The organism is Aquabacterium sp., from assembly GCF_041915145.1.
GTDB lineage: Bacteria > Pseudomonadota > Gammaproteobacteria > Burkholderiales > Burkholderiaceae_C > Aquabacterium.
Genome location: NZ_JAYSBZ010000014.1, coordinates 1 through 51,584, shown reverse-complemented (window position 1 = coordinate 51,584; position 51,584 = coordinate 1). Strand labels below are relative to the sequence as shown.

Sequence of the window (51,584 nt, the reverse complement as noted above, 5' to 3'; positions counted from 1 at the left end):
CTTGGAACGAGCCCGGCGAAGCTGCCGTGCGCAACTACAAGAAGGGCCAAGAAGTCGAGGCCGTGGTGCTGGGCATCGACGTCGAACGCGAGCGCATCAGCCTGGGCATCAAGCAGCTCGACGCTGATCCGTTCACCAACTACACGGCTGTCAACGATCGCGGCGCGACCGTGACCGGCACCGTGAAGACGGTCGACGCCAAGGGCGCCGAGATCCAGCTGGCTGACGAAGTCATCGGCTACCTGCGCGCTTCCGAAATCAGCCGCGACCGCGTCGAAGACGCCCGCAACGTGCTGAAGGAAGGCGACGAAGTCACCGCCCTGATCATCAACGTGGACCGCAAGACCCGCGGCCTGCAACTGTCGATCAAGGCCAAGGACAACGCCGAGCAGCAAGAAGCCATGCAACGCCTGTCGGCCGAAAACGCCGGCACCGCTGGCACCACCAGCCTGGGCGCCCTGCTCAAGGCCAAGCTCGACAACCAGAACAACGGTTGATCGACGCCCGGGTTGTCGCGCTCGCCTACCGGCTGGCGCGGCAACCTGGCAGCCCGCTTTCATCAAACCCTTGATGGCGGCGGCTGCGATGAGCCAGCCCGTTTGCCGGCGAGCTCATCACAGCCTCTTCCAGAATTTTGATTCGCGCATGACCCGTTCCGACCTCGTGGCATTGTTGGCCGAACGCTTCAGCCAATTGACTCACCGCGACGCCGAGTTCGCGGTCAAGACCATGCTCGACGCCATGTCCGACGCCCTGGTGCGCGGCCACCGCATCGAGATCCGCGGCTTCGGCAGCTTCCAGGTCAACCGCCGCCCGCCCCGCATGGGCCGCAACCCGCGCTCGGGCGAGCAGGTGCTGATCCCCGAGAAACTCGTGCCACACTTCAAGCCTGGCAAGGCGCTGCGCGAAGCCGTTGACGCGCAGGCTGCATCGGCCCACCCACCCACCAACACGATTCCGCCCACCGAAGCCTGATCCAGCCTGTCATGCGTACCCTCACCTGGCTGCTGCGCGCCGCGATCTTCTTCGTGTTGTTCGCCTTTGCGCTGAACAACCAGCACCAGGCGGTGGTGAAGTGGTTCTTCGGGGCGCAGTGGCAAGCTCCCATGGTCTACGTGGTTCTGGCTGCCTTCGGCCTGGGCTGCGCTTTTGGCGTGCTGGCCATGGTTCCGAGTTGGTGGCGCCACCGCCGCATCGCGCGCCAGCGCCCCATCACCAGCGTGCCGGCAGCCGCACCAAGCCCCGATGCGCCAGCTCCAGCCGAGCCGCTGCCCACGCACCCGCCGCGTGAAGGCCTCTGAGCCGCGCCGGCCTCCCGCTGAAAAGACGCCCTCGTGGACTTCGACTTTCAATGGCTGCTGTTCGCCTTGCCCGTGACCTTCGCGCTGGGCTGGCTGGCCTCGCGCTTCGACCTGCGCCAGTTCAAGCGTGAAGAACAACCCTCGCCCAAGGCCTATTTCAAGGGTCTGAACCTGCTGCTCAACGAACAGCAGGACAAGGCCATCGACGCCTTCATCGAGGCCGTACAGCACGACCCGGACACGTCGGATCTGCACTTCGCGCTGGGCAACCTGTTTCGCCGTCGCGGCGAGTACGAACGCGCCGTGCGGGTCCACCAGCATCTGCTGGGCCGGGCCGACCTGCCGCGCGCCGAGCGCGAGCGCGCCCAACACGCCCTGGCGCAAGACTTCTTGAAAGCCGGCTTGTTCGATCGGGCCGAAGAAGCCTTCACCGCCCTCGAAGGCACGGCCTTTGCCACCGATGCCCGGCTGGCTCTGCTGACGCTGTTCGAGCGCACCCGCGACTGGCACAAGGCCATTGATGTGGCACGCCGCCTCGAAGCGGCCGGCGCGGGCTCGTTCTCGCAGCGCGTGGCGCATTACTGGTGCGAGCTGGCGCAAGAGGCCGACGCGCGCGGACACGCCGAAGAAGCCGATGCCGCGCTGGCCAAGGCGCGCGAAGCCGCCCCGCAAGCCGCTCGCGCGCTGGTGATCGCGGGCCAGCGCCAGTCGCGCGCCGGGCAGCACGCGCAAGCGCTCGCCTCGTGGAGCGAGCTGATCGCCGTCCAGCCCAACACCTTCGCGCTGATCGCGGGAGACTTCGCCAAGAGCGCTCTCGCCTGCGGGCAGCAGGCCGAAGCGCTGGCCAAGCTGCAGAACGTGTATGAGCGTGTGCAGTCCATCGATGTACTGCAAGCCATGGCCAAGCTGCAAGGCGATGCCGACACGCGCCGCGGCGCGCTGCTGGCGCACCTCAAGACGCATCCCTCACTATCGGCCTCGCTGGGCTTGATTCAAGAGCGTCTGACCTCCGGCCAACCGATGGCGGACACCGAAGTCGAATGCCTGCAGCGCGCCGTGACGGTCGCCGCCAAGCCCTTGCAACGCTACCGCTGCGCGGCGTGCGGCTTCGAAGCCCAGCATTACTTCTGGCAATGCCCCGGATGCCAAGGCTGGGAAACCTACCCGCCGCATCGCCTGGAAGACCTCTGATGCCCGCGCCGTCGTCCCCCTCGCTCGCCCGGCCACCCGCCACGCCGCCGCTGTCGATCCTGATGTATCACCAGATCGGCCTGTATCCGCGCCCCGACGCGCACCGCGCCTTGTTCTGCAACATCGACCGCTTCAAGGCCCAGCTGCGCTACCTGAAGCGGGCCGGCTTCGACGTCATCAACCTCACCCAGGCCCGCGCGCGGCTGTTTGAAGGCCGCCCGCTCACGCGCCGCTCGGTGGTCATCACCGTGGACGACGGCTACGACGACTTTCGCGAGCACGCCTGGCCGGCGCTGCAGGCCGAGGGGCTGTCGGCCACCGTCTATCTCGTCAGCTCGCTGATCGGCAAAACCGCCAGCTGGCTGACCGATTGGCCGCAGCAACCCAAGTTGATGGACGCCGCCGCCGTGCGCCAGTTGCGCCAAGAGGGTTGCGACTTCGGCTCGCACGCCGCCACGCACCCGCGCCTGTCGCGCCTGAGCGCCGCGCAGCAACGCGCCGAGATCTTCGACAGCAAGGCCGCGCTCGAAGACCTGCTGGGCGAGGCCGTGCCCGACTTCTGCTACCCCTACGGCGACTACTCGCTGCGCGCGCGCGATCTGGTGCAAGAAGCCGGCTACCGCACCGCCACCACCTGCATCCGCGGCGCGGGCAATTTGTCGGACAACCCCTTCGAGCTCACGCGCAAGGCCATTTCTTACGGCGACAACCTGCTCGGCTTCGCCTGGAAGCTGCACGCCAAGCAGGCCCGCAAAGGCCAGGGCGCGCTGCCGGATCAGGCCTGACGCGATGCGTATCGTCCACGTCTTGCACAGCCACGGCTACGGTGGCGCCGAAAACCATGCGCTGATGATGATGATCGGGCAGCGCGCCGCAGGGCACGAGGTGCACTTCGCCGGCCCGCTCGATTCGTGGATCGGCCGCGCCTGCGCCGAGCACGGCATCGCCGCCACCCACATCGGCATGCATGGCTTGTATGACGTGGTCTCGCACTTCAAGCTCGCGCGCCTCGTGCGGCAATGGCGCGCCGATATCGTGCACGGCCACCTGATTCGCGGCGCGATGTACGCCGGCCGCGCCGGGCACCGCCACCGCAAGCCGCTGGCCGTGTGCACCGCGCACGCCACCACGGCCAAGACGCACATGCAGCGCTGCGCCCAGATCATTGCCGTATCGGGCGCGGTACGCGACAACCTCGCGCGCGCCGGCTACGACGCTGCCCGCATCAGCGTGGTCCACAACGGTGTGCCCGACAGCCCGTTCAATCACGCCGACGCAGCGGGCCGCGCGGCCCTGCGCGCCGAGCTGGGCATCCCCGACGGCGTGTTCGCGGTGGTCAACGCGGGCCGTTTCATCCACGACAAGGGGCAGGACCTGCTGATGCTGGGGCTGGGTCGCACGCCGGGCGATGCGGCATCGGGCGTGCACCTGTACCTGATCGGCGACCCGGACACCGAATTCGGCGCGATCCTGCGGCAGCGGGTGCAGATCGTGCGTGACATCGACGTGCCGCTGGGCAACCGCATCCACCTGCTGGGTTACCGCAAAGATGTGCAGCGCATCCTGCCGGCCTTCGATGCCTACGCGCTGGCGTCGCGCCGCGAGGCGCTGCCGCTGTCGCTGGTCGAGGCCTTTGCCGCGCGCTTGCCGGTCGTCGCCACCACGGTAGGCGGCGTGCCCGAGATCGTGTTGCACGAGCAAACCGGCCTGCAGGTGCCGTCCGACGACGCCAATGCCTTGGGCGACGCCATCGCCCGGCTGCATGCCGACCCGGCGCTGGCATCGACGCTCGCGCAAGCTGGTCGCCGCCAGTTCGAACAACATCTGACGGCCGATCACATGGTCGAGCAGACGCTGGCGGTCTACGCCCAGGCGCTGCAACGCGAAGCTGCCCGATGACCGCGCCGAGCAAGGCCACCCACCCCGCGCCACGCCGCATCCTGATCGTGCGGCTCTCGGCGCTGGGCGACATCGTCATGGCCTCGGGCCTGATCACCGCGCTCAAGACGCTCTACCCCCATGCCGAGCTGAGCTGGGTCTGCGAGGCCGGCTGCGTGCCGCTGCTCAAGCACAACCCGCGGCTCAAGCAGGTCATCGTGTGGCCGCGCGGCGAGTGGCAGAGCCTGCTCAAGGCCAAGCGTTACGTGGCGCTGTGGCGGGCCATCCGCGCGTTTCGCGCCCAGCTGCGCGCCGAGCAGTTCGACCTCGTGCTCGACGGTCAAGGCTTGCTCAAGAGCGGTCTGATCGCCTGGCTGACGGGTGCGCCGCGCCGCGTGAGCATCATCGCCCGCGAAGGCAGCCACCGGCTGGTGCACGAGGTGGCCACACCCACGCCGGGCGCCGACCCGGTGATGGGCTCCGAATACCGCTACCTGGCGCACTACCTCGGCGCGCCGGTCGGCAGCTTCGTGCACGATCTGGCCGTGGGCGCCGAGCCTCAGGCCCGGGCGCGCAGCGTGTTGCAAGCGGCGCGGCTGGCCGCTCGTGCCGATGACGCCAATGCCCCTGCCGCGCGACCTTTGGTCGTGCTCGCGCCGTTCACGACGCGCCCGCAAAAGCATTGGGTCGAATCAAATTGGACCGAGCTGGCGCAGGCGCTGATCGAGCACGGCCTGCAACCCGTGGTGCTGGGCGGCCCGGCCGATCGCGAGGCGGCCGAGCGCATCTGCCAAGGTTTGCCGCAGCTCATCAACCTCGCGGGGCAACTCAAGCTGGATGAGAGCGTGGCGTTGATCGCCGACGCGCAACTGCTGATCGGCGTGGACACCGGCCTCACGCACATGGGCTCGGCGCTGCGCGTGCCCACCGTGGCGCTGTTCGGCTCGACGCGGCCTTATCTGCAAGGCCCCGCCGCCCGCACGCGCATCTTGTACGACGCCCTGCCCTGCTCGCCCTGCCGCCGCCGCCCCACTTGCAACGGCGCGTTCACCTGCATGAAGCAGCTCACCGTCGAGCGCGTGCTGCAGGCCGGCCTAGGTCAATTGGCGCTATCGCAGCCACAGGCGGAGCCCTCTGCATGAAAGTGCTGCACGTCGAAGCCGGCAAGCACCTCTACGGCGGCGCGCTGCAGGTGGTCTTCCTGCTGCGCGGCCTGAAAGCACGCGGGGTGGACAGCGTGCTCGCCTGCCCCATCGGCAGCGCCATTGCGCAAGAGGCCGCGCCACATGCCCGCGTCGTCGAGATGACGATGAAGGGCGACGCCGACCTGGGCCTCGTGGGCCGCCTGCGCCGCCTGATCCGCGAGATCAAGCCCGACGTGGTGCACCTGCACAGCCGGCGCGGCAGCGACCTCTGGGGCGCCATCGCGGCCCGCCTCGAAGGCGTGCCCGTGGTGCTGAGCCGGCGCGTTGACAACCCTGAATCGCGGCTGGTGGTGAAGCTCAAATACCGGCTCTACGACGAGGTGGTCACCATCTCGGACGGCATCCGCCAGGTGCTGCGCGCCGAGGGCGTGCCCGAGCACAAGCTGCATTGCGTGCTCAGCGCGGTGGACACCGAGCGCTATCGCCCCGAGCGCCACCACCTCGCATGGTTTCGCGAGCAGTTCGGGCTGAGCGACACCACGCTCACCATCGGCATGGTCGCCCAGTTCATCCCGCGCAAGGGTCACGGCACGCTACTCGACGCGCTGCCGCAGGTGATCGCCGCGCACCCCGACTTGAAGGTGCTGCTGTTCGGGCAAGGCCCGCTGCACGACGAGATCACCGCGCACGTGCAGGCTGATGCCACGCTGGCCCGCCACGTGATCCTGCCGGGTTTTCGCAAGGACCTCGACCGCATCCTGCCCTGCCTCGACGTGCTGGCGCACCCCGCCTTCATGGAAGGCCTGGGCGTGTCGCTCTTGCAAGCAGCGGCCTGCGGCGTGCCGCTGATAGGTGGACGCGCCGGCGGCATCCCCGAGATCGTCCAGCCCGGCCTCAATGGCGAGCTGATCACGCCGGGCGATACGGCCGCGCTGACGCGCGAGCTCAACAAGCTGCTGGACTCAGCCGACCTGCGCCAGCGCTACGGCCAGGCCGGGCGGCAGTGGGTGGAGCAGCACTTCTCGATCGACGCGATGGTCGAGGGCAATCTGGCGGTGTACCGGCGCGCCATCCAGCGCACCACCTAATGCACCACCTAGCGCAGCGTCAGGCGATCAAGCTGACCGCAGCAAGGTCTCGACGCACTCGGCGAGGTTCTTGAACGCCGCATCGGCGTTCGCCGCCTCACCCGCGTCGGCCGACTCGGCGTTGTCCGACTGCACGAGATAGGCGTGACCCAGCCCGGCGGCCCGCGCAGCTTCGATGTCCGACGCCTTGTCGCCCACCATGAACGAATCCTTCAACGACAAGCCATGCTCGCGCACCGCCTGCAGGATCATGCCGGGCTCGGGCTTGCGGCAATCGCAATCCACGGCCAGCTCGGGCACCGAGCCCTTGGGGTGGTGCGGGCAGTGGTAGACCGCCTCGACGCCCGCGCCTGCCGCGGCCAGCGCGTCGCGCATGTGGCGGGTCAGCTCTTGATACTGCGCCTCGGTGTACAGGCCGCGCGCCAGGCCCGACTGGTTGGTGACGACGATCAGCACGTAGCCCGCCTGGCGCAGGCGCCGCATGGCCTCGACGGCGCCGGGCACGAACTCGAATTCGTCCCAGCGATGCACGTAAGCGCGATCGAGGTTGATGACGCCGTCGCGGTCCAGAAAGACGGCCTTGCGCGGCGACGTCAGCGCCGAGCGGTGCTGCGTGGCTGCGGCGGCATCGGCGGCTTGGCCGGCGCGGATGCGCTGCACGAGCGCGGTGGTCGAGTAGCCATCGACAAACGGAATGGCCAGCGCATCGCCGCCCCACGAGCGCACCACGGCCGTCTCTTCGAGCGTTTCCATGTCGTAGTCGCCGCCCTTGACGTAGAGGTCGGGGCGCGCTTCCTTGATCAGTTGCACCGGCGTGCGCTCGTCGAAGTAGGTGACCAGCGAGACGGACGCCAGCCCGGCCAGCACCACGGCGCGATCTTCGGCGCGGTTGAGCGGGCGATCGGGCCCCTTGCCCAGCGTGCGCGCCGAGGCGTCGGAGTTGACGGCCACCACCAGCGAGCCGCCCAGTTGGCGCGCCGCGTGCAGGTAGTTCACGTGGCCGCGATGCAGCACGTCGAACACGCCGTTGGTGAACACCACGGGCTTGGGCAGCTCGGCCACGCGCCGCGCGGCGTCTTCACGCGAGCAGACCTTGTCGAGCAGCTCGGGCGTGTGATGCATCTGGCTTGTGCTCATGCCGCAGCCAGCTCGTCGTAGCTCACCGTGGCCGTGCCGAACTTGGCCACGACGACCGCGCCGGCGCGGTTGGCCTGCACCATCGCGTCGTGCCAGCCCAGACCGCAGGCCAGCATCACGGCCAGCGTGGCGATCACGGTGTCGCCCGCGCCGGTGACGTCGGCCACTTCGCGGGCCAGGGCTGGCGCATGCGTGGCCCCGTGCTCGTCGAACAGGGTCATGCCTTCTTCAGAACGCGTGAGCAGCAAGGCTTGCAGACCCAGCTGGCGTCGCAGGCCCTGGGCCTTTTCTTCCAGCTCCGCCTCGCTCTGCCACGAGCCCACGACCTGGGCCAGTTCGGCGCGGTTGGGGGTGATCACGCTGGCACCGGCGTAGCGCTGGTAGTCGCTGCCCTTGGGGTCGATCAGCACCGTCTTGCCAGCCTGCCGGGCCAATTCGATCATGCGCGGGATGTGCGCCAGGCCGCCCTTGCCGTAGTCTGAAAACAGCACCACGTCGTGCCGCGCCAGCTCGCGCTCGAAGTCGCCGAGCATCTGCGCCAGCACTTCGTGGTTCGGTTCCTTCTCGAAGTCAACGCGCAAGAGTTGCTGGTTGCGCCCGATCACGCGCAGCTTCACGATGGTCTGCATGGCGTCGTCCTGCCCCAGCACGGCCTCGACGCCATGCTCGGCCAGCAGCTGGCGCAAGCGCTTGGCGGGCTCGTCATTGCCGACCATGCTGAGCAAGGTGGCCTGCGCGCCGAGCGTCTTGGCGTTGAGCGCCACGTTGGCCGCGCCGCCCACCCGTTCTTGCTCGCGGGCAACGCGCACCACGGGCACGGGGGCCTCGGGCGAGATGCGATCGACCGCGCCGAACCAGTAGCGGTCGAGCATCACGTCGCCCACCACCAGCACGCGTCGCGCGGCCACTTCTTGTTGCGCCGGCAACGGCGCCTTGCGTGCATCGAGCTTCACGTCAGGCCAGTCCCAGTTGTTGCTCGACCAGGCCGCACAGGGTGTGGCCGATCAGGATGTGCGCTTCTTGAATGCGGGCGGTGATCGTGCTGGGCACGACGATGGCCACGTCGCAAAGCGGCGCCAGCACCCCGCCGTCGCGCCCCAGCAGGCCGACGACACGCACGCCGGCGCGGCGGGCTTCTTCGACCGCGCGGATCACGTTGCGCGAATTGCCAGAAGTCGAGATACCGATGAGCACGTCGCCCGCACGGCCCAGGCCGGCCACTTGCCGAGCAAAGACTTCGTCGAACGAGTAATCGTTGCCGATGCAGGTGAGCGCCGAGGTGTCAGTGGACAAGGCCACGGCGGCGAGCGGGCGGCGGTCTTTGATGAAGCGCCCCGTCAATTCAGCGGCCAGATGCTGGCTGTCGGCGGCGGAGCCCCCGTTGCCGCAGAACATCAGCTTGCCGCCGGCCTTCAGTGCGTCGCCAGCCAGTGAGCCAGCTTGCTGCACCACGCCCGTCAAGCTGCCCAGGTTGCTGAATAACTGCTGGTGCTCAGCCAAGTTGTGCTCGAAAAGTGTGCTCATCGCGGTCATACCTCAGTGGATTCGTATTGTGGCACCCTGACTGCACGGCCTCGCCAAACCCTCCGAGATACACCTGGCAAGCAGGGCAAAATAGCAGGTTGTCTCTCGTCGCCCAGCTCATGCCCAAATCACCCGCCCCTTTGCCCAAAACTGTCGTGCTGCTGCAATACACCGGCATCGGCGACGTGATCTGGCACATCCCCTACTTCGAGGCCGTGGCCAAGGCCAGCCAGGGCGGGCGCATCACGCTGGTGGCTCAGCCATCCACCCAGGCCCGGGTGCTGCTGGCGCATGTGCCCTGGATCGAATCCTTCATCGACCACGACTACCGCCCGCGCCTGAGCGACCAGCGCCGCGGCCAGCACGGTGGCCTGCGCGGCATGCTGAACATGGCCCGGACCCTGCGCGCCGGCCACTTCGACCGCATCGTGGTGTTCTCCGGCCGCGCCAGCCGGGGCCTGCTGGCGGCCCTGAGCGGCATCCCGCGCCGGCTCGGTTATGGCTACCGCTTCTGGCAACGCATCTTTCTCAATGAAGGCCCGTATATCCGGCCGCACACCAGCGGCTCGGTCGAAGCCTACCCGGAGGCATCCGCCTTTTGCGTAGCCCACGGCTTTTGCGAGGCGCCCATCGTGCCGCGCTTCTCCGCGCCGCCCGCGATGGTCGAAGCCATGCGCTCGCGGCTGGCCTCGTTGCCTCGGCCGCTTTATGCGCTGGCCATCGGCACGTCAGAAGAGCGCAAGCAATGGGGCGAGCAGAACTTCGCCGAACTGGCCACGGCACTGTGCGCGCAAGGCGCAGGTGTGCTGATACTCGGTGGCCCCAAAGAAGCCCAGCTGGCGCAGGACATCATGGGTCGCATACCTGCGGACCGGCGCGCGCAAGTGCAGGTACTGACCGACGCGCCCCTGCTGGGCAGCGTGGCGGCCTTGCAAGTGGTGGACGCCTGCGTCGGCAACGACACCGGCATGATCCAGATTTCCGCCGCGGCCGCGAAGCCGACCTTTGCCTTGCTCGGCAATCGCCCGCCTCTCGATCACGATCCGCTGATGGTCGGCATTCATGCGCCGGCGCTCGCCGATGTCAGCGTGGCCCAGGTGCTGGCGGCCATCGCCAAGCACGCCCCGGCAAGCACCTCTCGACCCGCCTGATGGATCAGCATCGTCACCTCATCCCAACCATGCCGGATCCCATGCCCCACGCCTCCGCCGCACCCCAGCCAGACCCTCGCCCGCACACGGTCGTGCTGCTGCAATACGCCGGCATCGGCGACCTGATCTGGCACATCCCCTACTTCAAGGCGGTTGCGGCGCAAAGCCGCGAGGGTCGCATCACTCTGGTAGCACAGCCGTCGACCCTGGCTCGCCAGTTTCTCGGCGAGGAGCCCTGGATCGAACACATCATCGACCACGACCATCGACCGCGCCGCACCGAAAAGCGCAAGGGCAAGCATGCCGGTCTGGCGGGCATGTGGCGCATGGCGCAGGAGCTCAGGGCAGGCCGATTCGATCGCATCGTGCTGTTCTCGGGCCGCCCCAGTCGCGGCCTGATCGCCGCGCTCAGCGGCATTCCGCAGCGCCTGGGCTTCGGCTACAACCGGCTGCAACGGCTCTTCCTGAACCAGCCGCCTTACATCGAGCACTACCGTGGCCCGTCGTTGCAGTTCTACCCCGAAGCCAGCGCCTTCGCCGTCGCGCACGGGTTCTGCGCCGAGGCTCTGGTGCCCCGCATCGAGCCGCCTGCCGCATGGGTCGAGCGACTCACGGCCAGACTAGCGCACCTGCCCCGTCCTCTTTATGCCTTCGCGATCGGCTCGTCCGAAACCTACAAGCAGTGGGGCGCGAAAAACTATGCCGACCTCGCCACCCGCCTGAGCCGAGAGGGTGCCGGCGTGTTGCTGTTGGGCGGCCCGGGCGAGCGCCAGCTGACACGAGATATCCTGTCGCTGATCCCCCCCCCCGAAGCTGGCAACGTGCTCGAGGTTACCGACGTGCCGGCTTTGGGCAGCGCCGCGGCGCTGAGCGTGGTCGACATCTGCGTGGGCAACGACACCGGCATGGTCAACGTGGCCGCTGCGGTCGAGCGCCCCACCTACGTCATCATCGGCCCGCGCCCCACGCTCGATCACGACCCGTTGATGCATATGGTCAAGGCGGCCAAGCTGTCCGACATCTCGGTTGACCGCGTCTTCGGCTTGCTGCAAGACGCACGGCCCAAGCAGTCCTAGTTCCTCGCCAACCGCCAATCCGCATGGACTACAAACCCACCCTGCACCGACTCTGGAGCTACGCGCGCCCGCAATGGCGCATGCTCGGCGCATCACTGCTGTTCTTCGTGCTGGGCGCGGCGGTGGAGCCCACGATCCCGGCGCTGTTCAAGAAGCTGCTCGACTCGGGCTTTCAAGAAGGGCTCAAGTACCCCATCTGGATGGTGCCCGTGGTCATCATCGGGTTGTTCTTGGTGCGCGGCACGTTCAACTTCTCGGGCGGCTACACCATGACCGCCGCCGTCAGCGGCATGGTGCTCGACATGCGCCGCGACCTGATGCGCGCCCTATTGCGCGCCGACGCCAGACTGTTCACCAGCATCAGCCCCGGTATCGCCGTCACCAAGGTCATCAACGACCCGCAACACGCGTCGCAAGCCTTGGGCAGCGCGCTCATCTCGTTCATCAAGGACGCCTCGACCCTGCTCTTCCTGATCGGCTACCTGGTGTACCTGAACTGGCAGCTCACCATCATCTCGTTCATATCGATGCCGCTGCTGGGCCTGACCGTCAAGCTCGTGCAAAAGCGCCTGAGCAAGGTCGGTGAGGAGCAATACCGCTCGCAGCAACGCCTGGTTGGCACGGTGGACGACAACGCCCGCGCCTGGCGCGTGGTACGCACCTTCGATGCGGCTGATTTCGAGCTCGCGCGCTTCGACGTCGAAGCCCACAAACTGCGCCGCATGACAATCAAGCAAGTCGCCACCAGCTCGCTCATCACCCCCAGCACGCAAGTCGTGGCTGCCGTGGGCGTGTCGATCATCATCACGCTCGCCCTGTGGCAGGCCAGCCATGGCGCTTCGACGGTCGGCGAGTTCGTATCCTTCGTGACGGCCTTGCTGATGGCGATTTCGCCCATGCGCCACCTGACGGACGTCTTTCAGCCCGTGAGCGGTTCGCTCATCACGGCGCGCGGCTCGTTCGAAATCATGGACGCTCCGCCCGAGCCCGACAACGGCACGCTCGACCTGCCCACCTGCCGTGGCGACCTCAAGATCCAGCACGTCTCGCTGCAATACGAAGGCTCAGGGACGCCTGCATTGCAGGGTCTGGACCTGCACATTCAACCCGGGCAAACCGTGGCCCTCGTCGGCGCCTCGGGCGCAGGCAAATCGACGGTCGTCAGCGCCCTGCTGCGCTTCGTCAACCCCGACTCGGGCCGCATCCTGCTGGATGACCAGCCCATCGCCGATCTCAAGCTCGCCAGCCTGCGCCGCCACTTCGCGGTCGTCTCGCAAGACATCGTGCTGTTCGACGGCTCGATCGCGCAAAACGTGGCCTACGCCAGCCCGCGCGGCATCGACCGCGACCGCATCGAGCAATGCCTGCGCGCGGCCAACCTCTGGGCCCACGTGAGCACCTTGCCGCAGGGCATGGACGCCCCCATCGGCACCAACGGCAGCATGCTCTCGGGCGGCCAGCGCCAACGCCTGGCCATCGCCCGCGCGCTCTACCGCGATGCCTCGATCTGGATCTTCGACGAAGCCACCTCGGCGCTCGACTCCGAATCCGAAGCCATCGTGCAGCGCTCCATCGAAGACCTGCGCCACGCCAAGACGCTCATCCTCATCGCCCACCGCCTGAGCACTATCAAGAACGCTGACGTTATCTGCGTGATGGCCGAAGGCCGCATCATCGAGCAGGGCACCCACACTGAGCTCATCGAACGCGGCGGCACCTACGCCAACATGGTCCGGATCCAATCCGCGCACTGACCAGTCCGACACTCGAGCACCACCATGATCATCATCACCGGCGCCACCGGCTTCATCGGATCGAACATCGCCGCCGACCTCAACGCGCGAGGCCGCACCGATCTGCTGCTCGTCGACGACCTGGGCACGCAAGGCAAATGGAAGAACATTGCCAAGCGACGCTTTCTCGATCTCGTCGACTACAGAGAACTCGACCGCCTGCTGCCCTCGCTCCAACGGGCCGACGCGGTGTTCCACATGGGCGCCAATTCGTCCACCACCTCGACCGACGGCGACGAGATCCTGCGCGTCAACCTGCGCGCCAGCATGGCCTGGTGGAACTGGTGCACGCAAACCGGCACGCCACTGATCTATGCCTCGTCCGCCGCCACCTACGGCGATGGCGCACAGGGCTTCAACGATGACCCGAGCCCGACCGCGCTCGACCAACTCGCCCCGCTCAACCTCTACGGCTGGTCGAAGCACCAATTCGACAAATGGGCCGTGGAACGTGCTGCCGAGGGCAAGGCCCCGCCGCAATGGGCTGGCCTGAAGTTCTTCAACGTCTACGGCCCCAACGAATACCACAAGGGTGCCATGCAAAGCCTGGTGGCCAAGAACACCGCGCTGGTGACGCGCGGCGACACCATCAAGCTCTTCAAGAGCTACAAGGAAGGCTTCGCGGACGGCCAGCAGTTGCGCGACTTCGTCTACGTCAAGGACTGCGTGGCCGTGATGCTGTGGCTGTTCGACCACCGCCACGTCAGCGGCGTGTTCAACCTCGGCACCGGGCAGGCCCGCAGCTTTGTCGATCTGGTGCAAGCCATCGGCTCGGCGCTGAACAAGCCGGTGAACATCGAGTTCGTCGAGATGCCCGAGAGCATTCGGCCGAATTACCAATATTTCACCGAGGCGAAGATGAGCAAGCTGCGCAACGTGGGCTACGAAGCCGGATTCTCGTCGCTTGAGGACGGCGTGAAAGATTACGTCTCGGGGCACCTCACCCGCTCCGACATGTACCGCTGACCCGGCACACGAAGCCAACCACCATGCTTGAGCTCCCCGACGTGACCCTGTGCTGCGTGGACACGCGCAGCGTGCCGCAAGCGCTTTACGCCATGCAGCGGTGTATGTCGGTCGCCAGGTTTGGTCGTGCCATCTATCTGGGCCCCAGCCCAGCCAATCTGGGCATCACCCCACCCGCTGACCTCGAATGGGTCACCATCCCGGCGCTAAACGGCATTGAGGACTACAACCGCCTCATGCTGCATGGGTTGACTCAATACATCACCACCTCTCATGTGCTCATCGTGCAGTGGGATGGGTTCATCACCCACCCCGCCCTGTGGCAACCCGATTTCTTGGCGTACGACTACATCGGCGCACCGTGGTACCACGGTGGACACCCCGGCTACGTGGGCAACGGCGGTTTTTCTCTGCGCTCCAAGAAGTTGCTGAACGCGCTCGAGCAGATCAGCCCAGATTCGACGCAACCAGAAGACCACGAGATCTGCGTGAACCGCCGCAGCGAGTTGGAACGAAATCATGGCATTCGCTTTGCGCCACTCAGCGTTGCTCAAGGCTTTTCATGTGAGTACGGCGGCTATCGCCAAAGTTTTGGTTTCCATGGGATGCAAAACTTTGCGCATGTGATGCGCCCAGATGAACTTCTCTCCTGGATGGCTACGGTACCGCCAGACATCCTGGCTCATCGGCACACGCGCAAGCTAATCAAGGAGTTGATGACTTCTCAGCGCACTTCAGAGGCATGGCGACTGTTGCTAAGCAGGGCCGAGTCGATGGGGTGGTCTTTCGATCACGCCGTGCTGGGTGCCCGCATTGGCTTTCACCATGTCGTGGCCTGACTCTCAGGCCACGACATAACCGGGCTCCACACCGCATATCTGTTGCTGCCCAGCTTTACCCGTATATGCCACGTCGTTTACAAAACTGACAACTCAGTCCTGGAAGATTGGCATGTTGTAATCGCCGACTCCGCGTATCGGAACAAATATCAATCGTGTCTGACATGTCGATCATAAAAACGCTGAGGGAGTGGAACAAGAAGCGGCTGCATTTGCGGCGGCGGGGGCGACACTGGGCCACTTACGGAGACTGGATCAAACAACAATCCCAGCATTGCGCGGTTGTCTCACCCAACGCTGCCACGGTTCTCGTCGTTGTCGACGTCACTTCCTGCTCACTCAAAGCACTGATCAAGACGTGCGACACCTTGGCTGCTCAAGTGCAGTCCAACTGGCTAGTCCGATTTGTTTGCGGCAACTCCACAAACGCACGTGACACGTTCGCCATGAAGCGGGCGATTTCCAGCCTGGACGCTCGGGCGACATGGTGTGACAACGATCAGGCGCGAGTCTCGCTCGCCAAAGACATCGAGTCTTGCCAGATTGAATGGTTGTGCCTTCTGGAGGCAGGCAATACTCTGACGCACCACGCATTTGCATCCGTGCTGAATGAAGCCTCGTGTCGCCCGGGCTTGCGCCTGATTTACGGCGACCACGATCACATCGATAGTCGGGAAACCCGTTTCGCTCCGCACTTCAAACCGGATCTCAACCCGGAGATGCTGCTGTCCTGGAACTACATCGGCAACACGTTCTTTATTCGCGCTGCTGATCTGTCACTCGACGACCTGTTCCGCGATCAAGCCGATCTGGATGCGCAACGATGGCGCATTCTGCTCAAGGCGACAAATGGAGCACATGCCGAGGAGGTGTGCCACTTGCCACAGATACTGCATCACGTGTGGCACGACGGAACCAAAGCCCGACCCGGACAAGATGATGTGACGTGCGGCACAACTCGTGTCACCACCGGCATGGCCGCAGTCCTCAAAGAGCATCTTGACCAGCACATGCCGAGAAGCACTTTCAGCGAACTTCCCGGCCATATCGGGTTTCACGTCCACTTCGCCATTCCGGAGCCCGCCCCGCTGGTCACGATCGTCATTCCCACGCGCAATGCCAAGCAGCTGGTTGAGCAATGCGTCGGCTCGCTGCTCGCGGTAACCGACTACCCCAGCTACGAAATCATCCTTATCGACAACGGATCAGATGATCCGGCGGCTCTGGATTACTTCCAGAAACTGGCGCAAGACCCTCGAGTGCGAGTCATTCGAGACGATCGTCCGTTCAATTACTCGGCGCTGAATAACGCCGCCATCCCCCTCGCGAACGGGGAACTGATCCTGTTATTGAACAACGACACCGAGTTCAAGCAATCCGAATGGCTCAGAGAGATGGTTTCGCTATCTGTTCAGCCCGGAATAGGCTGTGTTGGCGCCAAGCTCCTCTACCCCAACGGAAACATTCAGCACGTCGGCGTCATCACGGGCATTGGAGGCGTTGCGGGTCATGCATACGTGGGCGCGCCAGGCAACGCTAAGGGGTACTTCAACCGAGCCTTGATGCTGCATAGCGTCAGTGTCGTTACTGCAGCGTGCCTGATGATCAAGCGCTCGGTATATGAAGAAGTCGGCGGCCTCAACGAGGCAGACTTGGCGGTCGCATACAACGATGTGGACTTCTGTCTGCGAGTTCGCGATGCCGGTTATCGCAATGTACTGACCCCATTTGCAGTGGCCTACCACCACGAAACTGCTACGCGCGGAAGCGATTTTGATCGCATCAATATCGATCGCTTCCGGCGTGAGCAAGCCTATATGCTTCGAGTTTGGGGAGCCACGCTCGAATACGATCCGGCGTACAACGTAAATCTCACGTTGAAGGGCTGCAATTTCGAAATTTCCCCCCAGCCAAGAACATACAAGCATGCTTGATTGGATCCGGCGCCCCAACGATCACCTCACCGCGCGTCAGGCTGGTAGCGTCACCGAATCGGTTTGGGTGACCATCGCATGTGCATTGTTGATCGTCGTGGGCAAATGCTGGTATGTGCACCGGACGGCCAGCCCTTTTCCGTTCTGGGATCAATGGGACGGTGAAGTTCTTGTACTGATGCGGCACTACCTGGACGGTTCTTTGGTGTGGACGGATTTTCTGACGCCCGCCAACGAGCATCGCATCGTCTACACCCGAATACTCAATCTCGGCGCCTTTGTCTTGCAAGGCGAACGGATGAACTGCCTTCTGCCCATTTACGTGCAGGCTCTCATCCACTCGGCATCCGGTGTTCTTCTGCTTCGCGAGCTCAATCGCGAACGGCCGCACTGGTTTCTGTCGCTCGCACTCGCACTGCCTTTTGCATGGCCTGTCAGCAGCGAAAACATGTTCTGGTCGTACCAGTCCCAGGTCTACATCCAGATACTGTCCTTCACACTCGCAACCATCTGGCTTGCCAAACCTGACTACAGCCTGCGCCGCATGCTGCTTCTGGCAGCCTTCGTCTGGCTCAACATGGCCACGACCCTGCTGTTGCCCGTTTTGGGTATTTGCGCCTCGTATCTGCATTTCACGGCTACGCGCGATCAAAGGCATCTGCGCAATCTCGCACTTTATGCCACCCTGGCTGGCGCCATCTACTTGACCATTCCGTTCAACCCCGCCCATGCCGCCATGAAGGCAGCCTCGTTCGGTGCCTTTTTGACGGAGCTGAAGCTCTATTTAGAGCGCCCTCTAGGGGCCGGCTGGTTAATGTGGACTCCATTTGCATGGTCCTCATGGCAAATATTGGTTCGCAAGAATCGCTCTCCGTTGCTCATTACGCCGTGGTTGCTTCATACGCTGGTTCTATGCTTGTCGGCACTCGCCAGCTACGGTCGACAAGGTGGCGTACCTGATCGCTATAACGATTACATCGCGCTGGCCTACGCCGCATCTGTTCTCACCGTTTGTCAAGCAACATCGATGCGTTCCGACTCGATCAGTCTGAGGGCGATGACACAGAAACTCGCCCTGCTAGTCGGGGTTGGCCTCGTGGCATACGCAGGTTATGCGCGTATAGATGGCGACCGCAAGATCTGGGTGCGCCGGTATGCGAACGGAACCAAGGCCGTCGCGGCGGTCTACGCAGCTTTCCCGCTATCTGCCGAGGCTGCACAAGCGCAGCTCAAACAGTCCGGGCAAAACGTGTACCCGAGCGATGAGGCGCTTGCCCAACTGCTTGTTCACCCTGCATCGGCCTACATGTTCAGGAACTGGATCCCGCCAGAATCCCGCGTCGCGGTCAGTCGTCCTGCACCACGCTGACAGACGAGGTCAGTGAATTCATGCGCAAAGGGTCGTCTCTTGCCCAAAGCAGTCTCAACGCCAATTGGTGGTGGTGGCTGACATCAGTTGCGCTGCTGATCTTCGCGATCACTCGTCAATATCACTGGCTCATTTCAGGCGAGATGTGGGCCGAAATGGGCACCAACTATTTTGTACACGCGCACCGAGCCAACTGGCCTGATTGGTTGCTGGCCACCGATGCGGGTTATCTGCCCATTCCGCAGCGGCTATTGGCGTCATTGGTAGAGGCATCCAGCACCCCTATTGCGTGGACACCATATGCGTACAACGCGCTGGCCATCGTGCTGGCGTCGTTATCGATCGGTGCGTTCGCGCATCCTTGGTTTAGGCCCTTGGCGAGCCAAGACGCGCTTCGCGCCGGCATGTGCCTGCTGTGGGGCATCGTCCTCGATTTTGAAACCCGCACGTTCATCAACTTCACCTACACCTTCGCGTTGCTGGGGACACTGTGCTGCGCCCGGGTGATCGTCAAGCCAGGTGAGCGGGTACCGGGATGGCTGTGGCTTCTGCCCATCCTGCTGCTGTCCAAGCCGGCAGTCCTGCTGGCGTACGTCATGGTTTTAATCGCTGCTTGGTACTCTCGTGGCAGCATGCGCGCCATCGCCACCGCGTGCACATTGGCAGTATTGCTTCAGATCTGGACGCTGGCTGCCAGTCGGGCAGCCGGGATCATGCCTTCGCAAGCCGCACACCTGGGCATAGGCGACCTGATCCGCACGCCCCTGGGTTACAGCATCGGCTATCTTGGCGCTGTGGTTGTCGGGCAAGACCTGTACCTCCGACTCGCCAACCTTCCGGTTGTCGCGCACCTGTTGCCAGGCACGCTCTTTCTTTGCGGCTCCGCCATGGCTTTCTGGCGAACTTCCAGCATGCAGGCACGAGCGCTCATGCTTGCAGGCGGCGTGCTGTTGCTGGGCAACATGGTGCTCAACGTGGTGGCATTGGGCGCGGAATGGGACCACAAGCTGACCAAGCTGAATCACCTGTGGCTTTATCGTCATGTGGTTGTCGCTTTCTGGGGAGCCACTTTGATCGTGCTCGGCACCTGGCTCGCATGCTGCAACAACACGGTACGTGCATCAGGCATACGGCGATGGAGCCAACGCCTACTATCGTGCTGGTTGCTGTTGGTCGCAGCCTCATGGCTTGCAATTGGGTTCCGAGCCACCAAGCCTCCGAGCTCGCCAATCCTTGGAAACGGGCAGTGGCAAGCTCAAGCCCGATACATGCAACACGCTGCAAGCCCGCTATGCGTCCCTGTCGATCCTTTTGCATGGGGCATCTACGGAGACGGCTGCATACGTTTGAACAAGGAGTCTGTTCTGCGCGGGCCGTGGAGCTACATCACGGTGACAGATCTCGACATCAAGGTGCCAACATCCGTGCGAGACCGCGAGATTCTTGCTCTATCCATCATCATCGCAGCACCGACGCCTCAATCGCCTCAGACCGCAAGGGCCCAACTCATCGAACGCGATGGCACCCCCGTCAGCGACGTCTTTGAAGGACACGCCCCGCTAACCATCGAGGGTCACGCGTTGACGCTGAGAACCGCTTCCAGCTTCCGTGCCAGGACTTCGATACGCCTGCACTTCGACACAGCCGTTCGAGTGCTCCAAATGCCTGACGACTCGACGAATATCGCCACTGCCACCATGTGGATGGGCAAGCCTTACCCAGGCGAATCTGAACGCGACCGCTGATCGCCGTCTCCAGGCCATCGCCAAGACGTGCAAGAGCCGACAAATTCAAGAAGTTTTCTTTGTCGACAATATCGAGAGCAGCAATGCGAAGCTGCTAGCTGCAAACGCGTATCCAAAAAACAAGAACGAATCCACACCCAGCATCTTGGGCTGGCGAGCGTAGATGGCGCCCATCGGCAAACGCAGATCGAGATCAAGAAACCGATCGGTGAAAACCGAAATGCTGTCCAGCAAAGGGCTTGTTGGGCAATACGCCCAGCGCAGCAAGAACGCTACTTGCCAAACACCAAACAATGTCAGCTGCAGCCTTGACGCCCGCTGGTCGAACAGCACCACTGGCAATGTCACCGCGGCCCAAGTCATCCAGCCTGCAGAGTGGAACGCGAAAGCTCCCAACGCCAGCGTGACCGCCGCCACGGACCACCACGGTTGTCGAATCTGTCGATAAGCGACATAGCCGAGCAAGAACACATACGTCGCAGCGAACCAGTATTGCCGATGCATCTTGAGGTTCATGAGCAAAAACTGCGCGCCTGCACCCATCTGCTCCCGATAGGCCACCGACTTCGAATAGGGCCACTCAGACGCTTTGAACAAGGCAAATATCAACAGCATCACCACGCCCATCTGGATGCGACGACGCCAACCGTCCTGCTGCAAAACATACAGTGGTGCAAATAACAACGCAAAAGGCTTCAGTACAACGGAAATCAGCCACAGGGCGCTCGCTCCCATACTCCGCCCCCACGGCCCCGTCTGTGCCTCTCGCTCGTACAGACAAAAGGCCATGACCAGCGGCGCAGCCACGAACAGGTCGTACTGCCCCGAGTAGTACTGGTGAAATATCACGATCCCGCTGAGCCAATAGCTGAGCACCATCCACCGAAAATTCGTGCGACGCACCAACCAGGCTGCCACGACCAGATCGGCGATCAGGATTGGTATCTTGATCCACGAATACAAATGACCGGCAGGCGGCTCATGCGGCGGCGTGGCATTGATCTGACCGAAGCTGACGAGACACTTCAGAACGTAATACAAGGCTGGTGGATACGGAAAGTCCGAGTGGTCGTTGATGGCTCGATAAGCCCACGGGTCGTCACTCGGAAATGCCAGTGCATGCTGAAGAAACACCAAGAAGCGATAGATGTCGAAATGCCCGGTGAACAGGCACAAGAACACTTTCAGCATCAGCACAAAAACGAACACCCACTTGGTCCAAGCGGCAGCTTGCTGCCACTGGATGCGACAGCTATCCCATAGCGAAGAGTGCGCGTGCGTGTCGGTCATTTGCAGAGATTGATCTGCTGCCTGTAGCGCTCCGCATCCCAGTTCAGCAGGGCAGCCACCTGCTCATGCTCCAGGGTCTGCAGTTGCTGGCCAGCCGGCTGGCGAAGCAACACATCGGCGTAACAGCGCAATTGCACCAGCTTGCCCGCTGAAAGAGGTTGCAACGAAAACACGCCGACGTCCTGAATGAAGTGCGCCTGGTCAGTGACCGGGCCACCTTGCACGTTGCAATATGCCCGAGCAGCCCCCACGCTGTCGTGGCAAATTGGCGATGCACCCAGGAATACCACGTGATCGGGATACAGAGCCCATGCATCTGCCATACGCTGCAAACCTGAGGCAGTCATGTCCAGGCCCTGCACGATCGGATCATCCACGGGCTGAAAACACCATGTGGCATCAACCTCGATCGGCTCTCGACGGATCTCCGACGCGACAACCATCTGGTCGCCCTGCAACAGGGTGCCCACATCCGCAAGAATGTCGCGAATTTCATCCAGCGAATCACCCGCGGCCACGACTCCGTGATTCGCCATACAAACCAGCTGCGTTCCGGGCGAGCCCACCACCGCATCGTTTACCGCCCGTGCCAAATCGGCCCCCGGCTTGTGATACGGGACAAAGCAGGGCTTCCAGCGTGTGGAAAGACGGCGCACCATGTCCGGCCAAGGATCCCGCCGAACCAAACAGACCAACGCGGCAATGGCGTGCACGTGCACGACGAGTCGTTGCGGCATCAACGCATGCAAATTGGTTTCGATGGAAGGCTTCAGCGTCGCCCCCTCCAGCACCCTTGGAACAGCCTCGAATCTCCGCTGCCTGATCTCTTGCTGCAGTTCAGTCAAGGCAACCGGAACGAAGATGTTTCGAGCCGACGCATCTCTGAGCCAGGTACCAGACGCCTTGATCCACAAGGTGCCCCCATCCTTCCAGGACACGTTGCCGCCTGCACCTTGAACCAGCATGGAATCTGAGCCAATGGAGGCACAGAATTCAGATATCTGTGAATGCATGGTCATGGCATCAAGCTTGCGTACCAGAGAGGCGGCGAAGCAAGCTGCGTAGCTCCGAGAATTCGGCGAATGTCGCATCTGGCATGGATTCACCTTCCCCTTCGATGACCCCCTGGTGCAGCTTCTGCAGCGTGACCGCCTGAATCTGCTCGCGCGCGCCTCGAATGTCGTTAACCGGGTTGTCTCCGATCATCCAGATGCAATTGCCCTTGGGGCGCATCTTCTCAAGAGCAATCTGAAACGGCGCGGCATCAGGCTTGTCATGCCCAGCCTCTTCGCTGGTGACGATGAAATCAAAGTAGTGATCGAGTCCGAAGTACACCACCTTGCGAAACTGAATCTGCGCAGTGAGGTCGGTGACGATGGCGGTTGGCACACCAAGCAAGCGAAGCTCGTCCAACAGTTCCTTGACGTCATCAAACAATACGGCCTGATTCAGGAACGTGCGCCAATACGTCTGCTCGAAGTCGAGCGCCAGCATGACCTGAGAACCCAGCCCGATGATCTCGAGCATGCGCTGAAAGTAGAGCAACCGACTGTGCGACGCAGCTGTGTGCTTCAGGCGCTTCTTGACCTGAGCGCGAGCCTCTGCATATGCCTTATCGAACGCGTCCGTGTCGATGGAAAACGTTCGAGTCACCTTCTCACGAACCGCAGTCATGGCAACTTCGTGCGCCGGATCGTAGTGATACAGCGTGTTATCCGTGTCGAACAATATGGCATCCGGCACTCGATCAAATCGATCCGGGTTGTTCATCTTCACCATAGAAACCGTTTCTTCAGAGCTTGCTGGATGTGGGACAGGGCGATCAGTTGCATGAGTCCGAGTACCCCGTCTTTCCACTTTGGCTTGGTGTCCAGGAAAACCAACATCTCCGGGAACAACATTTGAGCGGCCATGGCGACATCCTCCGCCGTCGTCTCGCCTTCGATCACGAGTTCTGTTTCATGCTCGCTGTCGTCCACCAGGGACATATCCACATGCAACCCACACACACCGGTCAACACCCGTGCGAGGGAGCCTTCGTGCAGCCCTTGCCTTGAACGAGCCTGCAACTTGAACCGCATCTGCTTGGCGTCATCCAACTCAAGCAGTCGAGGGTGAATCGGCTGCAGCGACATCACCAAGTCCGCGTGCTGCGCCTGGGGACGAATGAACCTGTCGGCGTCGGGCGCCCTCTTGGCAAGCGAGCTGAGCACTCGCTCCGCCGTATGACCCCGCTGCTTGACATCCCGCTCAAGCTTCAGAAACCGCCGCAACCCCTCATCGATGTCGAGATAGATGCTCAGGTCGTAGCACTCGCGAAGTATCGGCAGATACAGGGTGTGCAAACCGCTGGCGATGACGAAGTCGTTGCTCCGTACCTGGTGCGGCAAGCTCATCTTGCCGGTGCTGTGATCATAGTGACGCGAGACGATCGAGCGCCCATCAGCCAGAGCCAGCAGATCGTGTGCATATGCCTCTAGATCATTTGCTCGCGGGTTGAGGTGGGTCATCACCTGCCACATCGGCTTCTGACGGTCCCACAAGTGATAGTCGTCCCCCGACAGGGTCGCCACCGAATGGGCCCCGAACAGATCAACCAACGCGTCGGAGAGGGTGTCCTTGCCAGCGCCGGAATCCCCGGAGATTCCGATCACGAAGGGCTTGCGGCTCAACCTGAAATAGTCGTTAGCTTTCACCGTGTCACGCCAGATGCGCCATCCCAGCACTACCCCGACGGACGCGAGCAACGTTGGAAGGATCGGATGTGCAGCACTCTGCCAGTTGGCAAGACTTCCCCACGCCGAATCGTGCCCGGCAATCGCAGGCCAAGGCATCACCGTGATGTTGCCGGCGGCGTACAGCATGGTGAACGCGACCGTGAGCCACGTAGCGACTCGATCGGATCGAACCTGATATGCCACCATCAACGGCAACACCCAAATGAACCACCCTGGCGAAGCTGGCGTCATCAGCACCACCAGGAAGAAAGCGAGCCCGAGCATGGCCGTGAACAACTCGAAGTTCAAGCGCCGAATCTGCCAAGTCAGATACAGCACCAGCACATAGGCCATGGGCAACAGATAGAGCCGGGTATGCGGCCCCATATCAAGCGCAAACTGGTACACCTTGCCCATCTCAGGGTTGCTGACCAGCATGTGCACGCCACCAGCCGACAGCACGAAAGGCAAGAGCAACACCAGCACGGCGAAAGCCAAGCCCGTCATATAGGCACGCAGGGAGGACCGCAGTGCCTTGTTCTGAAACAGGTAAATGACAAAGAATGGCAGTGCCAGCACCATGCTGAGCTTGGCCGACACCGCCGCGCCGCACAAGGCTCCAGCCGTCAGTAGTCGCATGTGCTGCGCGGCCAACAGTGCGAGGGTCAGCAATAGAACCGGCAGCACATCGTTTAGCCCAAGCCAATAGCTGGCCAGCACCACGATGGGCGACAACCAATAGCCAAGCAGCAATACGCGGTCATGCCCCGGATACAGTCCGCGCAAAGCGAGCAACAAACCAAAATCCGCCACCAACAAGGTGCCGGCATATCCGAAGTGCAGTGATGCTCCAAACAGATGCGCGACCCAAACCAGCGGCATCAACGCCATCCATGTCACGTAGCCATATGGAAATGCCGCCGGGTTACCGCCGCCATCCAGAAATTGACTCCAGGGGTCGAGAGACGAGTGCTCCAAACCGTGCATCAGAAACGGCAGATACCACTGACTCTCGGCCCATGGCCGAAAGACCGCGATCAGAATTACCCGAGCGACCAGACCCGCCAGGAAATACGGTTGAAGCATCAACTTGCGCATCACGAACCCTGCTGGGCCTCCCAGATGTCAGGCCGCTTGGTACACACGGCATCAGGCTGAATACCCAACTCCAGGAGTTGCTCGGCCAGCTGCGGAATGTGCTCCTGAGCAGAGCGCCCTTGCAACTCTGGAGAAACCAGACAAAGCCTAAAGCCGGCCTGCTTCAGCCGATTTGCAGCCTGCAGATCAAGCGGAAAGCGTGTAAAGCAATCCACCCAGATCCAGTCAATCCGACCAGCCAGCGTCAGTGCCGTTTCAATTGACTCGTACTCAGAAACACGCGCCGCGCATCGACGTTCACCGCGGTTAGCCCAGCGAATCAGGAAAGGAAAGGACTGATCCAAGAAGAAGTAGTCGGAGATGCCACGCTGCGCCATCAGCGCGATGAGACGCTCCTCAAGCCCTTCTTCCTTGACATTGAGGATGAGCGTGCCGTGCTTGTAGTGATCCAACCAGCGCTCGAAGTCTTCACCCGACACATACGGGTCGTGCTGAACGATCAGGTCAGTCCCGAGACTTCGCAAATCAATTTCAACGCCATAACGCGCTGGCGTGGCGCACAACTCTTCGATGGTGTTACGCCGATGCGCTATGAGTTTCATGAGCGGTCAACCTTTCTTTTGAGCTCCAGACTGAAGTCGACCGTGCGCTTAATGAACTTGCGCTTGGCCGCCCAGTTCACGTTCCAGTGCGACGTGCCATGCAGGCGTTCGCCAAAACGAACTGGAAACCGATGCACAGGCAACCCCGCACAACGAGCCCGGTAATACGCATAGAGATCCAGAGAAAAATCGTGTGGCGCGTCATCCGACCATGACTCGAAGAACTGCCGAGAGAACATGGTTGGCTGCGCGTTGATGTCCCACAGCGGCCGACGCAACAAGGCCGTCTCAAACAGGCTCATGCCAACGGTGAAAGCCACGTCAGCGGCAGGCCTGCCGTACCGACGGCCCTTGACGAAAAGATTCGCCCCGTGGCGTTTGAAAAAGGCGAACCCCTTCAGAGCATCAAGGGGATCTGTCTGCATGTCCGCGTGAGTCCACGCTAGAACATCGCCATGCGCGGCACGCAACCCGGAAAGAATGCCAAAGCCATAGCCCTGGTTCTTTCCAACCAAGACCGAACGCACACCAGGATATCGGGGGAGCAACCCGTCCAACACGGCACCGCTGTCATCGGTCGATCCGTTGTTAACCAGCACCACTTCAACGTCATCCGCCTTGACCACGTCGGCACACCGCTCAATCAAGGTCGGCAGGTTGGCCGATTCGTTGTAGCAAGGAATGATCAAGGAGAGCTTCATGTAGGGAACTTGGATAAGGGCGACGATTGCCGAAAAACCAGAAATTTCATGCCTAGAAAATTGAGTACCGCAGACGTTCCCGTGGCGACAACGAATGCACCTTGCCGCCCCCAACTCTGTCCCGCAAGTACCTTTAGGAACCACGCATTCACCAGCACGTTGGCTGCCAGCGTGACTCCGTATAGCAAGGCGAATCGCACCACACTACCGCTCGCCGCCTCACGATGCCCAAACGTCCAATGGCGGTTGGCAAAGTAGGCGAACACCGTACCGATCAAGAAGCCCGCCGCCTTTGCGACGTCAAGTTGAGCCCCGCACACGCCCAGCAAGGTGTAGCTGGCGTAATCCACCAACACGGTGGTAACGCCGACCAACAGGAACACCGTGAGTTCGCGGCGAATCATGCACGCGACTCATCAATGGCCGGAGGCGTCCAGCTATAGCGCTCACGCAAACCGGCCACAGCTTCTGATGGCACCCGACGATCTCGCTCCAACGAGTAAGGGTGTGATCCCCACTTATCGAAGCACGATTGCCAGTACTCGAATGTACGAAGATCGTTCGGCGTACCCCAAGAGAAGAAATGGTCCACCTCAAAGATCTGGCAACGCATGCCCAGCTCAAGCGCGTGGTTAACAGTGGAGTCCAAGTAGTACTCGCCATTGATGCGATCGTCGCGATCAATGAGTCGCTTCAACGCCTGCCTGAAATGCTCCAGCCGCTTGAAAGTGAATGTGCCGATCACGATCGGATCGCTCGCTGGATTCTCGAGGGGTTGCTTGACCGACACGCGTTGAATCTGGCCATCCGCGTTCGCGTCAACCCATCCGAACATACGTGGATGACGCACGGCGTTGGCGTGCCCCCGAGCCACCCAGACCACGACATCCACGTCGTCCCGGGACATCAAAGTTGCCAGAGCTTCTCGGTCATAAAGAGCCCCGTTGTCGCAAGCGCCAAATGTGATGGGCTCGGCAACCTTTTCGCACTGTTCCTGCAAAGCCGTCACGCCCAACTCAGCCGAACAAGCCTGCCCCTCCGTCACCGAGGGAACATCGAACAATACGCAGTTTGGATAGTGCTTCCGAAGCGCCTGCCCGATCTCTTCCCTTCCAGGCATGTCGGTTCGCAACACAAAGGACTGCTGCAGTGCGGCGGGCAAATCTCCAACAGCCTGCAGCACCATCGGACGCCCGGAAACCGGAATCAACGGCTTGGTCTGGGTATAGCCCTCCCGAGCAAAACGTTGCCCCAGACCGGCCATCGGCACAACCACGCTGCCCTGCGCCCCTGGCTCATCCTGGTCCGACGCGCACAGCGCGCTGAAGGCCCGAGACCACGCCCCATATTCAGCCACGTCTTCAGGGGTGCCCCACTGCATGAAATGCTGCAGCGGATACACCCGAATGTCCCGCCCCCCGTCCAGCAGAGGCTTGTAAGCAAGACTGACGTAATACTCTCCGTTCACCTGCAACTGCCGACGCTTGGTTTCTTCCAAAGCACTCAGCATCAACTGCCCTGAACGAAAGTAGTACGTGCCACTTGACGCGAATTCATTCATTCGGTCGTTGGTGTAGGGCTGCTTCTCCTGAATATCCAGGACCCGTCCCGCATCCTCCCGCATATATGCATAGTTGGTCGTCCCCAGGGTATGCGGGTGGAACCCCTTGTACGCGGGGATGGCGCCATCACAAGAGGAACGATGCACAAAGGACTTGAAATGCATCCAGTCCCATAGACAGGTGAAATCGCAATAGTTCAACACCACCGGACCGTCTTGATCGATCAGGTGCGCCACCTGCTGCACTGCATGAATCGGCCCCAATTTATGCGGTGCGATGCCTACCACCTGCCCAGATGGGCAGCAGTGGCGCAACACTTCCCGCATGTCGTAGTCTGTACTGCTCAAGTGATCTTCGTTGCAGATAAACAGAACGTTCTGCTCACCCGGAAACATATCAATCACATGCGAAATGATGGGCTTGCCGTCGATCTCGATCAATGGCTTGGGCACCTTGTAGCCCGCACGGCGAAATCGCTCGCCAAAACCTGACATGGGAATGATGATCTGCACGTTTTGTGACTTTCCTTGAGCGTTACTTATAGAGGTGCTCGGGCGACTTCGGCGCAATTATGGTCGCAAGACAGGAGCACGCTCTTGGCCTCGACACACGGAATGCCACGTGTCAATCTGTTCGGTCCGAGCGCGAAGACTGCACACCCTTTCAGGCGACTGGCATGTGTCTCTGCGTTTGCTATGCTGAAAAGCTCGGATCAGTTGCCAGATCCCATCACCCAGATGGTGTCTAGGCATTTTTTATTCAGGAGGAATCACACATGTTCAAGAAGCTCATCACCCTCGTTCTCGCCCTCTTCGCCGCCGCTGCCTTCGCCGCAGTCGATGTCAACAAGGCTGACCAAGCCCAGCTCGAAAGCATCAAGGGCATCGGCCCGTCCATCTCCGGCAAGATCCTCGACGAGCGCAAGAAGGGCGCCTACAAGGACTGGCCGGATCTGATCGAGCGCGTGAAGGGCGTGGGCGAAGGCAATGCCGCCAAGTTCTCGGCCGAAGGCCTGACCGTCAACGGCGGCAGCTACAACGGTGCCCCGGCCGCCACGACCAAGAAGGAGCCCAAGGCCAAGAAGGCCAAGGCCGACAAGGCGGCCGCCGACACCAGCGCCGATGCAGTCGCCGAGCCGGCCAGTACCAGCAGCAAGAAGAAGTCGAAGAAGGACAAGAAGGACAAAGCTGCTTCGCAAGCTCAATAACGCAGACGAAACTGCAGCAGCAAACAACGAACGGGCCTTCGCGGCCCGTTTTTCATGGTGATTTCTATAATCGCGCTTCGCGTCGGCCCTGCCGACCTCACCCCACCTCTTCCAAGGCCGCGAACAACGTGACCACCACTTCGGCAACGCCCTCGTCAGCGATCGACTTCAAGAGCCTGGTGGCGCCCGAGCTGGCCGCCATCGACGCCGTCATCACGCAACACCTGGCGTCGGACGTCGCCCTGGTCAGCCAGATCGGCCACTACATCGTGAACGCCGGCGGCAAGCGCATCCGGCCGATTCTTGTGACGCTGATGGCGCGCGCGCTGGGCTTCGAAGGGCCGCAACGCCATCAGCTGGCCGCTGTCGTCGAGTTCATCCATACCGCCACGCTGCTGCATGACGACGTGGTCGACGAATCCGCCCTGCGCCGCGGCCGCGACACCGCCAACGCACTGTTCGGCAACGCGGCCAGCGTGCTGGTCGGCGATTTCCTGTATTCGCGGGCCTTCCAGATGATGGTGTCGGTCAACCGCATGCGCGTGCTCGAAGTGCTGGCCAATGCCACCAACGTCATTGCCGAGGGCGAAGTGCTGCAGTTGATGAACATGCACGACCCCGACCTGACCGTGGCCGACTACTACCGCGTCATCCAATACAAGACCGCGCAGCTGTTCGAAGCCAGTGCACGCCTGGGCGCGATCCTGGCCGATGCGCCGCCAGAAGTCGAAGCATCCTGCGCGCAATTCGGCATCGCGCTCGGCACCGCCTTCCAGCTGGTGGACGACCTGCTCGACTACGACGGCAACACGGCCGAGCTCGGCAAGAATGTGGGCGACGATCTGCGTGAAGGCAAACCCACGCTGCCGCTGATCATTGCGATGCAGCGCGCCAACGACGCCGAACGCCAGACCCTGCGCAGCATGATCGAACGCGGCGCATCGGCCGCAGAGCTCGACGCCCAGCTCGACACCGCCTTGCAGATCGTGCGGCGCACCGGCGCCCTCGAGGCGACCCGCGAAGCCGCCTTGGAGCAAGCCCGCCAGGCGCAAGAATGCCTGCAATGCATTCAGCATTCACAGTACCGAGAAGCTCTGCTACAATTGACGATTCAGTCAGTTCATCGCATTTCTTGATGCAGTGAGCAGCAACCTGAACTACTCAGGTCGACTGATTGAATCGATTGACTCAGATCGAATGGCTCAACCGTTCGATTCAGCATCAGATTCGGGGTGTAGCTTAGCCTGGTAGAGCGCTACGTTCGGGACGTAGAGGCCGGAGGTTCGAATCCTCTCACCCCGACCAGAATTCCCTTGTAAATCAAGGACTTGGAACAGCCGCCGCGACGCGGCTGTTTTGCTTTCTGGCGATTCTGTGCCAATTCTGTGCCAAATGGCGCGACTGAATGCCCGGCACCGCACCGTGAACATATAAAACTGCTCGCTACAGGAGTCACCTGATCATTGGGTGTCGGTCGAACCTGTCGCCGCTTTATGCCCGCTGTCCCATTTATCTCAAATTGAGATATTTGCAATTTATCTGGATTCGAGATATCTTTGAAATATCCGCATAACAGATACGACCATGACTGCCACCCTACAGCCACTGACGACTACCCAGCAGCTGGGCAGGCTGCTGAACTCGGCCCGCAAAGCTAAAGGACTCTCGCAGCGTGACTTGGCCGCCAAGATCGGCGTGGGCCAAAGTCGCATCTCTCACCTTGAGCAACATGCCGAGGAAATGAGCGTGGCTCAGTTGATGGCCTGGTGCGCTGCACTTGGCCTCGAAGTCAGCATTGGTCAGCGAGACGCCTCAGCGGCATCAAGCTCATCCTCTGTGTGGTGATGGGACGCAGATCACATCGCCGCACACTCTCCATCTGGACAAATGGCGTCCGGGTCGGCACTTGGTCCATGCCCACACGCGGGGACATGGAACTGCAGTACGACGCAGCCTGGGTAAGCTCGCAAGTCGGCCGGCCTCTGTCCTTGTCGCTACCCTTCCAGTTCGGCAACCTGCCCCACAAAGGGACTGCGGTCCACAACTTCTTCGACAACCTGTTGCCGGACAGCGATGCCATCCGCACGCGCATTGCGGCACGCTTCAAAACTGGCTCCATCGATGCCTTCGACCTGCTCGAGGCCATCGGTCGAGACTGCGTCGGTGCCGTGCAGCTTCTCGCGGAAGATGGAACGCCCAAGGGCTACGACAAGGTCGAGGGCACACCGCTGTCAGACGAGGAGGTCGAGCGGCATCTGCTCAACACCGTGAGCGACGAGAAGTTCAACGCTGGTCACAACGCAGCAGACGACTTCCGGATTTCGCTTGCAGGCGCGCAAGAGAAGGATGCCTTCCTACGTTGGAAGGGCCAGTGGCTGCGCCCGCACGGCGCCACGCCAACGACGCACATCTTCAAGCTGCCCCTCGGCTTTGTCGGGGGTCGCCAAGCCGATTTCCGAACCTCGGTCGACAACGAATGGCTTTGCCTGCGCATTCTGCGGGCCTATGGCCTCGACACCGCTGAGGCCAGCATCGGGACGTTCGGCAAGCAGCGCGTGCTGGTGGTCGAGCGATTCGACCGCCGCGAGCATCCCGATGGCGGCTGGCTGCTGCGCCTGCCGCAGGAGGACTTCTGCCAAGCCCTCGGCGTCTCCCCGCTCATCAAATACGAGAGCCAGGGCGGTCCCGGCCTAGTCCAGCTGTTTGGCATCCTGCGGCAGTCTGTCCGCCCGGCAGACCAAGCCGCCCTGCTGACCTCGCAAATCCTATTCTGGCTGCTACGCGCTCCGGATGGCCATGCGAAGAACTTCAGCATCCAGTTGCTGCCGGGCGGACGCTTTCAGCTGACCAAGTTCTACGACGTGATGTCCGCCTATCCGGTCCTCGGCGAAGGACCAAACCGCTGGTCCGAGTACGAATTGAAGCTGGCCATGGCGTTGCATGGCAAGAGCAAGCACTACAGCGTGAGGAACATCCAGCGCCGGCACTTCAACAGCACGGCACGCAAGGTCGGGTACGGGGACAGTGCGGAGCCCCTCATCGAACACATCCTGGAACGCACGCCGGCAGTCATCGCCGAAGTGCGCAACGCACTCCCCGAGGGTTTCAATCAACCCGTCGCGGACACCATCCTCAATGGCCTGCAAGCGGCAGCACAACGACTGGCAGAAATGCCGGCGAACTGAGGTTGACATCCGATGTGTCTTACCCCAGGAAGTGTTTCCGGGTCACCCTAGACGAAGCGACTCACGTCAGCTGAGGGGCTGCCGGCGTTGGGTATGTCGGCAGCCGATTAGTGGCAAATTGGAGGCACGAGACTCTATTTGCCACTAACCGAAACTGCACGCAGGCGCGCGCAAGTTGTTGATTCATGATGCCTCCCGACCAAGGAGCACGGTCTGGGGCTCGGTTACCCCGTTTGCAACCGCTCAGCGGGGAAACCGGCTTTCGATGGCCAGACCGAGCAGCGCGGTCAATCCAAATATCGCGCCCGCATAAAAGGTGTACGACGCCCCCAACTGATCCCACAGCAACCCAGCGACGGCGCTGGCGATCAACATGGCAAGGCCGCTGACCAGGTTGAAGAACCCGAACGCCGTGCCTCGAAGGGCGGCAGGTGCCGTGTCGGCCACCATCGTCGCCAGCAAACCCTGCGTCATTCCCATGTGAATACCCCACAGCGCCACGCCTGCGAGCACTGTCGTCCAGTGGTTATTCATCGCCAAGACCAGATCGGCTGCAATCAGGACGACCAAGCCCCAGGCCAAGAGCGATTGGTGACTCATCCGATCGGACAACTTCCCGAATGGATAGGCCGACGCCGCGTAGACGACGTTCATGGCCACCATCACCAGCGGCACCAGGGCCGCGGCGACACCGCCCTGCTGGGCACGCAGCACCAGGAAAGCTTCACTGAAGCGGGCCAGCGTGAATACGGCACCCATACCGACCACCCACCAGTAGGAGCCGCTCAAGCGCTTGAGGTTCTCTCTGCGGATCGGGTTGCGGCGCTTCTCGCCGATGTGGTGCTCGGGCTCACGCACGCCAAACAGCAACAACGCCACTGCCAGCAACCCCGGAATCACGGCCACCCAGAACACGGCCCGAAAATCGTTGGCCCACAGCAGCATCAAACCGACCGCCAGCAGCGGGCCGAGAAACGCACCCACGGTGTCGAGCGATTGACGCAGGCCGAACGCCGCGCCACGCGCCTCGGGAGGCGCGATGTCCGCCACCATGGCATCACGCGGAGCGCCGCGCACGCCTTTGCCGACCCGGTCCAGCAGGCGCGCCGTGAGCACGATGCCGGCGGTCGGTGCGATGGCAAAAAGCGGCTTGGTCAAGGCCCCCAATGCGTAGCCGAACACGGCCAAGCCCTTGCGCTTGCCCAGGTAGTCGCTGATCGCGCCCGAAAATACCTTGACGATCAGCGCCGTGGACTCGGCCAGTCCCTCGATCAGCCCCACGACCAACGCGCTCGCGCCCAGCGTGCCGACCATGAACAGCGGCAGCAAGCTGTGGATCATCTCGGATGAGATGTCCATGAGCATGCTGACGAAGCCCAGCACCCAGATACCAGCAGGAATATTGGCGGCGTCGATCATGTGCTTCATGTCATTCGTCGGTTGAGCTTTCATGCACGAATTCCGGCCCAGAACTCTCTTGGCCGCCTGCCATCGCGGCCGCAAACATTCGACTCGAACGTAAATCAATCGATAAAGCCGGTAAATTGGTTTCCAATTGGAACGTTTGCCCTGGCTACTCCCATTTACAGTGCCTAGTGGATCAGCGATGATCCGCCCCATTTTGTATTGTGAAGTGTGCAACCAATGGTAGATGCCGCAACCGACCCCTCCCCGAGCTCGCTGTCTGGCGTGGCCCGAGTGCTGGTCAATGCGGGCAAGCTGGATGCCAGAGCTGCTGAAGGCTTGGTCAAGGCAGCCAAGGAACAAAAGCGCAGCTTCATCTCGGCCGTGGTGGCGTCGGGCTCCGTCAGCGCAGCCGATCTGGCGCACACGCTTTCGACGTCCCTAGCGGTTCCGCTGCTCGATCTCAACTCGGTCGACGCCCAGCGCCTGCCCAAGAACGTCATCGACGCCAAGCTCAGCGCCCAATATCAGGTCGTGGTGCTGGGCAAACGCGGCAGCCGCCTGTTCATCGGCGGCGCCGACCCGACCGATCAAGAGGCTGTCGAGCGCATCAAGTTCGCCACCCAGCTGAGCCCGGAATGGGTGATCGTCGAGGCCGACAAGCTCGCCAAGCTGCTTGAAAGCACCACAACGAGCGCCACGGAAGCGCTCGATGCCTTGGCGTCGAGCGATTTTGAATTCGACATCACCGACGAAGAAACCGCGCAACCCGAGGCCGCGCAAGAAACCACCGACGTCGAAGACGCGCCGGTGGTGCGCTTCCTGCAAAAGATGCTGGTCGACGCCATCAATATGCGAGCGTCCGACTTGCACTTCGAGCCGTTCGAATACAACTATCGCGTGCGTTTTCGCGTGGACGGTGAATTGCGCGAAATAACCCAACCGCCGATTGCCATCAAGGACAAACTGGCTTCGCGGATCAAGGTGATTTCAAAGCTCGATATTGCCGAAAAACGCGTACCGCAAGACGGCCGGATGAAATTGAAATTCGGCAGCAAGGCGATCGATTTCCGAGTCAGCACGCTGCCGACGCTGTTCGGCGAAAAGATCGTGATCCGGATTCTCGATCCGTCGAGCGCCAAGCTGGGGATCGAGGCGCTGGGTTACGAAAAGGCCGAGAAAGATCGGCTGATGCATGCGATCCAGCGCCCTTACGGCATGGTGCTGGTGACCGGGCCGACCGGCTCCGGCAAGACGGTTTCGCTCTATACCTGCCTGAACATCCTGAACCAGCCCGGCGTCAACATCTCGACGGTCGAAGATCCGGCTGAAATCAACCTGCCAGGCGTCAACCAGGTCAACGTCAATGACAAAGCCGGGCTGACCTTTTCCGTCGCGCTGAAAGCCTTCTTGCGCCAGGATCCCGACGTGATCATGGTGGGCGAAATTCGCGACCTCGACACCGCCGACATCGCCATCAAGGCCGCCCAGACCGGCCACATGGTGATGTCCACCCTGCACACCAACGACGCTCCCACCACGCTGACCCGTCTGATGAACATGGGCGTGATGCCGTTCAACATCGCGTCGAGCGTGATCCTGATCACGGCGCAGCGGCTGGCACGCCGTTTGTGCGAAAACTGCAAGGTGCCCGCCGACTACCCGCGCGAAGCCATGCTGCGCGCCGGCTTCAAGGAAGCCGAGCTGGACGGCACCTGGAAGCCCTATCGCAATGTGGGCTGCTCGGCCTGCAATAACGGATACAAAGGCCGGGTCGGCATTTACCAAGTGATGCCCATTTCAGATGAAACGCAGCGCATCATCTTGTCCGAGGGCACGGCAATGGACATTGCCGACCAGGCCCAGAAAGAAGGGGTGCGCGATCTGCGCCAATCCGGTTTGGTCAAGGTCCGCGCCGGGCTGACCACGCTGGACGAAGTGATCGCCTGCACCAACGAATAACCCGCCACGCGCACACCAACAGTCTGAGTCGGAGGCTTCATGGCCACTTTGGCAACCCCGAAAAATCTGCAAGAAGTCGTCTACGAGTGGGAAGGCAAAGACCGCAACGGCAAGATCGTGCGCGGTGAGATGCGCGCCGGTGGCGAGGCCATGGTCAGCGCGAGCCTGCGCCGCCAGGGCGTGATGGTCACCAAGGTCAAGAAGCGCCGCATCTCCGGCGGCAAGTCGATCAAGCCCAAGGACATCTCGATCTTCACGCGGCAGCTGGCCACGATGATGCGCGCCGGCGTGCCTTTGCTGCAGGCCTTCGACATCGTCTCGCGCGGCAGCACCAACCCGCGCGTGACCAAGCTGCTCAACGACATCCGCACCGACGTCGAGACCGGTACCAGCCTGTCGACGGCCTTCCGCAAGCACCCGCTGTATTTCGATGCGTTGTATTGCAACCTGGTCGAAGCCGGCGAGGCCGCCGGTATTCTCGAGACACTGCTCGACCGTCTGGCCACCTATCAAGAAAAGACGCTGGCCATCAAGGCCAAGATCAAGTCGGCCCTGATGTATCCGGTCGCCGTGCTGGTCGTCGCGTTCGTGGTGGTCGCGGTCATCATGATTTTCGTGATCCCGGCGTTCAAGCAGGTGTTCACGTCCTTCGGCGCCGAGCTGCCGGCTCCGACGCTGTTCGTGATGAACCTGTCGGAGATCTTCGTCAAATACTGGTGGCTGATCTTCGGCTCGATTGGCGGCGGCTTGTATTTCTTCTTCCAGTCCTGGAAGCGCTCCGAGAAGATGCAAAAGACCATGGACCGGCTGCTGCTCCGGATCCCGGTCTTCGGGGATCTGATCTACAAGTCCACAGTCGCCCGCTGGACGCGCACCCTCTCCACCATGTTCGCCGCAGGCGTGCCGCTGGTCGAGGCGCTCGACTCGGTGGGCGGCGCTTCGGGCAATGCCGTGTTCGTCGAAGCCACCGAGCAGATCCAGAAGGACGTGGCCACCGGCTCCAGCCTGACCACCTCGATGCAGTCCACCGGCGTCTTCCCGGTCATGGTGCTGCAGATGTCGGCCATCGGCGAAGAATCGGGCTCGCTCGATCACATGCTGGGCAAGGCAGCCGACTTCTATGAAGACGAAGTCGATGAAATGGTGAAGGGTCTGTCCAGCCTGCTGGAGCCGATCATCATCGTCTTCCTGGGCGGCTTGATCGGGGGCATCGTGGTGTCGATGTACCTGCCGATCTTCAAGCTCGGTCAAGTGGTTTGATGCATCTGGTGCGGCCATCACGATGAGCGTTGAGATCCCGGCAGCCTTGCTGTCGCCCCTGGCTCTGGCGCTCTTCGGGCTGTGCATCGGCAGCTTCCTGAACGTCGTCATCCACCGGCTGCCGCTGATGCTCGAGCGGCAGTGGAAGCGCGATAGCGCCGATCTGCTGGGCCTGCCCGACCCGGGCCGCGACGAGCCGCCGCTGGGTCTGGCGATGCCGGCCTCGCGCTGCCCGGCCTGCGGGCACCAGATCCGCTGGTTCGAGAACATCCCTGTGGTGAGCTGGCTGGCGCTGCGCGGCCGCTGCTCGTCTTGTTCGACGCGCATCTCGGCGCGCTACCCGCTGATCGAAGTGCTGACCGGCGCGCTGTTCGCCGCCACCGGCTGGCGCCTGGGCGCGGAGCCCAGCACCATCTTGTGGTGCCTGTTCGTTGCCACGCTGGTGGCCCTGGCGGGTATCGACTGGGACACCACTTTGTTGCCCGACGACCTCACCCTGCCCTTGCTCTGGGCCGGGCTGGCTGGCGCCGCGCTGGGCTGGACGCACACCCCCTTGACCGCCTCGCTGTGGGGCGCCATCGCCGGCTATCTGTCGCTGTGGTCGGTCTACTGGCTGTTCAAGCTGACCACCGGCAAAGAGGGCATGGGTTACGGCGACTTCAAGCTGCTGGCTGCGCTCGGTGCCTGGCTGGGGTGGCAGATGATTCTGCCGATCGTGCTGGCCTCGTCGGTGATCGGTGCCGTGGTCGGCATCGGCCTCAAGCTCACGGGCGGCTTGCGCGAAGGCCGCTACGTGCCGTTCGGCCCCTTCCTGGCCGGGGCGGGGCTCGCGGTGATGCTGGTCGGCGCCCCCACCACGCTGGAGTGGCTGGGCTGGGCCTGACCCGCTGAAAGGGGCGGCGCACGCCAGCCCCATCGCGCCCCGTCATCGAGCGCGTAACATCGCCCGCCATGAATGTTCCCCGCAGTTTGCACATCGGCCTGACCGGCGGGATCGGCAGCGGCAAAAGCACCGTCGGGCACCTGCTGGTGAAGCTTGGCGCGCATCTCGTCGATACCGACGCCATCTCGCGCGCCCTCACGGCAACAGGTGGTCGCGCCATCCCGATCGTGCGCGAGCGCTTCGGGGCCGAGGTGATCGACTCGAGCGGCGCCATGGACCGCACCCGCATGCGCGAGCTGATCTTTCGCGACCCCAGCGCCCGCCACGCGCTGGAAGGCATCCTCCACCCGCTGATCCACGACGAGACCGAAGCGCAGGCCTTGCTCGCGCAACCCGAACAGCCCGTGGTGTTCGACGTGCCGCTGCTGGTCGAATCGGGTCTGCGCTGGCGCAATCGCGTGCATCGCATCCTGGTGGTCGACTGCCCGGTGGAGGTGCAGATCGAGCGTGTCATGGCCCGCTCGGGCTGGGCCCGCGAGATGGTCGAGCGCGTCATCGCGCAACAGGCTTCGCGCGAGGCCCGGTTGGCCATGGCCGACGATGTGATCGTCAACCACGAACTCACCCTGGAAAACCTCGCTGACAAGGTGCAGGCGCTATGGAACGATTGGGCCCGCTTGCAAACGGGTCGCACGCCGAACGAGCCCACATCGTCAGGCTGATGTGGGCTTTGATGAAGTCATGTGGAACAATCGCCCATCGACGCAGGGAACCGAGCCTTGATCCTCTACGAATACCCCTTCAATGAAAGCATCCGCACGATGCTGCGGCTCGAACATCTGTTCGACCGACTCGGTCAACTGATCCCGCGCCCCGACGCGGTCGATCACCACTTCGCCCTGTCCACGATCTTCGAGATCATGGACGTGGCCTCGCGGGCCGATCTCAAGAGCGACCTGCTCAAGGAGCTCGAACGCCACAAAGCCCAGCTCAACAGCTACCGCGGCAACCCGGCTATTTCAGAGGCGGTGCTGAATCAGGTCATCGGCCGCATCGACCACGCCTACGACGGCCTCAACCAGCTGCAAGGCAAGGCTGGCCAGGCCCTCACCACCAACGAATGGTTGATGAGCGTGCGCAGCCGCATCAGCATTCCGGGCGGCACCTGCGAATTCGATCTGCCGGCCTACTACGCGTGGCAAAAAGGTCCGGTCGAGCGTCGCCAGCATGATCTGCAAAACTGGACCAACACCCTGATGCCACTCGCCGAAGCCTTGAAGATGCTGCTGGGCCTGCTGCGCGACTCGGGTCACCCGCACATGGTGGCCGCGCCGGGAGGCATGTACCAGCAAAGCCTGCCGCCGGGGCGGACCTTCCAGCTGCTGCGCCTGCGGCTCGATGCCGGCCTGGGCCTGGTGCCCGAGATCAGCGGCCACCGCCTGATGGTGGCGATTCGCCTGATGCGGCAAGACGCCGAGGGTCGCTTGCGCCCCAGCAACGAAGACGCGGGCTTCGAGCTCACGCTGTGCTCGTAATGGGGCAAGCCATGCCCAACGACCCCACAGCTCCCGTGACGATCAAACCACGCACCGTGCGCTGCCCGCGTTGCGGCGGCGACAGCATCTACAGCACCAGCAACCCCTATCGCCCGTTCTGTTCGGCAACCTGCAAGAACATCGACTTTGGGGCCTGGGCCAGCGAAACCTACCGGGTCGAGGCCGCCCCCGATCCGAACGACCCGGATGCGGGTCTGCCGCCCGACATCGAATCGCCCGGCCAACCGCTGAAGCACTGACCGCTTCCAGCGGCTCCGCTCACGTCAGACTCCCTGATGCGTGGCTTGGATGAAGCCGCGCTCCTCGGCAAACCAGCGCAGCACGGGCACCGTGCCGGGCAACACCGGCGTCACCTCGACCGGCAGGGTCTGCCAGGCCATGGTCTGCCCCTCGCGCATCTCGAACTCGCCGCTCCACTCGTAGACCTTGCAGAAGTGCAGTCGCACCAGCGCGTGGGGGTAGTCGAAGATTTCGATCTTCCACGGGTGGGTCGTGCCGATGGTGATGCCGAGCTCTTCGATCAACTCGCGGCGCAAGGCCTGATCGACCGTCTCGCCCGCTTCGAGCTTGCCGCCCGGGAATTCCCAATATCCCTCGTACACCTTGCCGGGCGGACGCGAGGTGAGCAGAAAGCGCCCCTCCGCGCCCTGCGCATCGCGCTCGACCAACACCCCCACCGCCACCTCGACGGGCGTGCGCTCACCGCCTCCGCTCATGATGCGTCGCCCTCGCCACGGCCAATGAAGTCCCGCGCAAACTGATAGGCCACGCGCCCCGAGCGCGAGCCGCGCTCCAGCGCCCACACCAAGGCCTGCGGCCGCGCTGCTTCGATAGCCTCGTCGGCCAAACCGAAGTGCCGCAGCCACTGCGCGACGATGGCCAGATATTCGTCCTGGCTGAACGGGTAGAAGCTGATCCACAGCCCGAAGCGCTCGGACAGCGAGATCTTCTCTTCCACCGCCTCGCCGGGGTGCACCTCGCCATCTGCCGTGTGCTTGTACGTCGCGTTCTCGTGGTGGTACTCGGGCAGCAGATGGCGGCGGTTCGACGTGGCCACGACCAGCACGTTGTCGCTGGCCGTCGAGACCGAGCCGTCCAGAATCGACTTCAGCGCCTTGTAGCCCGGCTCGCCCTCGTCGAAGCTGAGGTCGTCGCAATACACGATGAAGCGCTCGGGCCGCTCGGCGATCAGGGCGACGATGTCGGGCAGGTCGACCAGATCGGCCTTGTCGACTTCGATGAGGCGCAGCCCCTGGGCCGCGAATTCATTGAGACTGGCCTTGATCAGCGAGGACTTGCCCGTGCCGCGCGCGCCGCTGAGCAGCACGTTGTTGGCCGGCCGCCCCGCCACGAATTGCGCGAGGTTGCGCACCAGGCGCTCTTTCTGGGTGTCGACTTCTTTCAGATCGACCAGCCGCAGCGGCGCGAGCTGGCGCACCGGCTCCAGCCAACCACCGCCGATCCAGCCAGCGCGCTTGCGAAAGCGAAACGCCACCGAGGCCGACCAATCGGGCGCATTGACCGCCAGGCTCTGCGGCCCGGGCACCAGGTGAAGCAAGGCATCAAAACGCTGCAGCAACGCATCGGCGCGTGCCAGCAAGGCATCAAACGATTGAGGATTCATCGCGCCAGTTTAGGCGCAGCTCGACAGCGCCCGCCCGCGTGGGGGCAAGGCCGGGTCAGACGATCAGCTGGCGCAGCGCGACGTCGAGATACTCGGTCGGCAGGCGCTTGAAGCCCGAGCGGGCAAAGCGCTGCAGGCGCCCGAGCACGAAGCTCACGGCCAGCGAGGCGGCCGCTTGCGCGTCCACCGTGGGCGACTGCGAGCCCGTGCCGTCGGCATGCGCGCGCAGGCTCTGGCGCAACTGCGATTCGAGCCGGTCGAAGAACTGGTTCATGCGGGCGATCAGGCGCTCGTTCTCGAACACCAGCGCGTCGCCCACCATCACGCGGGCCATGCCGGGGTTCTTCTCGCCGAACTGCAGCACCATGGCGACGATCTTCTGCGCCTGCGCCGCCCCCTGGGGCTCGCGCTCGATGAGCTGGTTGGCCAGGGTGAACACGCTTTGCTCGACGAACTCGATCAGCCCCTCGAACATCTGCGCCTTGCTGGCGAAGTGTCGGTACAGCGCGGCCTCGCTCACCTGCAGCCGAGCGGCCAGCGCGGCGGTGGTGATGCGGTCAGCATCGGGCTGCTCCAGCATGCTGGCCAGCGTTTGCAGGATCTGGATGCGGCGCTCGCCGGGCTTGGGGCGCTTGCGACCAGGCGCCTCAGCAACGTCGACAGAGGGCACCACCGAATCGGCAGCGGGAGCGACAGCAGGGGCTACAGATTCGGTCATCAGATGGGGCGAGTGGATGGATTCCAGCGGCGCAGCTCTTGAAGATTTTTGATTCTGGCACACACAAACGCGGGTTTGCGGCGCAGGTAAATGCCTACTTCGGGCCCGGAGCCGATTGCGCGAGATTTGTCACGCAAACCGCCGCCCCAGTCGCTGCGCAGATAGCGCTGCATCCACACCGTGCACATCCCCACGCGCCGAGCGGCACGCAAATGGCCCACCGTGTCCTCGACCAGCACCGTGCGGGCCGGCCGGAGCTTCAAGCGCGCCAAGACCACCCGCAGCATGCGCGCGTCGGGCTTGGGTCGCAATTGGCCAAAAACCCGCATGCCCTCGATGCTGACCACCGCCTCGAAGCACCCCGCCAGGCCCAGCTCGGTCAACACCCGCTTGGCATAAGCCGCCGGCGCATTGGTGAGCACCAACTTTCGGCCGGGCAGACGCTGCAGCGCCACGCGGTCGTGCGCGGCCATCCGCAGCGCGGCCTCCAGATCGGGCAGGCGATGGGTTTGCTCCAGAAAGTGCGCGGCCCGCACGCCGTGGTGGCGCTCCAGCCCCAGCAGGGTTGCGCCATAGCGGCGCCAGTATTCGCGCCGCAGCCAGTCGGCATGAGCCACATCGACGCCGAGATGCTCGGCGATGTAGCCGGTCATCGTGTCGTCGAGGCGGTGGAAGACCGCGTGCGACGCGTCGTGCAGCGTGTTGTCGAGGTCGAACAGCCAGACCAGGCCGCCCCGGGATGCGTTCATCTCGAACCGCCCCCGCCCAGCCGCGCCAAACCACGGATGCTCGACGCGCCCACCGGCCAGCCGCCGGGCCGCCCCAAGGCCGGCCGAGCCCCCGCGGGGGGTGGCGCTGCCACGCAGTGGCAAGCCTGGGGGCTCACGTCAGTGCGAGCGGATCATCGTGCCGTAGGCCTGATCGCTCAGGATCTCGAGCAGCATCGCGTGCGGCACGCGGCCGTCGATGATGTGCACGGCGTTGACGCCGCTCTTGGCCGCGTCGAGCGCCGAGCTGATCTTGGGCAGCATGCCGCCGCTGATCGTGCCATCGGCAAACAGCTCGTCGATCTCGCGCGCCGACAGGTCGGTCAGCAGCTTGCCGGTCTTGTCGAGCACGCCGGGGGTGTTGGTCAGCAGCATCAGCTTCTCGGCCTTGAGCACTTCGGCCAGCTTGCCCGCCACCACGTCGGCATTGATGTTGTAGCTCTCGTTGCTCTCGCCAAAACCGATGGGCGAAATGACGGGGATGAACTGGTCGTCCTGCAGCGCCTTGACCACGCTGGGGTCGATCGAGACGATTTCGCCGACCTGGCCGACGTCGTGCTCCTTGCTGGGGTCGTCCTTGTCGACCATCTTGAGCTTCTTGGCGCGAACCATGCCGCCGTCGCGCCCGGTCAGGCCCACGGCCTTGCCGCCCGCCACGTTGATCAGGCCGACGATGTCTTGCTGCACCTCGCCGCCCAGCACCCACTCGACGACCTCCATCGTCTCTTCGTCGGTCACGCGCATGCCCTGGATGAAGGTGCCCTTCTTGCCGATCTTGGCCAGTGCCTCATCGATCTGCGGGCCGCCGCCGTGCACCACCACCGGGTTCATGCCGACCAGCTTGAGCAGCACGATGTCTTCGGCGAAATCCTGCTGCAGCGCCGGGTCGGTCATGGCGTTGCCGCCGTACTTGACCACGATGGTCTTGCCGTGGAACTTGCGGATGTAGGGCAAGGCTTGCGCGAGGATCTCGGCCTTGTCGCGCGGGGCGATGTGGCTCAGGTCGGCGGCTTCGTGCGATGCGGGGGGCTCTTTGCTCATGGGTGGACTTTGGGAGGCGGCAAGTGGGAGAAATTTAAAATCGACCCGAAATTGTAGGGTGCGCGATGAACAAGGCCTTCACCAAGGAACCAGACGGCGAGGACGACGACGAAGTCGGCCTGCCCCCGCTGCCGCCCGGCGGCAAGAACTACATCACCCCGGCCGGCTACCGGCGGCTGCGCGACGAGTTGCTGACGCTGATCGACGTCGAGCGGCCCAAGGTCGTCGAGGTGGTGCACTGGGCCGCGTCCAACGGCGACCGCTCCGAGAACGGCGACTATCTCTACGGCAAGAAGCGCCTGCGCGAGATCGACCGCCGCATCCGCTTTCTGACCAGGCGGCTCGACATCGCCGAGGTCGCCGACCCGAGCGCGCATTTTGGCAACGACCAGATCTTCTTCGGCGCCACGGTCACCTATGCCAACACCAGCGGCGAAGAGCGCACCATCACGATCAAGGGCATCGACGAGACCGACAACCTCCAAGGCGAAGTCAGCTGGGTGTCGCCGATTGCCCGCGCCCTGCTCAAGGCCCGCGAGGGCGACGAAGTGCAGCTGATGACGCCCGGCGGGCTCGAAAAACTCGAAGTGATCGAGGTGCGCTACCCGGCGCCGAGTTAGGGCCGGATGCGCGAAACCTTCAGCACCGGCTGAGCACGCTTGACGGCGCGCAGCACGTCGGCCAAGTGGTGACGATCGCTCACGGCCACGCGCAGGCGCAGCTCGGCGGTTTCGGCCAACTGCTCGTCACCCATGTCGATGTGGGTGATGTCCGCCTCGGCCGCGCTGACCGCCTGGGCCACCTGCGCGAGCACACCCTTGCCGTTCTTCACGAGCACCAGGATGCCAGTCTCGAACGCGCGGGTGGGCTCTTCCGACCACTCCACGTCGATCCAGCGCTCGCTGTCGCGCTCGAACAGCTTCTGCCCGATCGAGCAATCGGCCGTGTGCACCACCAGGCCTTCGCCGCGCCCGAGGTAGCCGACGATCTCGTCGCCCGGGATCGGCCGGCAGCAGGTGGCCAGATGCACGGTCGCGCCTTCACTGCCATCGAGCACCACCGCTGCTTGCGTGGGTGCGTTGTCGTCCGAGGCGTAGCGCCCCATCGACAGCGTGAGCGCATCGGGACGCGCGCCCATGTCGGTGAGCAGTTGCGCCAACCGCTTGGCCACGATGCCCGCGATCTTGCGGCCCAGGCCGATATCGACCATCAACTCGCGGCGCGTGCGGTTGCCGCTCCAGCGCAGCACGGCCTGCCACAAGGCACCCGAGTCGCCACCGCTGGCTTCGTCACCCTCGGGCAGGCTGAGCCCCTCGCTGCGCATGGCTTGCATCAGCAACTTCTCGCCGAGCTCGAGCGACTCTTCGGCCTCGAGGTTCTTGAGGTAGTGGCGGATCTTGGAGCGCGCCCGCCCCGTACGCACGAAGTTGAGCCAGCCGGGGTTGGGTCGCGCGCTGTGCGCCGTCACCACTTCGACCACGTCGCCGCTGCGCAATTCGGTGCGCAAGGCCACCGGCTCGCCGTTCACCTTGGCTGCCACGCAATGGTCGCCCACGTCGCTGTGGATGGCATAGGCAAAGTCCACCGGCGTGGCGCCGCGCGGCAAGGCCAGGATCTTCGACTTGGGCGTGAACACGTAGACCGCATCCGGAAAGAGATCGATCTTGAGGTGCTCGAGAAACTCCGCCGAGTCGTTGGTGTCTTGCTGGATGTCGATCAGCGACTGCAGCCACACCGCCCCCTGGCGCGGGCCATCGATCTGCCCGGCTTCCTGGGTCTTGTACATCCAGTGCGCGGCGATGCCCTCCTCGGCCACCGCGTGCATCGATTCGGTCCGGATCTGAAACTCGACCGCCGTGCCGAGCGGATTCACCAACGTCGTATGCAGCGACTGGTAGCCGTTGCCCTTGGGGATCGCGATGTAGTCCTTGAAACGCCCCGGCAGCGGCTTGTAGAGCTGGTGCAGCACGCCCAGCGCCAGATAGCACTCGGGCAGCGTCTGCACCACCACGCGGAAACCGAAGATGTCGTTCACCTGCGCGAAGCTCAAGTGCTTCTCGCGCATCTTCTGGTAGATCGAATAGATCGTCTTCTCGCGCCCGTAGACGTGCGCCGTCACCGAGGCTGCGGCCAGCGCCTTTTCGACGTCGGCCTCGATGCGTGCCACGATGTCGCGCCGATAGCCGCGCGCCTTCTTGACGGCCTTGGAGAGCGCGCCGTAGCGCCACGGCTGCACGTACTGGAACGACAGCTCCTGCAACTCACGATAGGTCTGATTCAAGCCCAGGCGATGCGCGATCGGTGCGTAGATGTCGAGCGTTTCGCGGGCGATGCGGGCGCGCTTGTGCTGCACCATCGCGTCCATCGTCCGCATGTTGTGCAGCCGGTCGGCCAACTTGACCAGGATGACGCGCACATCGCGCGCCATGGCCAGCAGCATCTTGCGGAAGGACTCGGCCTGCGATTCTTCCTTGGTCGAGAACTGCAGCTTGTCGAGCTTGGTCAGGCCATCGACCAGCTCGGCCGTCGGCGCGCCGAAGCGCTCGATCAGCTCGATCTTGGTCACGCCGCAATCCTCCATCGCGTCGTGCATCAAGGCGGCCATGATGGCCTGGGCATCGAGCTTCCAGTCGGCGCACAGGCCGGCGACGGCGATGGGATGGGTGATGTACGGCTCGCCGCTGGCGCGGAACTGGCCCAGGTGGGCCTCGTCAGCGAACTTGTAGGCCTCGCGCACGCGCTTGGCGTCGGCGGCGTCGAGGTAATCGAGCTTGTGAGTCAGGGCGGCAAACGATGCCGCAGCCGCACCGGCGGCCCCCGCCACGGCGGCGTGGGGTTTGCTGTGCGCCACGCCCGGCGTGGCAGGTGGAACAGTCGCGCGGGTCATGCCAAAGAATGTAGCGTGACTCGACCTGCACCGCGTGGCCCGCAAGGCAAATACATGCTGGCCGGCACACCGGCCGCTTCAGGAAAGATCGCCAATAACAGGCCGCTCAGACCGGCACTTTGCGCAGCATTTCGAGGCCGACATGGCCTTCGGCGATTTCACGCAGGGCGGTCACGCCAGCCTTGTTCTTGGTTTCGACACGCGGCGTGTGGCCTTGGTTCAGCATGCGGGCACGGTACGTGGCGGCCAGAACCAGCTGGAAGCGGTTGGGGATCTTTTCCAGGCAATCTTCAACGGTGATACGGGCCATTTCTGACGAACTCCAGGCACGGGGGCACTTAAAAGCAACTTCAAGGCAAGTTCAGCGCGCTGAACACGACCGGCTTGCTGCGGCGCAGGGCGGCATACTTGAGCCGCTGCGAGTGAACGACGGTCTTCAGATCGAAAAGCGCCGTTTCAAACAGGGCATTGATTATAACGTAGTCGAAATGCTGCGCCTGCGCCACCTCGAAGCGGGCGTTGGCCATGCGGCGCTCGATCACTTCAGGGGCGTCCTCGCCGCGGCGCTTGAGGCGCTGCAGCAGCTCTTCCCAGCTCGGCGGCAGGATGAAGATCAACACGGCATTCGGGAAGATCTCCTTGATCTGCCGCGCCCCCTGCCAATCGATCTCGAGCACCACGTCATCGCCGGCGGCCATACGGGCCTCGATCGCCGCGCGCGAGGTGCCGTACATGTTGCCGTGCACCTCTGCCCACTCGAAGAAGTCGCCGCGCTCGATCATGTCGCGGAACTCGGCCTCGCCGACAAACCAGTATTCGCGGCCGTTTTGCTCCTGGCCACGCGGTGGACGCGTGCTGTGCGAAATCGACACCGCCAGGCGCGAATCGAGTTCCAGCAGCGCCTTGACCAGGCTGGACTTGCCGGCGCCGCTGGGTGCCGCCACGACAAAAAGATTACCGGGGTAGTCCATGCACGGGCTCCTCGTTACGTCCTCGGACCAGAGAGGTCTTCGATAGTTCTACAGCCCAAGCCGAGCGGGCATCAGCAGTTTCACGAGCAGATTCACTCGATGTTCTGCACCTGTTCACGCATTTGCTCGACCAGCACCTTCATTTCGACCGACACCTGAGTGAGTTCCAGTGCCGCCGACTTGGACCCCAGGGTATTGGCCTCGCGGTGCAACTCCTGAATCAGGAAGTCGAGCCGCTTGCCGATTTCGCCGCCTGCCTTCAACAGCCGCGTGATTTCGTCGAGGTGGGCGTTCAGGCGCGACAACTCTTCATCCACGTCCAGGCGCAACGCATACGCCGCAGCCTCGTTCAGGGCGCGATCCTGCAAGGCATCGGCCGGCAGCGACGTGGTGCCACCGCTGGCTTGCAGCGCTTCTTGCCAGCGCTGCAAGAAGCGCTCCTGTTGACGCGCCACGGCCTGCGGCACGAGCGGCGCGGACTGCTTGGCCAGTTCGCGCAAACCGGCAATGCGCTCCAGCAGGATCGCCACCAGCTTGTCGCCCTCGCGTTTGCGCGCCTCACGCAAAGCGGCGACACAGCGCCGGGCCGCGTCCATGGCCGCTTCGTCCAGGCGCTCCTGTGGAGCGCTGCCGCGACACCACTGCAGAACCTCGTGAACCGACAGCGGCGCGGCCTTGGGCAGCCACGATTGCACCGTGCCCTCGATGCGCGACAACGCATTGAGCTGATCAGGCTGAGGGCTGGGCCAACTGGTGTCGTCTTGCCGCTGCGTCGTCAAGCGCAATTCGATCTTGCCGCGCCGGAACTGCGCTGTCAGCAACTCACGCAGTACCGGCTCGAGTCCGCGCAGGTCATCGGGCAAACGAAAAACGAGGTCGAGAAACCGGCTGTTGACCGAACGGATTTCAACACCGACGCTGGCGGCCGATTTACTCGCCGGCGCGGCGTCTTCGCCCTTTTGGGCGGTTTCATCAGGGTTTTTCGGAGCACCGCTCAAGGCGCTCGCGTAACCGGTCATGCTGTAAACTGGCATGGAGCTTGTCGCACCGCAAAAATCTGATTATGTCAAAGCCCAAGCCCGCCCCCCTCCCAGCGGGCACTGTTGTTGGTGGATATCAAGTTGTCAGAAAGCTGGCTGCCGGGGGGTTTGGGGTCGTCTATCTGGCCGAAGACCCCGAGCAGCGACTCGTCGCCCTCAAGGAATACCTGCCGGCCTCGCTGGCCGAGCGCTCGGTTGGTGAACTGATTCCACGCGTCAAACCCGAAAAGCAACCGCTTTATCGATTGGGTTTGAAAAGCTTCTTTGAAGAAGGCCGCTCGCTCGCGCAAATTTCACACCCGAGCGTCGTTTCGGTGCTGAATTTCTTCCGCGAAAACGAAACGGTTTATATGGTGATGAATTACCTGCAGGGCGATACCTTGCAGGATTTCATCGTCACGGCGCGTGATCTCAAGCGTGACAAAGTATTTCGCGAATCGACCATCCGGTCGCTATTTGACGAAATATTGCGCGGCTTGCGCATCGTCCACCAATACAAGATGCTGCACCTGGACATCAAGCCGGCCAACATCTTCATCACCAACGAAAACAAGGCCGTGCTACTGGACTTCGGTGCCGCGCGCGAAGTGCTCTCGAAAGAGGGCAACTTCATCCGCCCGATGTACACGCCCGGCTTCGCGGCCCCCGAGATGTACCGCCGCGACGGCTCGCTCGGCCCCTGGACCGACATCTACGCCATCGGCGCCTGCATCTATGCCTGCATGCAAGGCTACCCGCCCAACGACGCCCCGCAGCGCATCGAGAAAGACCGCCTGGGCCTGTCGCTCTCGCGGCTGCGCAACGTGTACTCCGACAACCTGCTGGAAGTCACGGAATGGTGCATGTCGCTCGACCCGCTGTCTCGGCCGCAAAGCGTTTTTGCGTTACAAAAAGAGTTGGCGCGCGAAACCGAACGGCGCTATACCAAGCTCAGCTTCGGCGAACGCGTGAAGCTGCAAATCGAAAACCTGAAGACCGGCAATAAAGTCTGATGAGGTTCTCTGTCTATCAAGTCAGCCGCCGCGGCGGCCGCGAGAAAAATGAAGACCGCATGGGCTATTGCTACACGCGGGACTCGGGGCTGTTCGCACTGGCCGATGGCATGGGCGGACACCCCGAGGGCGAAATGGCCTCGCAGATCGCCCTGCAGACTTTGGCCGCGCTCTACCAGCGCGATGCCCGGCCGTCGCTGAAGGACCCGATCCGCTTCTTGCACGAGGCGATCATGGCCGGTCACCACCAGTTGCTGCGCTACGCCAGCGAGCGCGGACTGATCGACACGCCCCGCACCACCATCGTGGCTTGCGTACTGCAAGGCAATACCGCCTACTGGGCGCACTGCGGCGACTCGCGCCTGTACTTCGTGCGCGGCGACAAGCTCATCGCCCGCACCCGCGACCACTCGTATTCCGAGCTGCAAGAGACGCTGTCGGCCGTGGTGCCGATTGGCGAGCGCTACAACCGCAACGTGCTGTTCACCTGCCTGGGCAGCCCCGGCAAGCCGGTGGTGGACACCGCCGGCCCGCTGATCCTGCAAAAGGGCGACCGGGTGCTGATCTGCTCCGATGGCCTGTGGGGCAGCGTGAGCGACGAGGTCATCACGCAGCAGATGGCCTCGCGCACCATCTCCGACGCCGTGCCCGAACTCGTCGAGCAAGCCCTGCGCAACGCCGGACCCAAGAGCGACAACGTCACCGTGTTGTCGGTCGAGTGGGAGTCCGCCGAAGACGAAGACGCGGCGCGGGGCATCTCGACGGAGGCGCTGGGCGAGGAGGTTTTTGCCTCCACCATCCAGGCCAGCGTCGGTGGCGGCCCGGGCGGGGATGCCGACGATCTGGACGAGGCCGAGATCGAGCGCTCGATTCGCGAAATCAACGAAGCGATCCGGCGCTCGTCGCAAAACGCCGTCAACAAGAAATCCTGAGGTAGTTCATGAATGCTTTTGTTCGCACGAATGCTCGTGCGGCGGACGCCTTGCGTCCGGTTTCCATCGTGCGCAACTACACCAAGCATGCCGAGGGCTCGGTGCTGGTGTCGTTCGGCGACACGCAGGTGCTGTGCACCGCCTCGGTCGAAGAGCGCGTGCCGCCGCACAAGAAGGGCAGCGGCGAAGGCTGGGTGACGGCCGAGTACGGCATGCTGCCGCGCGCCACGCACACCCGCAGTGACCGCGAAGCGGCGCGCGGCAAGCAGAGCGGCCGCACGCAAGAGATCCAGCGCCTGATCGGCCGCTCGCTGCGCGCGGTGTTCGACCTCAAGCTGCTGGGCGAGCGCACCATCCAACTCGATTGCGACGTGATCCAGGCCGACGGCGGCACGCGCACGGCGGCCATCACCGGCGCCTACGTGGCCGCGCACGATGCGGTGGTCCACCTGCAAAAGCAAGGCAAGCTGACGGGCGAGTCGCCGCTGCGCGACCACATCGCGGCAGTGAGCGTGGGCATCGTGCAGGGCACGCCGCTGCTCGATCTCGAATACGTCGAGGACTCGGCCTGCGACACCGACATGAACGTGGTGATGACCGGCGCCGGGCATTTCGTCGAGGTGCAGGGCACGGCCGAAGGCGCTGCTTTCAGTCGCGCCGAGATGGACGCCTTGCTGAACCTGGCCGACAAGGGCATCCGCGACCTGGTGCTGGCGCAGCAGCGTGCGCTGCGCGACGTCCGCTGACATCGTGACCCGACTGGTGCTGGCGTCGAACAACGCCAAGAAGCTCAAGGAGTTGCAAGCGCTGCTGGCGCCGACGGGTGTCGAGTTGATCACGCAGGGCTCGCTGGGCATTGCCGAGGCCGAGGAGCCGCACCTCACCTTCATCGAGAACGCGCTGGCCAAGGCGCGCCACGCCGCGCGTGCGTCGGGCCTGCCGGCGCTGGCCGACGATTCGGGCTTGTGCGTAGACGCGCTGGGCGGCGCGCCGGGCGTGCTGTCGGCCCGCTACGCCACGCTGTTCGGCCAGCCCAAGAGCGACGCCG

52 protein-coding genes and 1 tRNA gene are annotated in these 51,584 nt (G+C 63.1%); 32 read left to right on the top strand and 21 right to left on the bottom strand.

Annotated features, from left to right (window positions below):
- From ACE3SS_RS04550 to ACE3SS_RS04515, 8 genes are all read left to right on the top strand, one after another.
- Positions 1-497, top strand: a 497-nt coding sequence (locus ACE3SS_RS04550) for a S1 RNA-binding domain-containing protein (RefSeq protein WP_374591802.1), incomplete at its 5' end; no start/stop codon positions are given.
- 148 nt (positions 498-645) lie between these two features.
- Positions 646-975 carry an integration host factor subunit beta gene (locus tag ACE3SS_RS04545; protein WP_374591800.1) on the top strand — a complete coding sequence of 110 codons (330 nt, stop codon included), beginning with the start codon at positions 646-648 and terminating at the stop codon, positions 973-975.
- Positions 976-986: 11 nt separating this feature from the next.
- Complete coding sequence (locus tag ACE3SS_RS04540; RefSeq protein ID WP_374591798.1) at positions 987-1,301, top strand: lipopolysaccharide assembly LapA domain-containing protein; 315 nt, start codon at positions 987-989, stop codon at positions 1,299-1,301.
- A 33-nt stretch (positions 1,302-1,334) separates the two neighbouring features.
- Complete coding sequence (lapB, locus tag ACE3SS_RS04535) at positions 1,335-2,492, top strand: lipopolysaccharide assembly protein LapB (RefSeq protein ID WP_374591796.1); 1,158 nt, start codon at positions 1,335-1,337, stop codon at positions 2,490-2,492.
- Positions 2,492-3,277, top strand: a complete 786-nt coding sequence (locus ACE3SS_RS04530; protein ID WP_374591794.1) for a polysaccharide deacetylase family protein — start codon at positions 2,492-2,494, stop codon at positions 3,275-3,277. Before lapB ends, ACE3SS_RS04530 begins: the two co-directional genes overlap by 1 nt.
- Before the next feature lie 4 nt (positions 3,278-3,281).
- Positions 3,282-4,391, top strand: coding sequence for a glycosyltransferase (locus ACE3SS_RS04525; protein WP_374591792.1), 1,110 nt, complete (start codon positions 3,282-3,284; stop codon positions 4,389-4,391).
- Positions 4,388-5,512 carry a lipopolysaccharide heptosyltransferase I gene (gene waaC / locus ACE3SS_RS04520; protein WP_374591790.1) on the top strand — a complete coding sequence of 375 codons (1,125 nt, stop codon included), beginning with the start codon at positions 4,388-4,390 and terminating at the stop codon, positions 5,510-5,512. The genes ACE3SS_RS04525 and waaC overlap by 4 nt, the downstream gene beginning before the upstream one ends.
- The gene (locus ACE3SS_RS04515) at positions 5,509-6,603 is read left to right on the top strand and encodes a glycosyltransferase (protein WP_374591788.1); all 1,095 of its coding nucleotides are present in this window, start codon (positions 5,509-5,511) and stop codon (positions 6,601-6,603) included. The genes waaC and ACE3SS_RS04515 overlap by 4 nt, the downstream gene beginning before the upstream one ends.
- Positions 6,604-6,630: 27 nt before the next feature.
- Here ACE3SS_RS04515 and gmhB read toward each other — a convergent pair whose 3' ends face one another.
- From gmhB to ACE3SS_RS04500, 3 genes are read right to left on the bottom strand one after another with little or no spacing between them, the layout of a single operon-like run.
- Positions 6,631-7,725 (bottom strand): D-glycero-beta-D-manno-heptose 1,7-bisphosphate 7-phosphatase, encoded by a 1,095-nt coding sequence (gene gmhB / locus ACE3SS_RS04510; protein ID WP_374591808.1) that lies wholly within the window; start codon positions 7,723-7,725, stop codon positions 6,631-6,633.
- Between the two features lie 11 nt (positions 7,726-7,736).
- Entirely contained in the window at positions 7,737-8,693 is a 957-nt protein-coding gene (gene rfaE1 / locus ACE3SS_RS04505; RefSeq protein ID WP_374591786.1) for a D-glycero-beta-D-manno-heptose-7-phosphate kinase, read from the bottom strand.
- Position 8,694: 1 nt separating this feature from the next.
- Positions 8,695-9,273 (bottom strand): SIS domain-containing protein, encoded by a 579-nt coding sequence (locus tag ACE3SS_RS04500; protein ID WP_374591784.1) that lies wholly within the window; start codon positions 9,271-9,273, stop codon positions 8,695-8,697.
- A 146-nt stretch (positions 9,274-9,419) separates the two neighbouring features.
- On the opposite strand from ACE3SS_RS04500, the gene ACE3SS_RS04495 reads away from it, so the two are divergent.
- The 8 genes from ACE3SS_RS04495 to ACE3SS_RS04460 all read left to right on the top strand — a co-directional run bounded on the left by ACE3SS_RS04495 (position 9,420) and on the right by ACE3SS_RS04460 (position 20,137).
- On the top strand, positions 9,420-10,415 hold the full coding sequence (locus tag ACE3SS_RS04495; RefSeq protein WP_374591782.1) for a glycosyltransferase family 9 protein: 996 nt from the start codon (positions 9,420-9,422) through the stop codon (positions 10,413-10,415).
- 41 nt (positions 10,416-10,456) lie between these two features.
- Positions 10,457-11,491 (top strand): glycosyltransferase family 9 protein, encoded by a 1,035-nt coding sequence (locus ACE3SS_RS04490; RefSeq protein ID WP_374591780.1) that lies wholly within the window; start codon positions 10,457-10,459, stop codon positions 11,489-11,491.
- Positions 11,492-11,514: 23 nt separating this feature from the next.
- On the top strand, positions 11,515-13,245 hold the full coding sequence (msbA, locus tag ACE3SS_RS04485) for a lipid A export permease/ATP-binding protein MsbA (protein ID WP_374591778.1): 1,731 nt from the start codon (positions 11,515-11,517) through the stop codon (positions 13,243-13,245).
- 24 nt (positions 13,246-13,269) lie between these two features.
- Positions 13,270-14,250 (top strand): ADP-glyceromanno-heptose 6-epimerase, encoded by a 981-nt coding sequence (gene rfaD / locus ACE3SS_RS04480; RefSeq protein WP_374591776.1) that lies wholly within the window; start codon positions 13,270-13,272, stop codon positions 14,248-14,250.
- A 23-nt stretch (positions 14,251-14,273) separates the two neighbouring features.
- On the top strand, positions 14,274-15,089 hold the full coding sequence (locus ACE3SS_RS04475; RefSeq protein WP_374591774.1) for a DUF5672 family protein: 816 nt from the start codon (positions 14,274-14,276) through the stop codon (positions 15,087-15,089).
- Between the two features lie 164 nt (positions 15,090-15,253).
- A complete protein-coding gene (locus tag ACE3SS_RS04470; protein ID WP_374591772.1) occupies positions 15,254-17,023 on the top strand; it encodes a glycosyltransferase in 1,770 nt (589 codons plus the stop codon).
- On the top strand, positions 17,016-18,392 hold the full coding sequence (locus ACE3SS_RS04465; protein WP_374591770.1) for a hypothetical protein: 1,377 nt from the start codon (positions 17,016-17,018) through the stop codon (positions 18,390-18,392). Before ACE3SS_RS04470 ends, ACE3SS_RS04465 begins: the two co-directional genes overlap by 8 nt.
- Positions 18,393-18,412: 20 nt before the next feature.
- Entirely contained in the window at positions 18,413-20,137 is a 1,725-nt protein-coding gene (locus ACE3SS_RS04460; RefSeq protein WP_374591768.1) for a hypothetical protein, read from the top strand.
- Between the two features lie 45 nt (positions 20,138-20,182).
- Here the strand turns inward: ACE3SS_RS04460 and ACE3SS_RS04455 are convergent, their stop codons facing one another.
- The 8 genes from ACE3SS_RS04455 to ACE3SS_RS04420 are packed head-to-tail and all read right to left on the bottom strand — an operon-like array spanning position 20,183 to position 28,619.
- Positions 20,183-21,427 carry a hypothetical protein gene (locus ACE3SS_RS04455; RefSeq protein WP_374591766.1) on the bottom strand — a complete coding sequence of 415 codons (1,245 nt, stop codon included), beginning with the start codon at positions 21,425-21,427 and terminating at the stop codon, positions 20,183-20,185.
- Entirely contained in the window at positions 21,424-22,446 is a 1,023-nt protein-coding gene (locus tag ACE3SS_RS04450) for a class II aldolase/adducin family protein (protein WP_374591764.1), read from the bottom strand. Before ACE3SS_RS04450 ends, ACE3SS_RS04455 begins: the two co-directional genes overlap by 4 nt.
- 4 nt (positions 22,447-22,450) lie before the next feature.
- Positions 22,451-23,206 (bottom strand): HAD family hydrolase, encoded by a 756-nt coding sequence (locus ACE3SS_RS04445; protein ID WP_374591762.1) that lies wholly within the window; start codon positions 23,204-23,206, stop codon positions 22,451-22,453.
- Positions 23,200-25,242, bottom strand: a complete 2,043-nt coding sequence (locus ACE3SS_RS04440; RefSeq protein ID WP_374591760.1) for a uridine kinase — start codon at positions 25,240-25,242, stop codon at positions 23,200-23,202. The genes ACE3SS_RS04445 and ACE3SS_RS04440 overlap by 7 nt, the downstream gene beginning before the upstream one ends.
- On the bottom strand, positions 25,242-25,844 hold the full coding sequence (locus ACE3SS_RS04435) for a phosphatidylinositol-specific phospholipase C/glycerophosphodiester phosphodiesterase family protein (protein WP_374591758.1): 603 nt from the start codon (positions 25,842-25,844) through the stop codon (positions 25,242-25,244). Before ACE3SS_RS04435 ends, ACE3SS_RS04440 begins: the two co-directional genes overlap by 1 nt.
- Complete coding sequence (locus ACE3SS_RS04430; protein ID WP_374591756.1) at positions 25,841-26,545, bottom strand: glycosyltransferase family 2 protein; 705 nt, start codon at positions 26,543-26,545, stop codon at positions 25,841-25,843. The genes ACE3SS_RS04435 and ACE3SS_RS04430 overlap by 4 nt, the downstream gene beginning before the upstream one ends.
- The gene (locus ACE3SS_RS04425; protein WP_374591754.1) at positions 26,542-26,949 is read right to left on the bottom strand and encodes a GtrA family protein; all 408 of its coding nucleotides are present in this window, start codon (positions 26,947-26,949) and stop codon (positions 26,542-26,544) included. Before ACE3SS_RS04425 ends, ACE3SS_RS04430 begins: the two co-directional genes overlap by 4 nt.
- Positions 26,946-28,619, bottom strand: a complete 1,674-nt coding sequence (locus ACE3SS_RS04420; RefSeq protein WP_374591752.1) for a sugar phosphate nucleotidyltransferase — start codon at positions 28,617-28,619, stop codon at positions 26,946-26,948. Before ACE3SS_RS04420 ends, ACE3SS_RS04425 begins: the two co-directional genes overlap by 4 nt.
- A 263-nt stretch (positions 28,620-28,882) precedes the next feature.
- On the opposite strand from ACE3SS_RS04420, the gene ACE3SS_RS04415 reads away from it, so the two are divergent.
- The 5 genes from ACE3SS_RS04415 to ACE3SS_RS04395 all read left to right on the top strand — a co-directional run bounded on the left by ACE3SS_RS04415 (position 28,883) and on the right by ACE3SS_RS04395 (position 32,499).
- Positions 28,883-29,314 (top strand): ComEA family DNA-binding protein, encoded by a 432-nt coding sequence (locus tag ACE3SS_RS04415; protein WP_374591750.1) that lies wholly within the window; start codon positions 28,883-28,885, stop codon positions 29,312-29,314.
- Positions 29,315-29,442: 128 nt separating this feature from the next.
- Positions 29,443-30,450, top strand: a complete 1,008-nt coding sequence (locus ACE3SS_RS04410) for a polyprenyl synthetase family protein (protein ID WP_374591748.1) — start codon at positions 29,443-29,445, stop codon at positions 30,448-30,450.
- A gap of 92 nt (positions 30,451-30,542) precedes the next feature.
- Positions 30,543-30,619, top strand: a tRNA-Pro gene (locus ACE3SS_RS04405).
- 279 nt (positions 30,620-30,898) lie between these two features.
- Positions 30,899-31,159: a helix-turn-helix domain-containing protein gene (locus ACE3SS_RS04400; protein WP_374591746.1), complete on the top strand. Its 261-nt coding sequence runs from the start codon at positions 30,899-30,901 to the stop codon at positions 31,157-31,159.
- Positions 31,159-32,499, top strand: coding sequence for a type II toxin-antitoxin system HipA family toxin (locus ACE3SS_RS04395; RefSeq protein WP_374591806.1), 1,341 nt, complete (start codon positions 31,159-31,161; stop codon positions 32,497-32,499). The genes ACE3SS_RS04400 and ACE3SS_RS04395 overlap by 1 nt, the downstream gene beginning before the upstream one ends.
- 243 nt (positions 32,500-32,742) lie before the next feature.
- Here ACE3SS_RS04395 and ACE3SS_RS04390 read toward each other — a convergent pair whose 3' ends face one another.
- On the bottom strand, positions 32,743-33,951 hold the full coding sequence (locus ACE3SS_RS04390; protein WP_374591744.1) for an MFS transporter: 1,209 nt from the start codon (positions 33,949-33,951) through the stop codon (positions 32,743-32,745).
- Positions 33,952-34,143: 192 nt separating this feature from the next.
- Between ACE3SS_RS04390 and pilB the strand changes: the two genes are divergently transcribed.
- The 6 genes from pilB (at position 34,144) to ACE3SS_RS04360 (ending at position 39,803) form a co-directional block, all read left to right on the top strand.
- Positions 34,144-35,865: a type IV-A pilus assembly ATPase PilB gene (gene pilB / locus ACE3SS_RS04385; protein ID WP_374591742.1), complete on the top strand. Its 1,722-nt coding sequence runs from the start codon at positions 34,144-34,146 to the stop codon at positions 35,863-35,865.
- A 39-nt stretch (positions 35,866-35,904) separates the two neighbouring features.
- Positions 35,905-37,125: a type II secretion system F family protein gene (locus tag ACE3SS_RS04380; RefSeq protein ID WP_374591740.1), complete on the top strand. Its 1,221-nt coding sequence runs from the start codon at positions 35,905-35,907 to the stop codon at positions 37,123-37,125.
- A 22-nt stretch (positions 37,126-37,147) separates the two neighbouring features.
- The gene (locus ACE3SS_RS04375; protein WP_374591738.1) at positions 37,148-38,008 is read left to right on the top strand and encodes an A24 family peptidase; all 861 of its coding nucleotides are present in this window, start codon (positions 37,148-37,150) and stop codon (positions 38,006-38,008) included.
- A 68-nt stretch (positions 38,009-38,076) separates the two neighbouring features.
- Complete coding sequence (coaE, locus tag ACE3SS_RS04370) at positions 38,077-38,730, top strand: dephospho-CoA kinase (protein WP_374591736.1); 654 nt, start codon at positions 38,077-38,079, stop codon at positions 38,728-38,730.
- A gap of 57 nt (positions 38,731-38,787) precedes the next feature.
- Positions 38,788-39,543 (top strand): cell division protein ZapD, encoded by a 756-nt coding sequence (gene zapD / locus ACE3SS_RS04365; protein WP_374591734.1) that lies wholly within the window; start codon positions 38,788-38,790, stop codon positions 39,541-39,543.
- Between the two features lie 11 nt (positions 39,544-39,554).
- The gene (locus ACE3SS_RS04360) at positions 39,555-39,803 is read left to right on the top strand and encodes a DNA gyrase inhibitor YacG (protein ID WP_374591732.1); all 249 of its coding nucleotides are present in this window, start codon (positions 39,555-39,557) and stop codon (positions 39,801-39,803) included.
- Positions 39,804-39,827: 24 nt separating this feature from the next.
- Here the strand turns inward: ACE3SS_RS04360 and ACE3SS_RS04355 are convergent, their stop codons facing one another.
- The 5 genes from ACE3SS_RS04355 to argB all read right to left on the bottom strand — a co-directional run bounded on the left by ACE3SS_RS04355 (position 39,828) and on the right by argB (position 43,714).
- Positions 39,828-40,280, bottom strand: a complete 453-nt coding sequence (locus tag ACE3SS_RS04355) for an NUDIX domain-containing protein (RefSeq protein ID WP_374591730.1) — start codon at positions 40,278-40,280, stop codon at positions 39,828-39,830.
- The gene (locus ACE3SS_RS04350; protein WP_374591728.1) at positions 40,277-41,188 is read right to left on the bottom strand and encodes an ATP-binding protein; all 912 of its coding nucleotides are present in this window, start codon (positions 41,186-41,188) and stop codon (positions 40,277-40,279) included. Before ACE3SS_RS04350 ends, ACE3SS_RS04355 begins: the two co-directional genes overlap by 4 nt.
- A gap of 55 nt (positions 41,189-41,243) precedes the next feature.
- Positions 41,244-41,906: a nucleoid occlusion factor SlmA gene (slmA, locus tag ACE3SS_RS04345; protein ID WP_374591726.1), complete on the bottom strand. Its 663-nt coding sequence runs from the start codon at positions 41,904-41,906 to the stop codon at positions 41,244-41,246.
- Positions 41,906-42,655 (bottom strand): pyrimidine 5'-nucleotidase, encoded by a 750-nt coding sequence (locus ACE3SS_RS04340; protein WP_374591724.1) that lies wholly within the window; start codon positions 42,653-42,655, stop codon positions 41,906-41,908. The genes slmA and ACE3SS_RS04340 overlap by 1 nt, the downstream gene beginning before the upstream one ends.
- 138 nt (positions 42,656-42,793) lie before the next feature.
- Positions 42,794-43,714 carry an acetylglutamate kinase gene (gene argB, locus ACE3SS_RS04335; protein WP_374591722.1) on the bottom strand — a complete coding sequence of 307 codons (921 nt, stop codon included), beginning with the start codon at positions 43,712-43,714 and terminating at the stop codon, positions 42,794-42,796.
- A 65-nt stretch (positions 43,715-43,779) separates the two neighbouring features.
- Between argB and greB the strand changes: the two genes are divergently transcribed.
- On the top strand, positions 43,780-44,334 hold the full coding sequence (greB, locus tag ACE3SS_RS04330) for a transcription elongation factor GreB (protein WP_374591720.1): 555 nt from the start codon (positions 43,780-43,782) through the stop codon (positions 44,332-44,334).
- Here greB and ACE3SS_RS04325 read toward each other — a convergent pair.
- The 4 genes from ACE3SS_RS04325 to ACE3SS_RS04310 all read right to left on the bottom strand — a co-directional run bounded on the left by ACE3SS_RS04325 (position 44,331) and on the right by ACE3SS_RS04310 (position 48,591).
- Positions 44,331-46,601: a bifunctional (p)ppGpp synthetase/guanosine-3',5'-bis(diphosphate) 3'-pyrophosphohydrolase gene (locus ACE3SS_RS04325; protein WP_374591718.1), complete on the bottom strand. Its 2,271-nt coding sequence runs from the start codon at positions 46,599-46,601 to the stop codon at positions 44,331-44,333. The two genes, greB and ACE3SS_RS04325, sit on opposite strands and share 4 nt — an antisense overlap.
- Positions 46,602-46,707: 106 nt before the next feature.
- Entirely contained in the window at positions 46,708-46,911 is a 204-nt protein-coding gene (gene rpoZ / locus ACE3SS_RS04320; protein ID WP_374591716.1) for a DNA-directed RNA polymerase subunit omega, read from the bottom strand.
- Positions 46,912-46,951: 40 nt separating this feature from the next.
- A complete protein-coding gene (gmk, locus tag ACE3SS_RS04315) occupies positions 46,952-47,572 on the bottom strand; it encodes a guanylate kinase (protein WP_374591714.1) in 621 nt (206 codons plus the stop codon).
- 92 nt (positions 47,573-47,664) lie between these two features.
- Positions 47,665-48,591 (bottom strand): YicC/YloC family endoribonuclease, encoded by a 927-nt coding sequence (locus tag ACE3SS_RS04310; RefSeq protein WP_374591712.1) that lies wholly within the window; start codon positions 48,589-48,591, stop codon positions 47,665-47,667.
- 44 nt (positions 48,592-48,635) lie between these two features.
- On the opposite strand from ACE3SS_RS04310, the gene ACE3SS_RS04305 reads away from it, so the two are divergent.
- The 4 genes from ACE3SS_RS04305 to ACE3SS_RS04290 form a co-directional block, all read left to right on the top strand.
- Positions 48,636-49,604 (top strand): serine/threonine protein kinase, encoded by a 969-nt coding sequence (locus tag ACE3SS_RS04305; protein ID WP_374591804.1) that lies wholly within the window; start codon positions 48,636-48,638, stop codon positions 49,602-49,604.
- Complete coding sequence (locus tag ACE3SS_RS04300; protein WP_374591710.1) at positions 49,604-50,536, top strand: PP2C family serine/threonine-protein phosphatase; 933 nt, start codon at positions 49,604-49,606, stop codon at positions 50,534-50,536. Before ACE3SS_RS04305 ends, ACE3SS_RS04300 begins: the two co-directional genes overlap by 1 nt.
- A gap of 8 nt (positions 50,537-50,544) precedes the next feature.
- Positions 50,545-51,282, top strand: coding sequence for a ribonuclease PH (gene rph, locus ACE3SS_RS04295; RefSeq protein ID WP_374591708.1), 738 nt, complete (start codon positions 50,545-50,547; stop codon positions 51,280-51,282).
- A gap of 4 nt (positions 51,283-51,286) precedes the next feature.
- Positions 51,287-51,584, top strand: a 298-nt coding sequence (locus ACE3SS_RS04290; RefSeq protein ID WP_374591706.1) for a non-canonical purine NTP pyrophosphatase, incomplete at its 3' end; no start/stop codon positions are given.

Bases quoted from the DNA above. Each gene is read 5' to 3' on its own strand.
- ACE3SS_RS04545 (WP_374591800.1), top strand. From the start codon at position 646: ATGACCCGTTCCGACCTCGTGGCATTGTTGGCCGAACGCTTCAGCCAA.
- ACE3SS_RS04540 (WP_374591798.1), top strand. From the start codon at position 987: ATGCGTACCCTCACCTGGCTGCTGCGCGCCGCGATCTTCTTCGTGTTG.
- ACE3SS_RS04530 (WP_374591794.1), top strand. From the start codon at position 2,492: ATGCCCGCGCCGTCGTCCCCCTCGCTCGCCCGGCCACCCGCCACGCCG.
- ACE3SS_RS04525 (WP_374591792.1), top strand. From the start codon at position 3,282: ATGCGTATCGTCCACGTCTTGCACAGCCACGGCTACGGTGGCGCCGAA.
- waaC (WP_374591790.1), top strand. From the start codon at position 4,388: ATGACCGCGCCGAGCAAGGCCACCCACCCCGCGCCACGCCGCATCCTG.
- ACE3SS_RS04515 (WP_374591788.1), top strand. From the start codon at position 5,509: ATGAAAGTGCTGCACGTCGAAGCCGGCAAGCACCTCTACGGCGGCGCG.
- gmhB (WP_374591808.1), bottom strand. From the start codon at position 7,725: ATGCATCACACGCCCGAGCTGCTCGACAAGGTCTGCTCGCGTGAAGAC.
- ACE3SS_RS04500 (WP_374591784.1), bottom strand. From the start codon at position 9,273: ATGACCGCGATGAGCACACTTTTCGAGCACAACTTGGCTGAGCACCAG.
- ACE3SS_RS04490 (WP_374591780.1), top strand. From the start codon at position 10,457: ATGCCCCACGCCTCCGCCGCACCCCAGCCAGACCCTCGCCCGCACACG.
- msbA (WP_374591778.1), top strand. From the start codon at position 11,515: ATGGACTACAAACCCACCCTGCACCGACTCTGGAGCTACGCGCGCCCG.
- rfaD (WP_374591776.1), top strand. From the start codon at position 13,270: ATGATCATCATCACCGGCGCCACCGGCTTCATCGGATCGAACATCGCC.
- ACE3SS_RS04475 (WP_374591774.1), top strand. From the start codon at position 14,274: ATGCTTGAGCTCCCCGACGTGACCCTGTGCTGCGTGGACACGCGCAGC.
- ACE3SS_RS04470 (WP_374591772.1), top strand. From the start codon at position 15,254: ATGTCGATCATAAAAACGCTGAGGGAGTGGAACAAGAAGCGGCTGCAT.
- ACE3SS_RS04465 (WP_374591770.1), top strand. From the start codon at position 17,016: ATGCTTGATTGGATCCGGCGCCCCAACGATCACCTCACCGCGCGTCAG.
- ACE3SS_RS04460 (WP_374591768.1), top strand. From the start codon at position 18,413: ATGCGCAAAGGGTCGTCTCTTGCCCAAAGCAGTCTCAACGCCAATTGG.
- ACE3SS_RS04455 (WP_374591766.1), bottom strand. From the start codon at position 21,427: ATGACCGACACGCACGCGCACTCTTCGCTATGGGATAGCTGTCGCATC.
- ACE3SS_RS04450 (WP_374591764.1), bottom strand. From the start codon at position 22,446: ATGACCATGCATTCACAGATATCTGAATTCTGTGCCTCCATTGGCTCA.
- ACE3SS_RS04445 (WP_374591762.1), bottom strand. From the start codon at position 23,206: ATGGTGAAGATGAACAACCCGGATCGATTTGATCGAGTGCCGGATGCC.
- ACE3SS_RS04440 (WP_374591760.1), bottom strand. From the start codon at position 25,242: ATGCGCAAGTTGATGCTTCAACCGTATTTCCTGGCGGGTCTGGTCGCT.
- ACE3SS_RS04435 (WP_374591758.1), bottom strand. From the start codon at position 25,844: ATGAAACTCATAGCGCATCGGCGTAACACCATCGAAGAGTTGTGCGCC.
- ACE3SS_RS04430 (WP_374591756.1), bottom strand. From the start codon at position 26,545: ATGAAGCTCTCCTTGATCATTCCTTGCTACAACGAATCGGCCAACCTG.
- ACE3SS_RS04425 (WP_374591754.1), bottom strand. From the start codon at position 26,949: ATGATTCGCCGCGAACTCACGGTGTTCCTGTTGGTCGGCGTTACCACC.
- ACE3SS_RS04415 (WP_374591750.1), top strand. From the start codon at position 28,883: ATGTTCAAGAAGCTCATCACCCTCGTTCTCGCCCTCTTCGCCGCCGCT.
- ACE3SS_RS04400 (WP_374591746.1), top strand. From the start codon at position 30,899: ATGACTGCCACCCTACAGCCACTGACGACTACCCAGCAGCTGGGCAGG.
- ACE3SS_RS04395 (WP_374591806.1), top strand. From the start codon at position 31,159: ATGGGACGCAGATCACATCGCCGCACACTCTCCATCTGGACAAATGGC.
- ACE3SS_RS04390 (WP_374591744.1), bottom strand. From the start codon at position 33,951: ATGAAAGCTCAACCGACGAATGACATGAAGCACATGATCGACGCCGCC.
- pilB (WP_374591742.1), top strand. From the start codon at position 34,144: ATGGTAGATGCCGCAACCGACCCCTCCCCGAGCTCGCTGTCTGGCGTG.
- ACE3SS_RS04380 (WP_374591740.1), top strand. From the start codon at position 35,905: ATGGCCACTTTGGCAACCCCGAAAAATCTGCAAGAAGTCGTCTACGAG.
- ACE3SS_RS04375 (WP_374591738.1), top strand. From the start codon at position 37,148: ATGAGCGTTGAGATCCCGGCAGCCTTGCTGTCGCCCCTGGCTCTGGCG.
- coaE (WP_374591736.1), top strand. From the start codon at position 38,077: ATGAATGTTCCCCGCAGTTTGCACATCGGCCTGACCGGCGGGATCGGC.
- ACE3SS_RS04360 (WP_374591732.1), top strand. From the start codon at position 39,555: ATGCCCAACGACCCCACAGCTCCCGTGACGATCAAACCACGCACCGTG.
- ACE3SS_RS04355 (WP_374591730.1), bottom strand. From the start codon at position 40,280: ATGAGCGGAGGCGGTGAGCGCACGCCCGTCGAGGTGGCGGTGGGGGTG.
- ACE3SS_RS04350 (WP_374591728.1), bottom strand. From the start codon at position 41,188: ATGAATCCTCAATCGTTTGATGCCTTGCTGGCACGCGCCGATGCGTTG.
- slmA (WP_374591726.1), bottom strand. From the start codon at position 41,906: ATGACCGAATCTGTAGCCCCTGCTGTCGCTCCCGCTGCCGATTCGGTG.
- ACE3SS_RS04340 (WP_374591724.1), bottom strand. From the start codon at position 42,655: ATGAACGCATCCCGGGGCGGCCTGGTCTGGCTGTTCGACCTCGACAAC.
- argB (WP_374591722.1), bottom strand. From the start codon at position 43,714: ATGAGCAAAGAGCCCCCCGCATCGCACGAAGCCGCCGACCTGAGCCAC.
- greB (WP_374591720.1), top strand. From the start codon at position 43,780: ATGAACAAGGCCTTCACCAAGGAACCAGACGGCGAGGACGACGACGAA.
- ACE3SS_RS04325 (WP_374591718.1), bottom strand. From the start codon at position 46,601: ATGACCCGCGCGACTGTTCCACCTGCCACGCCGGGCGTGGCGCACAGC.
- rpoZ (WP_374591716.1), bottom strand. From the start codon at position 46,911: ATGGCCCGTATCACCGTTGAAGATTGCCTGGAAAAGATCCCCAACCGC.
- gmk (WP_374591714.1), bottom strand. From the start codon at position 47,572: ATGGACTACCCCGGTAATCTTTTTGTCGTGGCGGCACCCAGCGGCGCC.
- ACE3SS_RS04310 (WP_374591712.1), bottom strand. From the start codon at position 48,591: ATGACCGGTTACGCGAGCGCCTTGAGCGGTGCTCCGAAAAACCCTGAT.
- ACE3SS_RS04305 (WP_374591804.1), top strand. From the start codon at position 48,636: ATGTCAAAGCCCAAGCCCGCCCCCCTCCCAGCGGGCACTGTTGTTGGT.
- ACE3SS_RS04300 (WP_374591710.1), top strand. From the start codon at position 49,604: ATGAGGTTCTCTGTCTATCAAGTCAGCCGCCGCGGCGGCCGCGAGAAA.
- rph (WP_374591708.1), top strand. From the start codon at position 50,545: ATGAATGCTTTTGTTCGCACGAATGCTCGTGCGGCGGACGCCTTGCGT.